49 protein-coding genes and 1 tRNA gene (1 of these 50 running past the window's edge) are annotated in these 57671 nt (G+C 33.1%); 16 read left to right on the top strand and 34 right to left on the bottom strand.

The window, feature by feature from the left end; translation table 11 throughout:
* From RCH19_RS12310 to RCH19_RS12290, 5 genes are all read right to left on the bottom strand, one after another.
* On the bottom strand, positions 1 to 1944 hold the 5' portion of the coding sequence (locus RCH19_RS12310; RefSeq protein ID WP_343023472.1) for a prolyl oligopeptidase family serine peptidase. It extends 180 nt beyond the left edge of the window; 1944 of the gene's 2124 nt are visible here — the first part of the coding sequence; its start codon is at positions 1942 to 1944; its stop codon lies off the left edge, out of view.
* A gap of 117 nt (positions 1945 to 2061) precedes the next feature.
* Positions 2062 to 4269: a TonB-dependent receptor gene (locus RCH19_RS12305; protein WP_343023471.1), complete on the bottom strand. Its 2208-nt coding sequence runs from the start codon at positions 4267 to 4269 to the stop codon at positions 2062 to 2064.
* 576 nt (positions 4270 to 4845) lie between these two features.
* Positions 4846 to 5841, bottom strand: a complete 996-nt coding sequence (locus RCH19_RS12300; protein ID WP_121924547.1) for an aspartate-semialdehyde dehydrogenase — start codon at positions 5839 to 5841, stop codon at positions 4846 to 4848.
* Between the two features lie 335 nt (positions 5842 to 6176).
* The gene (mscL, locus tag RCH19_RS12295; RefSeq protein WP_121924548.1) at positions 6177 to 6596 is read right to left on the bottom strand and encodes a large conductance mechanosensitive channel protein MscL; all 420 of its coding nucleotides are present in this window, start codon (positions 6594 to 6596) and stop codon (positions 6177 to 6179) included.
* 91 nt (positions 6597 to 6687) lie between these two features.
* Positions 6688 to 9132 (bottom strand): bifunctional UDP-N-acetylmuramoyl-tripeptide:D-alanyl-D-alanine ligase/alanine racemase, encoded by a 2445-nt coding sequence (locus tag RCH19_RS12290; protein WP_343023470.1) that lies wholly within the window; start codon positions 9130 to 9132, stop codon positions 6688 to 6690.
* A gap of 224 nt (positions 9133 to 9356) precedes the next feature.
* Between RCH19_RS12290 and RCH19_RS12285 the strand changes: the two genes are divergently transcribed.
* Entirely contained in the window at positions 9357 to 9962 is a 606-nt protein-coding gene (locus RCH19_RS12285; RefSeq protein WP_343023469.1) for a hypothetical protein, read from the top strand.
* Here RCH19_RS12285 and RCH19_RS12280 read toward each other — a convergent pair.
* From RCH19_RS12280 to RCH19_RS12250, 7 genes are all read right to left on the bottom strand, one after another.
* The gene (locus tag RCH19_RS12280) at positions 9957 to 10658 is read right to left on the bottom strand and encodes a porin family protein (protein WP_343023468.1); all 702 of its coding nucleotides are present in this window, start codon (positions 10656 to 10658) and stop codon (positions 9957 to 9959) included. The genes RCH19_RS12285 and RCH19_RS12280 overlap by 6 nt on opposite strands.
* Positions 10659 to 11543: 885 nt before the next feature.
* Positions 11544 to 11628 (bottom strand) — tRNA-Ser (locus tag RCH19_RS12275).
* 60 nt (positions 11629 to 11688) lie between these two features.
* The gene (locus RCH19_RS12270) at positions 11689 to 12717 is read right to left on the bottom strand and encodes an asparaginase (RefSeq protein WP_343023467.1); all 1029 of its coding nucleotides are present in this window, start codon (positions 12715 to 12717) and stop codon (positions 11689 to 11691) included.
* Positions 12707 to 13843, bottom strand: a complete 1137-nt coding sequence (locus RCH19_RS12265; RefSeq protein ID WP_343023466.1) for a 1-acyl-sn-glycerol-3-phosphate acyltransferase — start codon at positions 13841 to 13843, stop codon at positions 12707 to 12709. The genes RCH19_RS12270 and RCH19_RS12265 overlap by 11 nt, the downstream gene beginning before the upstream one ends.
* A gap of 65 nt (positions 13844 to 13908) precedes the next feature.
* Positions 13909 to 14676: a TatD family hydrolase gene (locus RCH19_RS12260; protein WP_343023465.1), complete on the bottom strand. Its 768-nt coding sequence runs from the start codon at positions 14674 to 14676 to the stop codon at positions 13909 to 13911.
* A gap of 179 nt (positions 14677 to 14855) precedes the next feature.
* Positions 14856 to 15581: a tetratricopeptide repeat protein gene (locus RCH19_RS12255; RefSeq protein WP_343023464.1), complete on the bottom strand. Its 726-nt coding sequence runs from the start codon at positions 15579 to 15581 to the stop codon at positions 14856 to 14858.
* A gap of 2 nt (positions 15582 to 15583) precedes the next feature.
* Complete coding sequence (locus RCH19_RS12250) at positions 15584 to 16168, bottom strand: sigma-70 family RNA polymerase sigma factor (RefSeq protein ID WP_343023463.1); 585 nt, start codon at positions 16166 to 16168, stop codon at positions 15584 to 15586.
* A 176-nt stretch (positions 16169 to 16344) separates the two neighbouring features.
* Here RCH19_RS12250 and RCH19_RS12245 point away from each other — a divergent pair, with 176 nt between their 5' ends.
* The 7 genes from RCH19_RS12245 to RCH19_RS12215 all read left to right on the top strand — a co-directional run bounded on the left by RCH19_RS12245 (position 16345) and on the right by RCH19_RS12215 (position 24266).
* On the top strand, positions 16345 to 16650 hold the full coding sequence (locus RCH19_RS12245; RefSeq protein WP_343023462.1) for a hypothetical protein: 306 nt from the start codon (positions 16345 to 16347) through the stop codon (positions 16648 to 16650).
* A 19-nt stretch (positions 16651 to 16669) separates the two neighbouring features.
* Positions 16670 to 17086, top strand: a complete 417-nt coding sequence (locus RCH19_RS12240) for a hypothetical protein (protein ID WP_343023461.1) — start codon at positions 16670 to 16672, stop codon at positions 17084 to 17086.
* A 66-nt stretch (positions 17087 to 17152) separates the two neighbouring features.
* Positions 17153 to 17716: a hypothetical protein gene (locus RCH19_RS12235; protein WP_343023460.1), complete on the top strand. Its 564-nt coding sequence runs from the start codon at positions 17153 to 17155 to the stop codon at positions 17714 to 17716.
* Positions 17717 to 17868: 152 nt separating this feature from the next.
* Positions 17869 to 18846 (top strand): hypothetical protein, encoded by a 978-nt coding sequence (locus RCH19_RS12230; protein ID WP_343023459.1) that lies wholly within the window; start codon positions 17869 to 17871, stop codon positions 18844 to 18846.
* Between the two features lie 228 nt (positions 18847 to 19074).
* A complete protein-coding gene (locus RCH19_RS12225) occupies positions 19075 to 21027 on the top strand; it encodes a PKD domain-containing protein (protein WP_343023458.1) in 1953 nt (650 codons plus the stop codon).
* Positions 21015 to 23750: a CHAT domain-containing tetratricopeptide repeat protein gene (locus RCH19_RS12220; RefSeq protein WP_343023457.1), complete on the top strand. Its 2736-nt coding sequence runs from the start codon at positions 21015 to 21017 to the stop codon at positions 23748 to 23750. The genes RCH19_RS12225 and RCH19_RS12220 overlap by 13 nt, the downstream gene beginning before the upstream one ends.
* Positions 23751 to 23825: 75 nt before the next feature.
* Positions 23826 to 24266, top strand: coding sequence for a retropepsin-like aspartic protease (locus RCH19_RS12215; protein WP_343023456.1), 441 nt, complete (start codon positions 23826 to 23828; stop codon positions 24264 to 24266).
* A 59-nt stretch (positions 24267 to 24325) separates the two neighbouring features.
* Here the strand turns inward: RCH19_RS12215 and odhB are convergent, their stop codons facing one another.
* On the bottom strand, positions 24326 to 25555 hold the full coding sequence (gene odhB, locus RCH19_RS12210) for a 2-oxoglutarate dehydrogenase complex dihydrolipoyllysine-residue succinyltransferase (protein ID WP_343023455.1): 1230 nt from the start codon (positions 25553 to 25555) through the stop codon (positions 24326 to 24328).
* 137 nt (positions 25556 to 25692) lie between these two features.
* On the bottom strand, positions 25693 to 28467 hold the full coding sequence (locus RCH19_RS12205; protein WP_343023454.1) for a 2-oxoglutarate dehydrogenase E1 component: 2775 nt from the start codon (positions 28465 to 28467) through the stop codon (positions 25693 to 25695).
* A gap of 118 nt (positions 28468 to 28585) precedes the next feature.
* Between RCH19_RS12205 and RCH19_RS12200 the strand changes: the two genes are divergently transcribed.
* Complete coding sequence (locus RCH19_RS12200; protein WP_121924563.1) at positions 28586 to 29128, top strand: hypothetical protein; 543 nt, start codon at positions 28586 to 28588, stop codon at positions 29126 to 29128.
* Between the two features lie 46 nt (positions 29129 to 29174).
* On the opposite strand, the gene RCH19_RS12195 is transcribed toward RCH19_RS12200, so the two are convergent.
* Both RCH19_RS12195 and RCH19_RS12190 read right to left on the bottom strand, forming a co-directional pair.
* Positions 29175 to 29528, bottom strand: a complete 354-nt coding sequence (locus tag RCH19_RS12195) for a hypothetical protein (protein WP_343023453.1) — start codon at positions 29526 to 29528, stop codon at positions 29175 to 29177.
* Positions 29529 to 29650: 122 nt separating this feature from the next.
* Positions 29651 to 30625: a polyprenyl synthetase family protein gene (locus RCH19_RS12190; RefSeq protein ID WP_343023452.1), complete on the bottom strand. Its 975-nt coding sequence runs from the start codon at positions 30623 to 30625 to the stop codon at positions 29651 to 29653.
* Positions 30626 to 30887: 262 nt separating this feature from the next.
* Here RCH19_RS12190 and RCH19_RS12185 point away from each other — a divergent pair, with 262 nt between their 5' ends.
* From RCH19_RS12185 to RCH19_RS12160, 6 genes are all read left to right on the top strand, one after another.
* Positions 30888 to 31409: a YceI family protein gene (locus tag RCH19_RS12185; RefSeq protein WP_343023451.1), complete on the top strand. Its 522-nt coding sequence runs from the start codon at positions 30888 to 30890 to the stop codon at positions 31407 to 31409.
* Positions 31410 to 31566: 157 nt separating this feature from the next.
* Positions 31567 to 32163 carry a TetR/AcrR family transcriptional regulator gene (locus RCH19_RS12180; protein WP_121924567.1) on the top strand — a complete coding sequence of 199 codons (597 nt, stop codon included), beginning with the start codon at positions 31567 to 31569 and terminating at the stop codon, positions 32161 to 32163.
* Positions 32163 to 33527: a TolC family protein gene (locus RCH19_RS12175; protein WP_343023450.1), complete on the top strand. Its 1365-nt coding sequence runs from the start codon at positions 32163 to 32165 to the stop codon at positions 33525 to 33527. The genes RCH19_RS12180 and RCH19_RS12175 overlap by 1 nt, the downstream gene beginning before the upstream one ends.
* Positions 33528 to 33531: 4 nt before the next feature.
* Positions 33532 to 34599, top strand: a complete 1068-nt coding sequence (locus RCH19_RS12170; protein WP_343023449.1) for an efflux RND transporter periplasmic adaptor subunit — start codon at positions 33532 to 33534, stop codon at positions 34597 to 34599.
* Positions 34600 to 34669: 70 nt separating this feature from the next.
* Positions 34670 to 37840, top strand: coding sequence for an efflux RND transporter permease subunit (locus tag RCH19_RS12165; protein ID WP_343023448.1), 3171 nt, complete (start codon positions 34670 to 34672; stop codon positions 37838 to 37840).
* 385 nt (positions 37841 to 38225) lie between these two features.
* Complete coding sequence (locus tag RCH19_RS12160) at positions 38226 to 38864, top strand: hypothetical protein (RefSeq protein WP_343023447.1); 639 nt, start codon at positions 38226 to 38228, stop codon at positions 38862 to 38864.
* Between the two features lie 119 nt (positions 38865 to 38983).
* On the opposite strand, the gene RCH19_RS12155 is transcribed toward RCH19_RS12160, so the two are convergent.
* The 18 genes from RCH19_RS12155 to aspS all read right to left on the bottom strand — a co-directional run bounded on the left by RCH19_RS12155 (position 38984) and on the right by aspS (position 56673).
* Positions 38984 to 39700, bottom strand: coding sequence for a DsbA family oxidoreductase (locus RCH19_RS12155; RefSeq protein ID WP_343023446.1), 717 nt, complete (start codon positions 39698 to 39700; stop codon positions 38984 to 38986).
* A gap of 176 nt (positions 39701 to 39876) precedes the next feature.
* Positions 39877 to 40869 (bottom strand): Gfo/Idh/MocA family oxidoreductase, encoded by a 993-nt coding sequence (locus RCH19_RS12150; protein ID WP_343023445.1) that lies wholly within the window; start codon positions 40867 to 40869, stop codon positions 39877 to 39879.
* A gap of 277 nt (positions 40870 to 41146) precedes the next feature.
* Complete coding sequence (locus RCH19_RS12145; RefSeq protein WP_343023444.1) at positions 41147 to 42517, bottom strand: NADH-quinone oxidoreductase subunit N; 1371 nt, start codon at positions 42515 to 42517, stop codon at positions 41147 to 41149.
* Between the two features lie 12 nt (positions 42518 to 42529).
* Entirely contained in the window at positions 42530 to 43972 is a 1443-nt protein-coding gene (locus tag RCH19_RS12140; RefSeq protein ID WP_343023443.1) for an NADH-quinone oxidoreductase subunit M, read from the bottom strand.
* 8 nt (positions 43973 to 43980) lie between these two features.
* A complete protein-coding gene (gene nuoL, locus RCH19_RS12135; RefSeq protein ID WP_343023442.1) occupies positions 43981 to 45864 on the bottom strand; it encodes an NADH-quinone oxidoreductase subunit L in 1884 nt (627 codons plus the stop codon).
* A gap of 6 nt (positions 45865 to 45870) precedes the next feature.
* Positions 45871 to 46191 (bottom strand): NADH-quinone oxidoreductase subunit NuoK, encoded by a 321-nt coding sequence (gene nuoK, locus RCH19_RS12130; RefSeq protein ID WP_121924577.1) that lies wholly within the window; start codon positions 46189 to 46191, stop codon positions 45871 to 45873.
* A gap of 1 nt (position 46192) precedes the next feature.
* Complete coding sequence (locus RCH19_RS12125) at positions 46193 to 46732, bottom strand: NADH-quinone oxidoreductase subunit J (protein ID WP_343023441.1); 540 nt, start codon at positions 46730 to 46732, stop codon at positions 46193 to 46195.
* The gene (locus RCH19_RS12120; RefSeq protein ID WP_343023440.1) at positions 46732 to 47277 is read right to left on the bottom strand and encodes an NADH-quinone oxidoreductase subunit I; all 546 of its coding nucleotides are present in this window, start codon (positions 47275 to 47277) and stop codon (positions 46732 to 46734) included. The genes RCH19_RS12125 and RCH19_RS12120 overlap by 1 nt, the downstream gene beginning before the upstream one ends.
* 110 nt (positions 47278 to 47387) lie before the next feature.
* A complete protein-coding gene (gene nuoH, locus RCH19_RS12115) occupies positions 47388 to 48440 on the bottom strand; it encodes an NADH-quinone oxidoreductase subunit NuoH (protein ID WP_343023439.1) in 1053 nt (350 codons plus the stop codon).
* Positions 48441 to 48443: 3 nt separating this feature from the next.
* Positions 48444 to 49487: a 2Fe-2S iron-sulfur cluster-binding protein gene (locus tag RCH19_RS12110; protein WP_121924581.1), complete on the bottom strand. Its 1044-nt coding sequence runs from the start codon at positions 49485 to 49487 to the stop codon at positions 48444 to 48446.
* An 80-nt stretch (positions 49488 to 49567) separates the two neighbouring features.
* A complete protein-coding gene (gene nuoF, locus RCH19_RS12105; RefSeq protein WP_343023438.1) occupies positions 49568 to 50935 on the bottom strand; it encodes an NADH-quinone oxidoreductase subunit NuoF in 1368 nt (455 codons plus the stop codon).
* A 1-nt stretch (position 50936) separates the two neighbouring features.
* Positions 50937 to 51467 (bottom strand): NAD(P)H-dependent oxidoreductase subunit E, encoded by a 531-nt coding sequence (locus tag RCH19_RS12100; RefSeq protein WP_121924583.1) that lies wholly within the window; start codon positions 51465 to 51467, stop codon positions 50937 to 50939.
* Between the two features lie 117 nt (positions 51468 to 51584).
* Positions 51585 to 52823 carry an NADH-quinone oxidoreductase subunit D gene (locus RCH19_RS12095; protein ID WP_121924584.1) on the bottom strand — a complete coding sequence of 413 codons (1239 nt, stop codon included), beginning with the start codon at positions 52821 to 52823 and terminating at the stop codon, positions 51585 to 51587.
* A 32-nt stretch (positions 52824 to 52855) separates the two neighbouring features.
* Complete coding sequence (locus RCH19_RS12090) at positions 52856 to 53377, bottom strand: NADH-quinone oxidoreductase subunit C (protein WP_121924585.1); 522 nt, start codon at positions 53375 to 53377, stop codon at positions 52856 to 52858.
* Between the two features lie 4 nt (positions 53378 to 53381).
* The gene (locus RCH19_RS12085; RefSeq protein ID WP_121924586.1) at positions 53382 to 53930 is read right to left on the bottom strand and encodes an NADH-quinone oxidoreductase subunit B; all 549 of its coding nucleotides are present in this window, start codon (positions 53928 to 53930) and stop codon (positions 53382 to 53384) included.
* A gap of 74 nt (positions 53931 to 54004) precedes the next feature.
* Positions 54005 to 54370, bottom strand: a complete 366-nt coding sequence (locus RCH19_RS12080) for an NADH-quinone oxidoreductase subunit A (protein ID WP_121924587.1) — start codon at positions 54368 to 54370, stop codon at positions 54005 to 54007.
* Between the two features lie 230 nt (positions 54371 to 54600).
* Positions 54601 to 54795, bottom strand: coding sequence for a cold shock domain-containing protein (locus RCH19_RS12075; RefSeq protein ID WP_007137066.1), 195 nt, complete (start codon positions 54793 to 54795; stop codon positions 54601 to 54603).
* Between the two features lie 132 nt (positions 54796 to 54927).
* Positions 54928 to 56673, bottom strand: coding sequence for an aspartate--tRNA ligase (gene aspS, locus RCH19_RS12070; RefSeq protein WP_343023437.1), 1746 nt, complete (start codon positions 56671 to 56673; stop codon positions 54928 to 54930).
* Positions 56674 to 57195: 522 nt separating this feature from the next.
* On the opposite strand from aspS, the gene RCH19_RS12065 reads away from it, so the two are divergent.
* Positions 57196 to 57540 carry a membrane-binding protein gene (locus tag RCH19_RS12065; RefSeq protein ID WP_343023436.1) on the top strand — a complete coding sequence of 115 codons (345 nt, stop codon included), beginning with the start codon at positions 57196 to 57198 and terminating at the stop codon, positions 57538 to 57540.
* The last annotated feature ends 131 nt before the right edge of the window (positions 57541 to 57671 follow it).

The raw sequence follows: 57671 nt of genomic DNA, 5'->3' as shown, positions 1-57671 counted from the left end.
AAAACTGTGTGCTGGTACAACTCTATCGTCATGGTCACCAGTTGTAATCATCGTTGCTGGATATTGAATCCCTTTCTGAATGTTATGTACTGGAGAATATCCTTTTAAATAATCAAACATTTCCTTACTATCTTGAGCTGTTCCATAATCGTAACCCCATCCTGCACCTGCAGTAAAAGTGTGGTAACGCAACATGTCTAAAACACCTACTGCTGGCAAAGCAACTTTCATTAATTCTGGACGTTGTGTCATTGTAGCTCCTACAAGAAGTCCACCATTTGAACCACCGCGAATAGCAAGATAATTAGGTGACGTATATTTTTCAGCAATCAAATATTCTGCAGCTGCGATGAAATCATCAAATACATTTTGCTTTTGCATTTTTGTTCCTGCATCATGCCATTTTTTTCCATATTCTCCACCTCCACGTAAATTAGGTACTGCATAAACACCACCATTTTCCATCCATACTGCATTTGCAATACTGAAACTTGGCGTCAAGCTAATATTAAATCCACCATATCCATAAAGCATTGTTGGATTAGTTCCGTCTAAAGTTAATCCTTTCTTATGTGTAATAATCATTGGGATTTTAGTTCCGTCCTTCGAAGTATAGAAAACTTGTTTTGATTCGTACTGCTCGCTATCAAAATCCACTTTTGGTTTTTGGTATACAGCTGATGTTCCAGTTTCTGTTTCGAATGAAAAAGTAGAACCTGGCGTAATGTAGTTCGCAAAAGAATAATAAAGTGTTTTTTCTTTTTTCTTTCCACCAAAACCTGCTGCAGTTCCTATACCTGGTAATTCAATTTCACGAATCATTTTTCCAGAATAATCATATTGTTTAACTACTGAAACTGCATCTTGCATATAATTAGCAAAGAAGTAACCTCCACCAGTTGAAGGAGATAATACGTTTTCAGTTTCTGCGATGAAATTTTTCCAACTTTGTGGCTTTGCATTATTTACTTCAGCAGTAACGATACGTCTGTTTGGCGCATCTAAATCTGTTACGATAAACAACTTAGACCCTTCATTTTCAATAACACTGTTAGCACTATTAAAATTGTCAACAAGAGTAACAATAGGACTATTTGCTTTTGATAAATCTTTGATATATAGTTCATTCCCATAAGTGGAATTAGCTGCCGTAATTACTAAATAACGATTATCATCAGTTACGTTTCCACCAACATATCTACGTTTTTTGTCTGCACCAAAAATTAGTTTATCAGTTTTTTGAGCAGTTCCTAATTTGTGGAAGTATAATTTGTGCTGATCTGTTTTTGCAGATAGTTCGCTTCCTTTCGGTTTATCATAACTTGAGTAGTAAAAACCTTCATTTCCTTTCCAAGAAACACCGCTAAATTTCACATCTACAATTGTGTCTTCGACAATTTTTTGAGAAACAGCATCCATGATAATTACTTTTCTCCAGTCGCTACCACCTTCTGAAATGGCGTACGCAACTTTCGACCCATCTTTAGAAAAATCTAGTCCTCCTAAGGATGTAGTTCCATCTTTAGAAAAAGTATTTGGATCAAGGAAAATAGTCTCATTTCCTTGTGCATCTTTTCTATATAAAACGGATTGATTTTGCAAACCATTGTTCTTGTAGTAATAGGTAAATTCTCCCTCTTTAAATGGTGCGCCTATTTTTTCGTAATTCCATAATTTTTCCATTCTAGCTTTAAGTACGTCTCTAAATGGAATTTGAGCTAAATAATCATAAGTGACTTTATTTTGGGCTTTGACCCAAGCACCTGTTTCAGCAGATTTATCATCTTCAAGCCAGCGATAGGGATCAGAAACTTTACTGTCGAAATATACATCTACCGTTGTACCTTTATTAGTTTGCGGGTATTTAATCGTATTTGACTTTTGATCTTGAGCAAAAGTTGCTAATGTAGAAGTCACAGCCATTATTAAAAAAGTTTTTTTCATTAGATTCTGTTTTAGGTTATTACAAAAATAGACAAATAGTTAGCTCTCCTCCTATGCGGAGTCTTAAATAAAACTAAAAAGCAATATGCTATCACGTAGTGCTGTTTAGACAGTAATTTACAAATCAAAATTTACACCTAGAACGATGGTTCTTCCTATGTTAGGAATACCATCCGTTTTAAGACGGGAAAGATGCGCAATATATTTTTTATCCAATAAGTTATTACCATTCACACTGATATCGAATGCTGTTTTACCTAGTTTCATCGTTCCTCCAAAACCTAAATTAACTAAAGTGTAACCATTTGATGTTGTTTCAAAACCACTTACATTTTTTTGGTTGAAAGTGCTGGATACATTTAAAGTTGCATATCCATCTTCCAGTAAATTTTTAATTTTAAATTCTGTTCGAATAGTGTTATCCCAATTATTTGCTGCAATTAATGGCAGGTAATCACTATTTTGTTTTTTCCCAGTTACGGTTTCAAAACTAGTTTCGAAATGCAACCAATCCAATGGATGTGGATGTAAATGCAGACCTACTTCACCACCATACAATTTAGCGTTATCTTGAATATAGTCAAAAACTAGATTTGTATCTATCGTTTCTCCAGTCGCCGAAGTGTAAATATAATTATTAATATGATTGTAAAATCCATTTACAAAAAACTCAAAATGACTGTTCTTATATTCTAAATTTAAATCGGTTTGAACGTTTTGCTCCGTTTTTAAGTTGGTATTTCCCACCTCATATCTATTAGTTCCTTCATGAACTCCATTTGAAGTTAACTCAGCTAAATTTGGAGCTCTAAATCCTGTCGCGATGTTTAAACGCAAAGTCAAATCATCCACTAAATTAGTTTTATAACCTAAAGCAGCGTTGAAACTATCAAATGATTTATCGACCGCTTCAAACGATCCTTCCTCGCCTGCAATTCCTTGAGCTTCTGTTTTAATATTTCTATTATCAAAACGCAGTCCTGCCTGCAACACATTGCGATTCCATTCATAATTAGCAGTTCCAAAAACACCAAAATCATTTGTTACTGCATCCGGAATTAGATATTCTTCTCCTGAATTTCTGTTGGTCTGATGCATTCCCTGAACTCCGACGATAGTTTCAATTTTTCCCGTTTTTGGTAAATGGTATTTTAAATTATAATTGAATGTTTTTAATTTCATGTGCAAGGCTGCGTCGTTACTATCTTCAAACTCGCTTCGGTCATTAGCGATATAACCTAAATCCAGATCGATTTTTGAATTTTCTAAATAAAATATAGAGTTCAAACTTAGTAAATGATTAAAAATTCCTTGTTTTGGAAATTCTGTTTTTTTACTAGTGCTCTGTTCGGCAATTCCTTCCTCTGGAATTCCTAAATCTAATTTATTATAATTATAACGTAGAACTGTAGAAAATTTAGAGTTACTATAACCAATACCTGTTTTAAAATCAGTTTCGTTGTAACGCGTATTGGTCACTCTCTCACCATCAGCAATTTTATAATCAGAATGTGTGTTATAACTTACACGAGTCATAAATTTCCAATTATCAGTTGATTTTTTCAATCCCAATGAAGTGTTACTTCCGAGAGTATTTGAAAAATATTTTTGGCTAAAATTAGCTTTAAAAGTATTCGCATTAGCAAATTTCTCTGGGTTAAAATAGAGCACGCCACCCAAAGCATCCGAACCATATAATAGCGAAGCGGGTCCTTTTATAACCTCAACACTTTCTACTCCCGCATCATTTAAACCTAACCCGTGCTCATCACCAAACTGCTGATTTTCTATTCGAACACCTTGAGAATAAACTAAAACTCTGTTTCCACTCAAACCACGTATAACTGGCTTGCCAATGGAAGCTCCAGTTGAAACTTGAGAAACTCCGGGAATAGTCGCTAATCCTTCGATTAAAGTTGAAGTTCCTTTTCTTTGTAAGTTTTTAATAGTTTCGTGTTCTACTTTCATCACGTTTTGTGATTGAATTTTATTAAAAGCGGTAGAAACAATTACCTCATCCATTTCAAAGATCGCTTCTTCAAGTAAAACGTTTAGAATAATTTCGTTAGATCCTATGCTTACACTTTGATTCTGAGTTGCGAATCCTAGCATAGTAAAATTGATTTTCAAGGTTCTATTAGGCAAATTAGAAAATTGGTATTTCCCATTTTTGTCTGTTGTAGTTCCTTTATGCAGTTCTGAAATTGATACGGAAACGCCTTTAACAGGTAGGTTAAACATATCAGTTACAGTACCTGAAATTGTATTTTGCGCTTGCAAAAATGCAGATATTCCCAAAAATAGGGCTATGATAAATTTTTTCATTGAAATGATTATAGTATTTCGCGTTTCGGCTTAAGCCAAAAAAAGATACCGTAAACGGAAATGTGATTTAAATACAGTAAGTACTTCGCAAAATCAAAGATGTGAAATTGCGTAGAAAAAAAATCTGAAATAAGCTTAAATAAATTTAGCTTAAAGTATTTATTGGGGGACCGCGAAGGGAATAAGAACTGCCAGAAAAAGTAATTACAATTTTCTGATCAATGCTAAAATAAGGTATTTCGGCATTAGATAAATATAGCTGATAGCTTACGTTTGTGGGTGTAATGTAGGTGCCAAGCGTAAAATGACATACATAACAATGATCAATATTATGATGTTCATGGGTGATTTCAGTACCTGAAACATTGTACTGATGCTCGCAATGCTTTTCTGAAAGTTGCTTTGAAATATGCTCATACGTATGCAATGATTGAAACAGTATTGAGAACAATACTGTAAAAACCAGGGAAAGACTTAATATGAGCTTGTTGCTTTTCATGTTTGGCAAAGGTAGTAAAACAAAAAACTACAACTGTAAAAGTTGTAGTTTTTTAATTCTCTGTGAATTCAATGAATTTAAACCAGTTTTGCAGCTACTAAATATTCTGCAATCTGGATGGTATTTGTCGCTGCTCCTTTTCGTAAATTATCTGCTACAATCCACATATTCAATGTGTTTTCTTGGCTTTCATCTCTACGGATTCTACCCACAAAAACATCATCTTTACCCTGTGCGTACATTGGCATTGGATACGTATAAGTATCATTATTGTCTTGAACAACTATTCCATCTGTGTGATGCAAGATGCTTCTCACTTCACTTAAGTCAAAATCATTCGAGAATTCTATATTTACCGCTTCGCTGTGACCACCTACAATTGGCACGCGAACAGCAGTTGCAGTAACAGCTATCGTATTGTCACTTAATATTTTTTTAGTTTCACGAACTAATTTCATTTCCTCCTTAGTATATCCATTTTCTTCAAATGAGTCACACTGAGGAATTGCGTTTCTGTGGATTGGATATTTATAAGCCATTTCACCTTTTACTCCGGCGTACTCATTTTCTAATTGTGCAACTGCTTTTACTCCAGTTCCAGTAATTGACTGATAAGTAGAAACGACAACGCGCTTAATATTATATTTTTTATGCAATGGCGCTAATACTAGAACCATTTGAATTGTAGAACAGTTTGGATTTGCTATAATTTTATCTGCCTTTGTTAATTCGTGAGCGTTAATTTCAGGAACAATCAGTTTTTTCGTTGGATCCATTCTCCACGCAGATGAGTTATCAATAACTGTAGTTCCTGCTGCTGCAAATTTTGGAGCCCATTCAAGTGAAGTATCTCCACCTGCAGAAAATAAAGCAATATCTGCTTTCATATCTACGGCAGTTTGTAAGCCAACAACGGTTAGCATTTTACCATCGAATTCAATTTGTTTACCAACTGATCTTTCAGAAGCTACAAGAATCAATTCGTCGTTAGCCGAAATAAATTTTCTTTCTGCTAATACTTTCAACATTACTTCGCCAACCATTCCGGTAGCACCAACAACTGCAATTTTCATAGTATATTTTTATTATTGAATATAAAATTTGAAAAACAAAAGTAAGTAATATTCAAATCAAAACAAGGTAGTTAACAAAAAATAACAAAATGTTTAAAATATAACAATTGCTATTTAAGCTTTGCTTATAAACTCATTAAATGAATATTATGCGTACAGAATTCAGTCATAATAAAAAACTTCGTCTAATTGTTGATCATCAATTCATGTTGCAATTGAAATTATTCTAGTAAAACTTTTTCATGCAACCTTAAACAAAACACTAAATGTGATAAAAAAGAAAAACCGTCTCAATGAAGAAACGGTTTAGATTAGAATATATAATGTAGCGGAAATTACTTCTTTAACAGATCTCTAATTTGGATAAGCAATTCTTCTTGTGTAGGTCCTACTGGCGCTACAACAACAACAGCCTCTTCTTTTTTCTTCGCTTTTTCAGCTGCTCTTAAAACAACAAAAATGAAGAAAGCAATAATTACAAAATTAATAATTGCTTGAACTAAATTTCCGTAAGTTATTACGGCAGCTCCTGCAGCTTTAGCAGCAGCTAGATCTGGATAAGAATTACCATCAAGTGTTATGAATTTTTGTGTAAAGTCAATACCTCCAGTAATTAAACCTACGATTGGCATGATTACATCATCAACTGCCGATCCGACAATTTTACCAAATGCTCCACCAATAACAACGGCAGTCGCTAAACTAATTACATCACCTTTCATTAAAGATGCTTTAAAATCGCTAAAAAATCCCATAGTTTTCTTTTTTTTGTTAGAACTGCTTTTTGTGTAAAAGCAAAAATAATTAAAAAATTAACATTTGTATATCTAACATTAAAAAAAACTACTATTCTCTATAAAATACTCTTTTAACTCTTTGCGAAATACTCGTAAGCACTTCGTATGGAATCGTTTGCAGCTTATCAGCTATGTAACTAACAGTTGGATTCCTACCAAAAATGATCACTGCATCACCTTCTTTACATTCAATTTCGCTACAATCGACCATCAACATGTCCATACATATACTTCCTACTATAGTTGCTTTTTGATTTTTGATTGTTACAAATCCCACACTATTTCCCCAACCTCTAGAAATCCCATCAGCGTATCCTATAGGAATTGTTGCAATCTTTGTTGGTTTTTCAGCTATAAATTTTCTTCCATAACCTACACTTTCTCCCGCCGCAATAGTCCTGATTTGAGAAATTATTGATTTCAAAGTACCCACATTTTCTAGTTTTTTTTGTTCTTCACTATCGTTTGAAACTCCGTAAAGACCAATTCCTAAACGGACCATGTCGTATTGCGAATCGACATTATTACTAATTCCTGATGTATTTAATATATGACGAATAGGTTTTATATCTAATTCACTAATTAATTGGCTGGATAACTTTTCGAATAAATCAATTTGTAATTTTGCAAAATCTTTGTGAATTAAATCATCACTAGTAGCTAAATGAGATAAGATACTTTTCACCTTTACGTTTTGATTTCCTTTTAAAGTAGCAATCAATTCATCAATCGTATTGGCTTCAAAACCCAAACGGTGCATTCCTGTATCCAATTTTATGTGAATGGGAAAATCCTGTAATCCTTTTTGAGCGGCCATTTTGAGAAAAGCTCGAAGTCCTTTTAAACTATATATTTCAGGTTCTAATTGATACTGAATAATAGCGTTAAAACTAGTGTTTTCAGGATTTAAAACCATTATTGGTGACTGAATACCTAAACTTTTTAAAGCTATTCCTTCATCGGCGAAAGCCACACCTAAATAATCAACTTTATGGTGCTCGAGCAACTTAGCAATTTCGAAACCACCATTTCCATAGCCGAAAGCTTTTACCATTACCATAATTTTTACATTAGGTTTTAGTTTAGCTTTATAAAAATTCAAGTTATAACTTATTGCGTTAAGATTTATTTCAAGAACAGTTTCATGTGTTTTCTCCTCTAACAACCAGACAATTTCTTCGAATTCAAAAGAGCGAGCTCCTTTCACTAAAATAGTTTCATTTGAAAAGTCTATGTTATCGTAATCACTAATAAATTCAGCTGTATTTTTATAGGTTACGCACTTTTGAAACTTATATTTAAATTCAGAGATTGTCTCTCCTATTCCAATAACTCTACTAATATTATTAGACACGATTAATTCTGCAACTTTAGCGTATAATTCTTCCTTATACAATCCACTTTGAAAGATATCAGAAAGAATAACTGTTTTATTATCCGATTGTTTCTGACTTTCGAGAAAATCTAAAGCTATTTTTAAAGACTGAAAGTCTGAACTATAGCTGTCATCAATAATACTGCAATTGTTAATTCCATTTTTAACTTTTAAACGCATTTCTACGGGATACAACATTTTCATCCTATTCTGAATAGTGAAATGGTCATAATTAAAATAAATTAAAACCATTAAACATGAAATTGCATTTTCTATCGAAGCCTCATCTTGAAAAGGTATATTAATTTTAAAATCTTCTTTATTGTAACAAACTTGTAATTCTGTTTGCTCTCTATCAGTTTTCTTTCCAATGAAAACATCTGCTTCCTGATTCGTAAAACTCCACGTAAAAGCATTTTGTCGTTGAGAAAGTATCGAAGTGATATTTTCATTAAATTGGTAAATGACAACTTCACAGCTTTGAAAAAGCGACATTTTCTCTTTTACTTTCTCTTCTAAATTTAGAAAACCTTCATCATGTGCAGAACCAATATTAGTAAGCACACCAACAGTTGGTTTAATGATATTTTGTAATTTATTCATCTCAAATCTACTTGAGATTCCTGCTTCGAAGATTCCAAGATTATGCTGTTCATTAATCGCTATAACAGACAACGGAACTCCTACTTGGGAATTGTAACTCTTTGGACTTCTAATAACATTGTAGTCAGGACTCAGTAGAAAATTAAGCCACTCTTTTACTATTGTTTTACCATTACTTCCGGTAAGACCAATTACAGGAAAATCAAAAAGACTGCGGTACTGCGCTGCAAATTCTTGTAATGCAGTCAAGGTGTTCTCGACAATATAAAAATTTGCACGTTCTTCACAACCTTCTGGAATGTGACTGACAACAAAATTACGAACGTCATTTTCAATAAGATCAGAAATATAAATATGCGCATCAGTATGAACGCCTACCAATGCAAAAAATAAAGTTTGAGAACCGTTTTGTAAAGACCTACTATCAATAGAAACCGAATCTAAAGCTGTGTCAAATTGATTACCAACAAACTTTGCCGGTATACTTTGGATGCTATTGAAAATTTTTGGATTCATAAAATGAGAGTAGATAGGAATTAATTTTTTTCGAAATAAAATAGTGTTTTGGCCACCCTTTCGGGGCTTTAACTTTCGTAAAAATACCATTTCTTTTTACAAAGACGACCCCGATATTCAATTTATATAGTTAAAGGAAGTTCTATAAATCAACAAACAACTTCGATATGTTGCCTTAATTTTTACAGATTAGTTATATTTGTTTGCTTAAAGAAACTAATATTTTGAAAAAATTACTTCCTTCGTTTTCATATGTTTTCCATCCGATTTTTATTCCGGCCATAGCTACATTGTTTTATCTTTTCTATTACAATGCTGATTTTGTAGATCAAGAAAAAATATTCATTTTCTTTCAGGTTGCCATAGTAACTATAATAATTCCAATTTTAGTTTTTATACTATTGCGTGCCACTGGAAATGTTGATACCATAATGATTTCTAAAACATCTCAAAGAAAAATTCCATTGGTTGTCCACTGCTTTTTAATCATATTATTACTTAGAAAAAGCATTAGTATTGATCGCTACTTCGAGTTACATTTTTTCTTTTTAGGAGCATTGATGAGCACTTTATTAGCTTTAATTTTATTATTTGGGAATATAAGAGCAAGCCTACACATGATGGCCATGAGTTCATTAACAGTTTTTGTAATAGGATTGAGTATTCATCTTCAAATGCAGAATATTGTCACTATTACAATATTGATTCTACTAAATGGTATTGTAGCATCTTCCCGCTTAGAAATGCAGGCGCATACGAATAGAGAACTCGTTTTAGGATTTGCTCTAGGCGCTATTCCGCAAATACTTCTATTGTATATTTGGTTATAGAATATAGAATATAATCCCTAAATTCAATGCGTTCATTTTGACGGGTTCTCCAGCAATTTTAGCCGACTTAAACAACGGATTTAAACCGTAATAAGCGTATAAATTTATGGTATTATAACCGGAAGAAATATAGGCTCCGTACTGAATTTTATCAAAATCTTTGTTTCCATTGATATGAGTTTTTCCCATACTACTATTGAAAGCTGACTTATCATATAGCAAGTAGCTGAACTTTATTCCAGTGTAAATACGCCAGAACTTATGGCTTTCGAAAGTGGAGGTTCGCCATCTAAATTCTACAGGCACGTCAACAGAAAGTAGAGAGAATTTATTCTTAGAATATTTTGCATCAGCATCAATAATCGCATATTCATTCCCTGAAGGAGTTGAAGTAATGGACATGTTTTGATTGTAGTTATTATAAGAGAATCCAATACCAGAAGCAATGGCAACAGTTCGTTTCTTATTGATTGGCATATCTCTTAGAAACCCGCCTGAAAATCCTGAAGAAAATTTGCTTAGCGACAAACCTGCAGGCTTATCGCTAAGTGTGTTATACGTTATTGCAAAATAAAACTGATCTTCTCTATACAAGGAATCGATCTTTGCAAGAGGAACAATTTCAGGAGCTGTATTTTGCTGTGCAAAGACATTCAACACAGTAAAAAAAAGAAAACAACTTAGAAATAATCGCATACCATTTTTGTTTATTAAATCATTAACTCAATTTGAATCCTTTTATAAAGCTACAAATATAAGATAATGGAGTTTTCAAATGCTTTTAATACTTGAATTTTAAATATACGGCTGATAAAAGATTATCTAGAAACGGTGGTCAAGGAGATTTGCCATCATCAAAATATAAGTTCCAGCAAAAAACTGAAAATTTAAACAATTACGATTTTCTCGTTGGAAGAGTCCTCCTATTGAGACTAACTCAAATTGATTTTAAAATAAATAAGGTAAACTATTCAAATTATCATGATGGAAGAGTCCCTACTATTGAGAGTAACTGCAATTGATACTAAAATAAATAAGATTAACTATTCCAATTGTCACGCTGGAAGCGTCCCGAACAATTAATGTAATTTGAGAGTTTTTTTTGTGACATTTCAAAACTGATAAACATGTATTTAAATTGCGAATCTTTTCGAATAAATTAGACAAAACACAATTAGGATTAACTCTGTTGATCCCCTGAAGAGACTTCTCACAAAAAAATACTGATTGGCATTTCATGCTTGATCCTTTTCGTTTTAAAGCTTAGCCAAACTAAAAAGTTTGACACGCCAAGTAAAGGATTAACTCCGTTGATCCCGCAAAGGGGCGTCTCACAAAGAAATAATGCTTGGCATTCCATGCCATGAGCCTTTTTTGTTTTACCGCTTAGCCAAACTAAAAAGTTTGACACGCCAAGTAAAGGATTAACTCCGTTGATCCCGCAAAGGGGCGTCTCACAAAGAAATAATGCTTGGCATTCCATGCCATGAGCCTTTTTTGTTTTACCGCTTAGCCAAACTAAAAAGTTTGACACGCTATAAAACAAATAATGCTCCCCTTTCAGGAAGCATTATTTCTTTGCAGAGAGGAAGGGATTCGAACCCTCGATATGTTGCCATATACACGCTTTCCAAGCGTGCGCCTTCAGCCACTCGGCCACCTCTCTATTTTATTACGGTTGCAAAGAACACTAAAAAAAATGAGTTAGAAAAGCAAAACCTTATTATTATATTATTTCTCCACGTAATGAAGTTTCAAATATTGATTTGAATTCGCTAGCCTCAATTTTTTGACTCAGTAAAAACATTAATTTTGTTATTGCCGCTTCAGTAGTTATATCTTTTCCAGAAATAACTCCTATTTTTTTCATCCCTGTGCTTGTTTCATATTGTCCCATACTTACACTTCCGCCTGAGCATTGAGTTACATTAATAATATGTAAACCATCACTTATTGCTTTTTTTAGTAAGTTTAAAAACCAGTCTTCGGTAGGCGCATTTCCAGCTCCGTATGTTTCTAAAACAATTCCTTTTAGACTTGGTATATTTAAAATGGCAGATAATACAGCCTCGCTGATTCCTGGGAACATTTTGATAACCGCGACGTTCGTATCTAGATATTTATGAACTTTCAACACTTTCTCTGGAGAATAAGGTAAAAATAATTCTGGACTCATTCTTAAATGCACTCCTGATTCTACTAAATCAGGATAATTAGGAGATGTAAATGCTTTAAAATGCTCGGCATTTATTTTTGTGGTTCTATTTCCTCTATATAATTTGTATTCAAAATAAAGGCAAACTTCACTTATTACTGGACGATTGTTTTCTCGTAAAGAAGCGATTTGAATAGCTGTAATTAAATTCTCTTTAGCATCGGTGCGTAAATCGCCAATAGGCAACTGCGAACCAGTGAAAATTACTGGTTTTGCTAAATTTTCTAGCATAAAACTCAATGCTGATGCGGAATATGACATCGTATCTGAGCCATGTAACACTACAAAACCATCAAATGAATTATAATTTTCCTGAATGATTGTTGCGATTTTTGCCCACTCATTAGGATTCATGTTCGAAGAATCAATTGGATCACCAAAAGAAATTGTTTCAATCTCGCAATCTAATTGCTTCAGTTCTGGTATGCGCTGCAATAATTTACTAAAATTGAAAGCTTTCAAAGCGCCAGTTTCAAAGTCTTTTTTCATACCAATGGTTCCACCGGTATAAATAAGAAGTATTTTAGCTTTATACGACATCGTGGTATTTCAATTTATTCACTACTGGATTTGCATACATTGCTAGAAATCCATCTAATGCTACAGGATTATCGTGATCAATTCGCATTTCTAAGCGGCGCTCAAATAATGATTTCTCATTTTCTGTGTATAAATGTGAATAACGCTCCGTTTTCTTTACAATATCAAAAGCGATGAAATTAGTTGGCCATAAGTGATAATTGCTCAAAATTGCATCATCAATAACTTGTGCTAAAGACACAATTTGCTTATTTGAACTTTCATTATTCTCTTTTATATCTTCAATTTCAGTGTCCAAAACTTTACCTACGTGAATATGAATTCCTTTCTTTTGACCTAGTGCACCACTAAGAATCGTCATGAAATCCTCATTTTTATCTTTTACGTACACTTCATTGTTTGCTTCAGCCATTAACTGCGGCATTTTCAAAGCATCCGTTGGATCGTACTCATAAGAAATAGAAACAGGTACAATTTTAATTTTCTTGAAATAGTCCATTAAATTCTTTTCATCAGAACCCATTCCAAGCATTTTCAAAATACCAGGATTAGTTTCATCTCTTCCATCTTTAGTTCTACCTTCTCGTTGTGCAATCCACACCGATCGGTTTTCATGCAACAATAAATGTCCTATATATTCTGACAGTAATTTTGAACTTTGCAACATTTCCCTTGGCGTTAAGCCACGTTGTACTAAAAAGTTACGATTTAGTTTAGCCAATGTATTTAAAAATGACATTTTAACTAAATTATCTCCAATAGCCGAAGCCGTCATTACTAAACCGTTTTCAAATAAAGCAGTATTTAGTAAAGTAGTATCCAATAAAATGTCACGGTGATTCGAAACAAATAGATATGAAGTATTAGGCTCCAAGTTTTCAAAACCTGAAGTTGTCAATCCATCAGAGCTTTTCTCTAATACTCTTTGAACAGATTGATATATAACATTACATTGAAAATCGCGGATAGAATGCGTTTTATGAAGTTGTTCTTTCCAAACTTCATCCGCAACATCTGGGAAAGTAAAATTCATCAATGCTTTCATCATAGGATGATTCACAACATTGTTAAGTGCTTCGTTTATTTCGGAATCATAAAAAGGCCGAATAGCGTCAAATCTCTGCATTTTGGTTCTCAATTATTTAATTGGCAAATGAACAAAAAAAATATGTAAATAATGTGAATTCTATTTTAAATACCAAAAACGGCTTTAGAATTCGCAGTCGTAATTTCGGCAATTTCTTCAACCGATAAATTGTAAATTTCAGCTAGCTTCTCCGCCACAGCAACTACATAACTGCTTTCGTTTCTTTTACCTCGATACGGAATGGGCGCGAGATAAGGCGAATCTGTTTCTAAGACAATATGCTGTAAATCAATTTGGTTTAGAAACTGGTCGATTTTACCATTTTTAAAAGTGACAACTCCTCCTATTCCTAGTTTCATGTTGTAAGAAATCGCTTTTAAGGCTTGCTCGTACGTTCCAGTGAAACAGTGAAAAATACCGAACAATTCATCTGATTTTTCATCTTCTAAAATTTGGAAAATCTCATCAAATGCTTCCCGACAATGAATAACAATTGGTAAATTATACTTTTTAGCTAATCTTATTTGACTTCTAAAAGCAATTTGTTGCTCCTCTAAATGTGTTTTATCCCAATACAAATCTATTCCAATTTCACCTATTGCGTAAAACTTTCTCTTCTCTAGTTCACACTCTACATGCAACAATTCTTGCAAATAATTATCCTTAACATATGTTGGGTGCAAACCCATCATTAAAAAAACATTCTCAGGATAGTTTTTCTCTAATTCATACATACTATCTGTGCTCGAAGAATCAATTGCTGGAATAAAGAAACGTGAAACACCAGCGTCAATAGCTTTTTGAATCATCTTGTTTCTATCTTGGTCAAATTCTTCGCTGTAAAGATGCGTGTGCGTATCGGTTATTATCATTAGTTGTCAAAAATATTAACTTGCAAAATTACAACTATTACATAAAGATTCCCAAAGTAATTTTGTCCAAATATCTTACGTTTATTGTTATACAAAATTAAAAAGGCGCTGATTTCTTATCGAAATCAACGCCTCTATATTTCAGATTCTTACTTGGTAAAAATTATTTCAGATAATTATTAATTTAATTCTTTAAGTAGTTTTTGAACAGCATCGTAATTCTCATAATCCGATGGAATTGTCAACAGAATTTCTTTACACGACTTATATTCTTCTTGTTTTAATTTGGCTAAAGCCAAGCCATAAGTAGCTTTATTTTTATAGATAGAATTTCCAGACTGCAGTGCTAAAAAAGCAACTTCAGCTTCTTTAATTTTATTATTTTCTAATAACGAAACACCATAATAATACTGAATCTCAGCGGTTTTATTCTCATTTAAAATTAATTCAAATAACGGAATTGCTTCAACATAATTTTTTGCATTGAAAGCATCTTCTGCTTGTTTCAGATAATCACTTTGCTCGCCTCTTTCTATAAAATGAGCTTCATCAAATTGATTAAAATCCTCAAAATTTGGTTTCGAATTTGCATCAAAAAGAAATAATCCTACTAGCAGAAGCACCGACGCGGCAACCAAATAAAACACTGGTTTGAAATTTACTGCCTTTTTATCCTTTAAGTTAGAATTTTGCTGAGCGATAGCTTTTAGATTTTCAGTGAATGCGTTACGTTCTTCTTCAAGTGTGAATTTATTTTCTAATTGCGCATGTACATTCTTAAATGTCTCGAAGTTAGATGCCACTTCTTGATCTTCTTGCAGTAGCTTTTCAAAATTATCTTTCTCAACTGCAGTTAATTCGTTTTGAAGATATTGATCGAATAATATATAGTTTTCCTCGTTCATGGCTAGGTGATTTTTAATGATTTAAAACGGCTATTTTCCCGAATCCACTGCGTTAACTGTCCAGTACACAATGATTTTTTCTTACGAACATATCCATATGTTACTTGGAGCTTTTCGGCAACTTCCTCCATCGATTTTAAAGTAAAACTTAACTTTAAAACTTCTTGGCATTTATCACCTAATTTATGAAACATCAAATCAAATAATTCCTGCTTCTCTTCAAAAATTTCAGTTTGCGTAACCATTTCCTCAGTGGGTTCATTATTAGATGTATACTCATCATTAATTGTTACCCCTTTATTAGAAGCTTTTTTTAATTCATTTAACCACTTCCTTTTACACAGTAAAAAAAAGTAAGCATCAAAAGGACAACTGAGTTGCAGCTTATTGGCTTTAGCCTGATTAAATAGCAAAATCATAATTTCCTGAACAACATCCTGAGCTTGATCCTCATCTCCAGAGTTATTTCTAATATAAGAAATGACTTTAGGAACAAACTTTTTATAAATAGACTGAATGATAGCCGAGTCATTATTAGCAAGTCCTTCTATATAAATTTGATCGCTATGAATAATTTGAGTAGCCATAAAAAAAACTTTTTATTGGCTAAAGTAAAAAAAAGAAAGTGAAACAAATGAAAATCAGTAATCTGAAATAGCTCAAAAGAATAAATAGATAAAAGTTTTAAAAATAGGGGTAACAATTTTAAAGCAAAATTGATATTAAGAAAACAAGAGACACTTAACCTTTAAATAAAGTAGCAATGAGAAGTCATCAATTAAACAGCCAAGCCGATTTTGATAAATTCCAGCAAAGACTTTCTAATAAAATTCAATCTGGTTTTAGAATCATCGAGCAAAATAACAAATTGCCATACGTGGTTTTATGTCGAGAAAGAAAAAATATTGATCACTCTTATTATCTTTTTCTTTCTTGTATTACAGTTGGAATATGGCTACTTGTTTGGGTTTATGTTTTAATCAATGATTCGCAAAAAAACCAAATCCTAATTGCACTAGATGAAGACGGGAATGTTTTTGAAGATAAATGTTTGCCGCTAAAAAATTAACAACTGAAAATTAGAAATCATGAAAAAAAATAATCAAAACGGAATTTTTTTATTGTTAAATAAAAAGTTCACATACCTCTTAGCTTTAATCTTCGCATCTACATTATTTTTTAGTTGCGATACAGATGATGAATTACCTACAAGTTGCCCAAATGTTGAAATATTAGGATATAATATTGAGCAAGGAGCATTGACGGGCAATTTTGGCTCTTCAGTAAACTCTTTAAGTATTCCTAATTTTACAGTTCTTACTGCAGTTCCACAACCAGTAAGCTTTCAATCATCAGGAACGAACAATGCAGTTTTTAATCCTTCTACAAATGAATACGTACTCGTTTCTGCTGAAAGAGGAATCGTAACAAAAGTAAATACACTAACTAATATTTCTACTGCAAGTACAATTCCAGCGTATTCTTCAACTTCGCTATTATACTGAGTCGTAAATGCGCCTGTAATTGTTGGCGGAAATCTTTATTATGGTTGTTATGATTTTACAAATTAATTGTTTTCGCTTTTAGATTCTAATTTCAATATAATTCCAGCGTCAACAACTGCTATTGCTCAAAGTAGCTTAGAAGGTTATAATTCCCAAACATTTACTGCTGCAACTAACGGAATAAATACGATTTACTTTTTACTGGGTAACCGCATTATTACATACAACACCGCAACATTAGGAACTGCAATTGTCTCAGCAACTATTACGCCACCCACAGGAAGTAGTATTGGGCTCTCTTATATTTCACTCGAATTTAAACAAGGAAATACACTTTATGCAATAATGGAAGATGCTGGAGTTTCAAATTCGAAAATAGTGGAACTAAATGTCTCAAACCCACTAATAGTAACAAAAACTGACATTTTAACTTTAGGTTTTGAAGTGAACCCTGAATTTTACAGCTCTGTTTACGATGACTGCAACAAGGTTTTTTATGTCTCAACATTACAAGGAATAACTGGTTATCCTAACGGACAAATCAGTAAAATAGATCTTTCAGGAACGCCTACTCTTGTAAGTACAACACTCACAACTTTCGTTGAGCTAGGACTAACCTTAAAAGATTAAATATTCAGGGCTGATAATTAAAAAACGTGATCAAAATATTATTAAAATTAAAATCAGGGTAACAATTTCAAACATAAATTGATATAGACATATAAACACACAAGAAGTTTTAAAAACAACTCAAAATAACAACAATCTAAAAACTAGAAACCATGAAAACAAATTTAAAAAACATCGGATTATTATTCTTAGCAACAATTCTTTTCAGCAGTTGTAATGATGAAAATGATATCACTACTGCACCACCTTCAGCATCAGAATTTAAAGCAGTGAGAAAAGAAGCATTAGATAAAATGACACAGAAATTTACTTTGACAGCAGGAGCTGGGCTTGTAACACTAACTTCTTCAAACGGAGTAAAAATAGGAATTAATGGAAGCTGCTTAACTAAAAACGGAAATCCGGTTACCGGAATAGTAGACATTGAATACGTTGAAATATTCAAAAAAGGAAATATGTTAGTTACTAACAAACCTACGATGGGAATTATGCCAAACGGCGATCGAGCATTACTAATTTCAGGAGGCGAATTTTTTATCAAAGCCACTCAATCTGGACAAGACCTAGGAATTAGTTGTAATATGACTTTACAAGTGCCTACAAACTTAACAGGCGGTCTTGATGCTTCAATGATATTATGGAATGGTATCATTGATGCAAATGGAGATTTAGCATGGCAAAATGCGATGAATCCCACAGGCGCAAACGGTGACAAAGGCGGCGTAAAAGGAGAACAAAATAACTATTTCGTAAGTTTTGGAAAATTTGGATGGACTAATGTTGACCGTTTTTATAGTGATCCAAGACCTAAAACATCACTTCTTGTTGCTGCGCCACAAGGTTACAATAATACAAATAGTGCCGTATATTTATCATACGATGGCGAAGGTCAAAATGCATTAGCACAATTAGATACGTACACTGCAGCAGGATTATTTAGCGAGCATTACGGCCAAATTCCAATAGGTTTAGCTTGTCACGTAATCTTTGCTACGGAACAAAACGGACAATGGAGATATGCAATAAAAGGCGTAACCGTTCAAGCAAATGATGTCTACACCTTCACATTAGCAGATACAACAGTAGGAACTGAAGCTCAATTAATCGCTGCGATCAACGCAATTCAATAGCAGACTTGGAGATAATTTTAGAAAAGTGGTGATTTGCTCACCACTTTTTTTTACATTTAAATGATTTTGACTATGTTAGAAGTCATTTTATCAATAAATTAGCTAATATTCTGGAGCTAATCCTGCTATCCGTTACAATCTTTTAATCATAAAATTAGTTCAGTGGCCTGAACTAATTTTCTAATAAAAAGGATTTTCACTACTATCAGGGCTAAAAAAAAAATGATTATGAGAACACTTCTAGTAATTTTAATCTGCTTTATGGCAACAACCATCTTTTCTCAGAAAAAAGTAAATGATACGATAACTCGAAGAGCTACTATCACTTATAATCAAAACGGAAATGCCGTTTCTTATAAACCAGAAACACCGCCGCTTATTCCTATCGCTGGCGCACCAAAACCTAGTTTTTCTTATCTATGGGAACTTGGTGATGGTAATTACAGTAAAGAAGCAGAACCTAAACATACTTATAAAAATAAAGGAACTTATACAGCTCGATTAACGGTAACTAACAATTACGACAATGGGAAACCACCTGCGACACGACCAAAAAAAGTAGTTATAAACGAGATTTCAATTACCCTATACAAAGACATTGCATCAATTGAAGACCAAAATGGATTCAACATTCAAAAGAATTGTGATCCTATTCCAGAACAAGAGATTGTAGTTATATTAAGTTATCAAAACTTAGAAAACTATGTTACAAACGGAAAATTATATCTTTTCTACAATGAGAAACAATTTAAAAATAAAAATTTCGAATTAGTTGATTATCGCGCACAGGCTAGCGAAAGAGAAATCAAGGAAAATACAATCGCGTCGATAAACGATCTTGATAATTCCAACTCATATTTAGCTTCAAATGAAAATTTGGCTCCAGCCAAAAAATATAGAGATACTACAACTGAAGAGGACTTAGATGCTACTTTAAAAACCGCCAAAGAAACATTTTCTGATGTATCCATTTTAGAATTTGACGACTGCAACCCATCAGAAACTAGAAACATATTTTACACTTTTAAAACCACTCCTGAAATGATTAAAGACACAAGCGCAACGGTAACAATGCGCGGTATATTTATTCCCAACAGAAGTTTTAAAAATCATAAAATAAAAAATTTAGAAATGGAAATCGTTACTTCTCATGATCCTAATAAAATGGGCTCAAATGGAAGCTTCATGAATTATAGATTAGTGCGCTTCAAACGGGTAAATTTCAAAACTCGATTTCAAAACAATGGAGAAGGTCCAGCGAGAATGATTCGTTTAGAAACCGATATTCCGGATATGTTTGACAAGAAAACATTTAAAATTGAGGACATGTATCCCAAATGTCCAATATGCCCCAAAGATGAAATTCCAACTACAAGCTGTTTAGACACTATTATAAAACAAAAACAAATATTTTTTACTTTTAAGAACATTTACTTGCCCGGAAGCAACCAAAAAAATGTTAAGGAAATCGATAGCACCAAAGGATTTGTAAAGTACTCCATGAAATTTAGTGATGACTTTCACAAAATAAAAACAAAGAGTAGAACAGCTATAATCTTTGATAAAAATGAACCCATAATAACAAATTACGCAACCACAAGATTCCTTCCCGGTATTTCTGTAGGAGCTAAAGCAGGCTATAATCTATACCCTGATTTAGTAGATTCTAAAAGTTATTTTGTGGGAGCAACTATTTCTCCATTTAAATCATATCGCTATTACTGGCAAGCAGAATTCATAAATAGTTTACACAATTATAGCAATAAAACAGGCATCTCAGAAGAGATTTTAGATACAGCTGCTGGAGTAAGACAATTACAACGCACCACAACGGAAACGAGAAATGAAAATATAAATTGGGAAATCCCTATTTTAATTCGGTATAACATCAATAATTATATAGGAGTTGGCGCTGGAATACAAGGAAATATTAATGTATCAGAAAAAGAAAATAATGATCTAAAAATCGAAACTTTTGAAAGTTTAAAAGACACTTTTCTAATCAGCACAAAAAATGAAAAATCAGCAGATACTAATTCCTTTAACACAATTAAAACTGGAATACTTCTAGATCTCACCATAGGTGCAGCGAGAATAGGACCTAGTTTAGGAGCACGATATGTCCTGAATTTTAAAGATAATTTTAATTATTTTCAGTTTTATGGAATATGGAAGTTTTAAAATTGCAACAATTTACTAAAAACTTGCGTGTAGGCGAAAAAAATGTTTTCTATAAGTGGAAAGCCTTATTTAATGGAAGTTTATCATCCTTTCAAAATATTTTTATTTTAATAGTTTTTATTTTTTCAGGTTCAATTTCGGCTCAAAAGACCAATACTTTTGAAGAAAAGATCAATTTAAATGTTGATCGTTTTACGGAAAATCCAACTGCAGAAAATTTAAAAAAATTAGAAGCATTTGATAAAAATATATCTCATTCCATCAATAGTCTAAAAGACAAAAACGAACTACTCGCTTTTGTAATACTAAAATCAAATCTTGGTTATTACCAAAATCAATTAAACAAAAAACAGCAGGCGATTTCTAACTATGAAAAAGCATGGCAAATCTATCAGAAGAATCGATTATCAAATTATGATATTATTGAGTATTGCTTAAAACCACTTGGTAATCTTTACACAATAATTGGCGACTTTGATAATGCTGAAAATATAATCAAGCAATATTATTACATCGCTACTCAAACCAATAATTTGCAACAGCAATATGCTGCAGTACTCAATTTATCAAACGTTTATCAAAATACTGGCCGGATAAATGATGCAATTGCTTTACTTGAAAAAACCATTCGATCACAAAATTTAACTGATTTACAAAAAGGAAATTTATATAATAATTTAGGCTCTAATTATTTCTTGAATACCAATTCTAATAAAATTATTCCTAATGATTATGAAAATGCTGAGAAGGCATTTTTAAAGGCGATTTCATTATTAGAAAAAGGTAAATCACAAAATATGGCTTTAGCAAATACCTATCGCAACTTATCAAAGTTAAAATTACAGCGAAATGATGCAAAAATGGCTTTAGTATATTTTGAAAAAGCAAGAAATCTGTTTAATAAAAATTCAAGCATCGATCCGCGAAGCAAGTCAGAATTCCTTTTTGATGAAGCTAATCTACTTTTCAAAACAGGAAAACTTAAAGAATCAGCGGTACTAATTACGCAAATATTTAAAAATTTAATACCGTCATTTGATAACAAAAAGACAGATTTACCTAATAAAAATATAATATACGCAGATACAATGCTATTAGACGCATTTGACTTACAAGCTGCTATTTACACTATTGAAAATCAGCCTGAAAAGGCGCTCGAATGTTATGGTCTTTCTTTTCACATTGAAGAATTATTTCAATCTTTATTAGTCTATGAGAATTCTAAAATAATTAGCCAACTTAGAAATAGAAATCGTACAGAAAAATGTATTGCTATATATGAATCTTTATATCAAAAAGATAATCAAATCACCCATCTTGAAAATGCATTTTTACTAGCCGAAAAAACAAAGTCAGCAGTTTTAAAGCAAGTTTTACTGAATTCATCGAAACAGTCAACGCTGCAGAAAAAAATTGCTCAACAACTACAAAATGAAAGCAACCTCATTTTAAAAGAACAGCAAAAAGGTGATTTAGCAGATATAGTTAAAATAAATAATTCTATTAAAAAACAGAATGAATTGATGCTGCAATTAAAGCAATCAGCGTCAGAGACGGAAAGTAATCCAAATAGCGGTATTATTTTGAGTGATCTTTATGCTAAGCTCGAAAAAGATAATGCAATAATGGTAGAATATTTTTCTGGTATTAATAAAATGTATTCATTCGCTATTGCTAGTAACAAAATCTATCTAAATTCCTTTAATAATAATGCTCACGTTTCAGTTAAAATCGTTCAGTTCATAGATTTCTTTAATGATGCAAATACGATTGCAAACTCGCCAGCTGACTACAATAAGTATAGTAACATGGCCTACAAATTACTAAAACTACCGGTGAACTCAGCTTACAAAAATCTATTAATTGTACCCGATGGACTTTTAAACTTTCTTCCTTTTGAAGCTTTAATCACAAAAGAATCAGCAACTACTAATTTTGCTAAAATGAATTATCTACTGAATGATTACAACATTGGATATCAAAATTCAGCACAATTTTATTTAGAGGCTAACCGAGCTAAAAGAAAACCTGTTGCAACAGTTCTAGGTATTTTTCCAATATTCAAAAAAACTCCTTTTGAATTGACGTTCTCAAAAGACGAGATGCAATCGATTAAAGAAAAATTTAAAGGAAAGTATTTTGATAACAGTAGTGCGACATTTGGTAATTTTAAAAATAATGCAAATCTCTATTCAATTTTACATTTATCCACACACGCTTCATCAGGAGATATTGACAGTCCAGCCAGCATTAAATTTTCCGATCAAGAAGTGATGTATTCAGAACTTTATCATTTAAACATTCATCCAGATTTGGTAGTTTTAAGCGCATGTGAAACCGGAATTGGAAAATTATTTAAATCTGAAGGTGCGATGAGCATAGCAAGAGGATTCCAATTTGCCGGAGCACAAAATCTACTGTTTTCATTATGGAAAGTGAACGATTACACCACTTCACTATTTATGGATTTGTTTTACAAAAACATCAAAGAAAATCAATCATATATCGAAGCAAACGCAAATGCAAAGAGAGATTTTTTAAAAAATAAAACCATTTCAAATGCTAAAAAATCTCCTTATTACTGGAGTGCACTTGTTTATTACGGAAACATTGAAAAACCGCCGAGTACTAACTATTTAGTTTACGGATTAATAATCTTACTCGGAATTGGATTATTTATTAGCTCAAAGTTATTTCTTTCGAAAAAGAAAAGACGGAGTTAAGACATTTAAATATCAAATATTCTTGCGGTATCTTTGTTTTCTAAACTAGATAGACATTCGACAATTGTAATACCAATGAAAGACCTTCACGAGATTCTCAAAAAAGAAAACTATAAAAAAGTAAAATTTAAAATCACCAAAACGCAGCATCTTTTGATAAAAGCAAAGATAAATGGTGTTGAGGGAAATTTTATTTTGGATACCGGTGCTTCTAGTAGTTGTATAGGATTTGAAAGTGTTGACTTCTTTTTACTAGAAGCTAAAACATCAAAAACGAAAGCTTCTGGAGCCGGTGCAACAGGAATGTTTACTCAAATTGCAACTCAGAATCTATTACAACTGGGAAACTGGAAAGACCACAATTTTGATTTGGTAATCTTTGATCTATCGCACGTAAACGAAGCATTGACACAACATAAAGCAAAGCCAGTTCACGGAATTATTGGTGCTGATATTTTAATGAAAGGAAAGGCTATTGTGGACTACTATAATCACTATTTATATTTGATGAAATAAAAAAAATCCCATTGAACAGGTACTGTCAAATGGGATTTTTACATTATAAAAAACAATTATTACAATTCGAATGCTTTTTTAGGGTTGTTATCCAATAATAACTCCATTGGGTTTTCTAAAGCTTCTTTTACAGCAACCAAGAAACCAACAGACTCACGACCATCAATAATTCTGTGGTCATAAGATAGAGCCACATACATCATTGGGTGAATTTCCACTTTACCGTTTACAGCAATAGGACGTTCGATAATGTTATGCATTCCAAGGATTCCAGATTGTGGAGGATTGATAATAGGAGTAGACAACATAGAACCAAACACACCACCATTAGTGATTGTAAAAGTTCCACCAGTCATATCATCAACAGTGATTTGTCCATCACGTGCTTTTATTGCTAATCGTTTGATATCAGCTTCTACACCACGGAAAGTCAAATTCTCTGCATTGCGAACTACAGGAACCATCAAACCTTTTGGTCCTGACACTGCAATTGAAATATCGCAAAAATCAAAAGCAATCTTATGATCACCATCCATCATTGAGTTTACATCTGGATATAATTGTAAAGCTCTTGTAACGGCTTTAGTGAAGAAAGACATATATCCTAAACCTACTCCGTTATGCTTTGCTTTAAACGCATCTTTATATTCATTACGAATCATGTTGATAGGCGTCATGTTTACTTCGTTAAAAGTAGTCAACATCGCTGTTTCATTCTTAGCAGCAACTAATCTTTCTGCTACTTTACGACGTAACATTGATAATTTAGTTCTTTCAGATCCACGTGATCCACCAGTAGGAGTTCCCATAGAAGGTACTGCATTTACAGCATCATCTTTAGTTATTCTTCCTGCTTTTCCAGTTCCTGTTACTGAACTAGCTTCTATATTTTTCTCGTCTAATATTTTTCTCGCAGCTGGAGATGGTGTTCCTGACGCATAAGTTGTCGCTGGTGCTGGAGCCGCTTTTGGCGCTTCCGCTTTAACTTCAGCTTTTGGTGCTTCCACTGTTTTTGTAGCTTCAACAGCAGGTGCTCCCGCAGCTGGTTTTGCTCCATCAGTATCAATATGGCAAACTACTGCTCCTACTGCTACAGCATCGCCTTCTTCTGCTTTTAACGTAATGATTCCACTTGCTTCTGCAGGTAATTCTAGTGTTGCTTTATCAGAATCAACCTCAGCAATCGCCTGGTCTTTCTCAACATAGTCTCCGTCTTTTACTAACCAAGTTGCAATTTCAACTTCTTTGATTGATTCCCCTGGTGATGGGACTTTCATTTCTAAAATCATGTTCTATTATTTTAAATTATGAATTTTAATTTTATATAACTGTTGTAAAACAACGTGTATTTCTCTTTTTTCTTTTTTAGCCCTAATAATAGCTCTTAAAAAATAATATATTGAGATTGCTTCGTTCCTCGCAATTACTATCTAAATAAATCTCTATCAAATACCATTTGAATGGCATCTGCATGACGGCGTTTTGCTCGTGTGTAACTTCCTGATGCAGGAGCTGCATACGCTTTTAATGAAGCTAATCTCCATTTCACTAAATCAAAGTTCATTAACATAAAGCTGTAAGCTCCCATGTTTTTAGGTTCTTCTTGTGCCCAAACGTAATCATCAGCATTTGGATATTTAGCGATTATCTCTTTTAATTGCTCTACTGGAAGTGGAAACAATTGTTCGATTCTTACTACAGCAACATCATTACGGCCATTAATTTCTCTTTCAGCAGTGATGTCATAATAAAATTTACCGGTACAAAAAACTAATGTTTTCACATCTTTTTTATTCACAGTTTCGTCATCAATAGTCTCTTGGAAAGCACCATTTGTAAAATCTTCTATTGGAGATACACACCTAGGATCACGCAATAAACTTTTTGGTGTAAACACAATTAGTGGTTTACGAAACGTTGTTTTCATTTGTCTTCTTAACAAGTGAAAGAAGTTCGCTGGCGTTGTACAATCTGCAACATACATATTGTGTCTTGCACAAAGCTGTAAATATCTTTCCATTCTGGCAGACGAGTGTTCTGCTCCTTGACCTTCATAACCATGAGGTAATAATAAAACTATTCCGTTTTGATTATTCCATTTATCTTCTCCACAAGAGATATATTGGTCAATCATAATTTGAGCTCCATTAGAGAAATCTCCAAATTGTGCTTCCCAAATAGTCAATGCATTAGGATTTGTCAATGCATAACCGTAGTCAAAACCAAGTACTCCGTACTCTGATAATAACGAGTTAAACACATTAAATTTCCCTTTTTTACCTTCTAAATTATTGATTAAAACAACTTCTTCTTCTGAATCTTCTACCTTAACAACAGCGTGACGGTGCGAGAAAGTACCACGTTCTACATCTTGTCCTGAAATACGAACATCGTAACCTTCTTGCAATAACGATCCGTAAGCAAGGTGTTCTGCCATTCCCCAATCTAACTTATTACTTTCGAAAAACATTGTTTTTCTGTCATTGATAAGTTTTTGGATTTTATTAATAAACTTTTTATCTGCTGGTAAATTACAAACTGCGTTAGCTACTGCTGTAAGACCTTCTTTACTATAAGAAGTATCTACTTTTTTAAGCATCTCATCATTAGAAACTCTGTTAAAACCTTGCCATTCATTTTGCATAAATGGAGTAATAACAGTCAAATCTTTTTTACGAGATTCTTCAAGATTTACTTCTAAGTTAGACTTGTATTCTTTCTCTAATCCATTTACATAAGTCAAATCTATGACTCCTTCTGATAATAGTTTTTCAGCGTAAATATCTCTAGGGTTTGAATGCTTTGCAATCAATTTATATAATACAGGTTGTGTGAAACGAGGTTCATCTCCTTCATTATGTCCGTACTTTCTATATCCTAATAAATCAATAAATACATCACGTCCAAATTGCATTCTGAAATCTAACGCAAATGACATTGCGTGAACAACAGCTTCTGCATCATCAGCGTTAACGTGTAATACCGGTGACAATGTTACTTTAGCAACATCTGTACAATATTTAGAAGAACGTGCGTCAAGATAATTAGTTGTAAAACCAACTTGGTTATTAATTACGATATGTATCGTTCCTCCTGTTTTGTAACCATCTAATTGTGCCATTTGCACAATTTCATACAAAATTCCTTGACCAGCGATTGCAGCATCTCCGTGAACGGCGATAGGCAACACTTTAGAGAAATCGTTAGGGAAGTATTTATCTTGTTTAGCTCTTGTAATTCCTTCAATTACTGCACCTACAGTTTCTAAGTGCGAAGGATTAGGAGCTAAATTTATATTTATATTTTTGCCAGACTGAGTTACTTTATCAGCTGTAAGCCCTAAGTGATACTTTACATCACCATCAAAATATTCCTGATCGTAATCTTTACCATCAAATTCTCCAAAGATATCTTGAGTGGATTTTCCGAAAATATTTGCTAAAACGTTCAAACGACCACGGTGTGCCATTCCCATAACAAATTTCTCTACTCCTTTTTCAGCTGCTTTTTCAATTAAAGCATCTAAAGCTGGAATAATAGATTCTCCACCTTCAAGAGAAAAACGCTTTTGACCCACATATTTAGTGTGCAAAAAGTTCTCAAAAGAAACGGCTTGGTTTAATTTATTTAAAATTGATTTCTTCTCATCAGCAGAAAAATTAGGTTGGTTGTCATTAACTCCTATTTTTTTCTGAATCCATTGTACAATTTCTGGGTTACGAATGTACATATACTCCACCCCAATATGCTGACAATAAATACTATCTAAGTGTCTAATAATTTCTTGAAGACTACAAGCTGGGATATTAATGGCTTTTGCCGCATCAAAAACAGTATTTAAATCTGCTGCTGAAAGTCCGAAGTTTGAAAGTTCAAGTGTTGGCGATGCAGTTCTTCTCTCTCTTACTGGATTTGTTTTAGTAAACAAATGTCCGCGAGAACGATATCCATCAATTAATTTTAATACATTAAATTCCTTTTGAAGTTGATTTGAAACCAAACTACAATCGGTGTTAGTTGAAGCAAAATTTGCAATTTGCTCTACTTTATTTTCCTCATTGTACGTTTCCATTCCAAAATCGAAACCTTGAAAAAAGCTTCTCCAACTTGGCTCAACGCTATCTGGATTTTCTAAATATTGGTCGTATAATTGAGCAAAAAACTCTGTGTGTGCTGCGTTTAAAAATGAAAACCTATCCATAATATTTATTGAATATATTCTTTTTGTTAAATAGTTTAGCAAAAGTACAACAATACAATAAATTTCTAATTTATTTTAGGATACATTTACATTGAATATCGTTAAAAATTAAAAACTCATGAAAAAGAATTACTTTTTGAATGATTGTAAATCATTTTTAGTCATATTAACCGTGTTTCTTTCAAATTTTATGTTTGCACAAAGAAATAGTTTGCCACCACCAGTGGAAAATCAATTTTGGAAAAACGTACAATTTGGAGGTGGATTGGGTCTTGGTTTTGGATCTGGTTATACAGACATTTCAATAGCTCCTAGTGCTATTTACAACTTTAATGAATATGCTGCTTTGGGATTAGGTGCTCAGTACAAATATCTAAAGCAAAAAGATTTTTACGCGTCAAACCTATATGGTGGCAGTATCATAGGATTGCTTAATCCTATTCGTGCCATACAAATTTCAGCAGAATTAGAGCAATTGCGAGTTAATGTAAATCTCGAAGGTTCTAATAGCAATTCACAAGATTACTGGAACACCGCTTTATTTATTGGAGCAGGATATCGATCTGGGAGCGCGACTATTGGAGCTCGCTATAATGTCTTAGACGATAAAAATAGCATTTACGGTAGTGCTTTTATGCCTTTTGTTAGGGTATATTTCTAAGTCGGTTATATCTTAAAGTGCAACTCGTGTAAGGGATTTTTGAGTTCTATCGGTATTTATTTCTAAACCATACTTTTTGCCATTCTCTCTTTAAAACCAAGAATGAAACTTGTTCTGCTAGAATAACAAGATCGGAACCATCAAGTTTTTTTATTTCATCTTCAGACACATCGACGATGTATAATAAATTGAGATATTCAGCAAATTTATACTGAATAAGTCGGTATATTTTTTCATGAAGTTGAATTTTTAATTCGTTAGGTGTAATACTTAATGGAAAATCAACTGCTTCGTTAGCAAGATTGAAATCCTTATTTAGCTGTTCCACCAAATTAAGATATAAGGTTTCTTTTTCCGCTTCTGACAGCAATGAATCCGTACTAATTGGAGCTATATACATGATTGATTAAATTTAAAAACGAATTCAATTTTACGCAGTTTGAGAAATTTTTCAATTGCAAGTACTAATGAAAAATTGTAACGGAGAATAATTTCTTCTTATTTGAAATAAGATATAAATATTTAAACCATTCTACCCATTAAGTTCTCACCAAAATCTTTCAAAATTTCTTTTTTATCAGCGCTAATATTCATCTTTTCTAAGGTTTGAAAAGCTTTATAAGTAAAATCGTGAATAGCATCTTGTGTCGCTTTAGAAGCACCTGAAGTGTTAAAAAGTTCTTTTACAACCTCTATTTTCTCTGTACTATCTTCAGGATGAATTAAAAATAATCTACTCAATTCAGCTGCATCTTTTTCATTAGAAAAAGCCATTGCCTTTAAATATAAATACGTTTTTTTATTTTCGATGATATCACCTCCAACTTGTTTACCAAAAGTTTCTGGATCACCAAAAGCATCTAAATAATCATCTTGCAACTGGAAAGCTAAACCTAAATTCAATCCGAAATCATAAATTAAATTGGCGTTTTCTGTTGAAGCATCAGCGATAATTGCACCCATTTTCATAGCTGCGGCAACTAATACAGCAGTTTTGTACTGTATCATTTTAAGGTATTCTGGAATGGTAACATCAGTACGACTTTCAAAATCTACATCCCACTGTTGCCCTTCACAAACCTCAAGAGCAGTTTTACTGAACAACTTTGCTAAATCTCTAAAAATAGAAGGTTCATATTGTTCAAAATATTGATATGCTAATATCAACATAGCATCTCCAGATAAAATACCAGTGTTTAAATCCCATTTTTCATGTACTGTTTCTTTACCTCTTCGCAATGGTGCATCATCCATTATATCATCATGCACTAATGAAAAATTATGGAATACTTCAACTGCTAGCGCTGCTGGCAATGCTTTTTTATAATCGGCATCAAAAATCTCAGCAGTCATCAAAGTAAGTACTGGACGAATTCTTTTTCCGCCAAGATCTAAAATATAATGAATGGGCTCATATAAATTCCTAGGTTCTTTTGATTCGTACTGTGATTGTAAATAATCTGAAAGAAATTCTTGATACTGAAATATGCTGTGCATTTTGTTTTATTTAAAGTTTAAAGTTTAAAAAGGTTGAAACTGAATGACTTTTTTCACTTTATCTACTGCAAAGAAACTCAAAAAACTTCAAACTTTAAACTTTAAAATTTGAGAAATGTTAAAATTAAAAAAATACGTTGGAAACTTCTTTGGTATTCAAAGTTTCCTAATTACATTTGCAGAAAATTTTAACAATTGGGGTAATAGCTTTTTATTTCGAATAGCATTCAACCCATTATATTCTTAACGTAACAATCATATTATGAAAACGAAGTGGACAATTGATTCAAGCCAATCAGACGTTCTGATCAAAATGAGAAATTCAATAATAGCCTATTTAGCCGGAACAATTAATAAATTTGATGGTCACATTGATATTGACAACAATGAAATAGCAGACGCTTCGCTTCAGTTTTCATTAGACGTGAATAATAAAGACACCAAATTAGAGCAAATAGACAGCCATTTAAAAATGAATGATTTGTTTGACGTTAATGAATACCCAATTATCAGTTTTAAGTCTACTTCATTCGAAAAGATAAATAAGAATATCAATTTTCTAAAAGGAAATCTAACGATAAAAAATATCACTAGACCAATTGAGCTTGATGCAGAGTTCATGGGAATAAATGCGTACGATGGCGATGCTAAAGCAGCTTTTGAAATTACAGGTAAGATAAACAGGAAAGATTTTGGTCTTACTTATAATTCTTTTAATCAAAATGGAGGATTAGCATTAGGACAAGATATTAAGCTGATTGCCAATTTAGAATTTACTGCTTAAAAAATCAACATTAATCAAATGTTAAATAATTACAAAATAAAAGGAAACTATTTTAGTGTTTAAAGTTTCCTTCTTACATTTGCACCCAATTTAACAACCATTTGCCATAAATTTTAACTCAATTTAAAAATACTGATATTATTTCAGGACAAAAAAAATGAAAGAAAAAATTATATCTAAAGCAAGCGAAATGTTTTTAAAACTCGGTTTTAAGAGCGTTACCATGGATGATATTGCTGGTGAAATGTGTATTTCTAAAAAAACAATTTATAAATATTTTTGTAACAAAGAATTACTTATTGAAGAAAGCACCACAACAGTTCACAAGGAAATCCATGAAATTATCAATACTATAATTTCAAAAAATTATAATGCAATTGAAGAGAACTTTGAAATTAGAAAAATGTTTAAAGAGATGTTCCAATCATCAGATGACTCTCCTATTTATCAATTAAAAAAACATTATCCTGAAATTTACGAAATTGTTATTGCAAGAGAAATTAATGAGTGCAATACGACGTTTGAGCAAAACATCATAAAAGGAATTCAACAAGGATATTACCGCGAAAACATAAATATCAAAAATTACATTCAGTTTTATTACAATCTTGTTTTCACGATAAAGGAAAACATAAGTTCCGAAAAAGAAGGACAGCAAATAGAACTTGAAGTTTTAGAATACCACACTAGAGCAATGGCTACGCCAGCTGGAGTTATCGAATTAGAAAAACAATTACTAAACTATACTAAATAATGAAGAGAATAATTTTAATCGCAATTCTGACATTAGGCCTATCGGTCCAATCTCAAAATTTGAGCAACACTGGATCAGGTCCAGCAAAAACGTTGACATTAAAGGACGCAATCAACTATGCCTTAGAAAACAAAGCTGATGCTAAAAAATCTAAATTACAAGTTGAAAATAGTGAATACCAAATTCAAGAAGTTCGCTCTAGAGCTTTGCCTCAAATTTCTGCTAATGGAAGTTTGACTTACAATCCAGTATTGCAAACTACAGTAATTGATGGATCAGCTTTTGGTCAGCCAGGAACAACTATTCAAGCTTCTTTTGGACAAAAATGGAGTTCTACTGCTGGTGTGTCTTTAACACAAGCTATATTCGATCAGTCTGTTTTTACAGGTTTGAAAGCCGCAAGATCAACTAGAGAATTTTATCTTATAAATAATCAGTTAACTGAGGAGCAAGTAATCGAGCGAGTAGCAAATAATTATTACCAAGTTTATGTTCAAAGACAAAAACTAACTGTTATTGATAGCACGTTTAAAAACACTACTAAAGTTAAGGACATCATCAAAGGACAATTTGACAATGGTCTAGCTAAGAAAATTGATTTAGACAGAATATTGGTTAAAATTTCAAATATCAATACGATGCGTCAGCAAGTATTGAATGCAGTACAAATACAAGAAAATGCATTGAAATTTTACATGGGAATGCCAATCGAAATACAAATCGACATTCCACAAACTGCATTTGAAGTAAGTCCGCAATCTCTATCTGAGATTCCAGATACTACTAATAGAACTGAATATTTGTTGATGAAAAAACAAGAAGAGCTTTTGACCTATCAGAAAAAAGCAATTGAAGCAGGTTACTATCCTACTCTATCATTAAGTGCTGGATATAATTATATAGGACAAGGTCCGAAAATGCCAATTGGTGCAAAACCATCAGATGGGGTTTATTGGTCTGATTTCTCTTCTATTGGTTTAAACTTGAGAGTTCCCATTTTTACTGGTTTCAGCACTCGTGCTAAAGTGAGACAAGCAGATGTGGATTTAAGATCTCTTAAAGTTGGTATTGATGACACAAAATTAGCGCTTGATTTGGCTTTCGCCAATGCTAAAACGCAAATTGACAACAGTTTGATTACTATAAACAATCAAAAAGATAATGCACAATTAGCTAAGGAAGTTTTAGACAATACAAGAAACAACTATATACAAGGATTAGCTTCATTAACGGATTTATTGGATGCAGAGAATTCATTAACAGAAGCACAAAACAATTACACCTCTGCAATACTAGAGTACAAACTAGCAGAAATTCAATTAATCAAATCTAAAGGAGAATTAAAATCATTATTAAATAACTAAGAACATGAAAAAAATTATAATAACCGTAGTAATTATTGCAGTAACTCTTGGAGCTATAGCTTTAGTTTTAACAAATAACAAAAAAGAAAACGAAGCGAAAATAGCTGTTGTTGCAGAGAAAAATGCTGCTGTATCGGTTAGAATTGATACCGTGAAGACACAAGAAATTTCTCTGGATTTCTCTTCTAATGGAAATTTTGAGCCAGTACAAGAATTAAGATTCTCTGCTGAAAAATCCGGTAAAATAACAAAGGTTTTAGTTAAAGAAGGTGATTACGTTTCAGTAGGGCAAACGCTAGCAATTGTAAGAAGCGATGCTATCAATGTAAGTGCACAAAATGCAAATGCTGTATATCAAAACGCTGCTTCAGATTATAGCCGATTTGAAAATGCTTTTAAAACAGGTGGTGTTACTAAACAGCAATTAGACCAAGCTAAACTAGCAATGGTAAACGCTAAATCTAATTTAACTCAAGCTAATATCAACGTAGGAGATACAAGAATTAAAGCTCCAATAAGTGGTTACATCAATGCTAAGTATATTGAAGTAGGATCTATTGTAACAGGAATGCCTGCGACTCAATTATTTGACATTGTAAATGTTTCTAGATTAAAACTAAAAGTAAATGTTAGCGAAAGCCAAGTTGCAAGTTTGAAAGTAGGAAGCGCAACTAATGTAAAAGCGAGTGTTTACCCCGATAAAACTTTTTCAGGTAAAATCACCTTTATTGCTTCAAAAGCAGATGAGAGTTTGAATTTTCCAGTAGAAATTGAAATCGCAAACAATTCTTCAGCAGACTTAAAAGCAGGAATGTATGGAACTGCAGAATTTGCATCAAACAGACAAAAACAATCATTGAAAATTGTACCAAGAAATGCATTTGTAGGTAGTGTAAGTAGCAACCAAGTTTTTGTGATCGAAAATGGAACTGCTAAACTAAAAACTGTAACTGCTGGTAGAATCCTGGGTGACCAAGTTGAGATTTTAGATGGATTAAATGATGGTGAAACTGTAATTATTACAGGTCAAATTAACCTTCAAGACGGAACGAAAGTGGAAATTATAAAATAATTCATAAAGTCAAAAGTCTTAAAGAAACCGCTTAGATCCTAAAGCTCTAAGCTTAAAGCAAAATATAAATATGAAATTAGCAGAAATATCCATAAAACGTCCGTCGTTAATAATTGTATTATTTACAATATTAACACTTGGTGGGTTGTACAGTTACAGCAATTTGGGTTACGAATTGATTCCGAAATTTGAAACTAACGTGATTTCGATTGCAACTATTTATCCGGGTGCTTCACCAAATGAGGTAGAGAGCTCGGTGACTAAAAAGATTGAAGATGCAATTGCTTCATTGGAAAACATTAAAAAAATAGATTCTAAATCATACGAGAGTTTATCTACAGTTGCCATTACATTGACTTCTTCAGCTGATGTAAACGTTTCGATGAATGATGCGCAACGTAAAATTAACGCTATTATTAGTGATTTACCAGATGATGTGGAGACTCCTTCTTTGAGTAAATTCTCGTTGAGTGATTTACCAATTATGACTTTAGGTGCCTATGGAAAAATGGATGAAGCTGCCTTCTACGATTTGATCGATAAAAAGTTAGTTCCAGTTATTTCTCGTGTGCAAGGAGTTGCTCAAGTAAACATCATTGGAGGTCAAGAAAGAGAAATTCAAGTAAATCTTGATGCAGCAAAAATGCAAGCTTATGGACTTTCTGTTTTACAAGTACAGCAAAATGTTTTATCCTCTAACTTAGATTTCCCAACAGGAAATATTCAAACGAGAGAGCAAAAAATATTAATTCGTTTAGCTGGAAAATATAAAAGTGTTGACGAGTTAAGAAACCTTATTGTTTCGTCTAAAAACGGAATTCAAATCCGTCTTAAAGACATTGCTGATGTTCAAGATACACAGAAGATCACTGAAAAAATAGCGCGTGTAAACCAAAAAAGCGCAATCGTTTTACAAATCATCAAACAATCGGATGCGAATGCGGTTGCGGTAAGTGAAGAGGTTATTAAAACTATTGATAAACTAGAAAACGAATACAAAGCGAATAGTTTAAAGCTTGAAGTAGCTAAGGACAGTACTGTTTTTACGTTAATGGCTGCTGATGCGGTTGTACACGATTTACTTATTGCAGTTCTTTTAGTAGCTCTCGTAATGTTATTTTTCTTACACAGTATTAGAAACTCGTTGATTGTAATGATTACGATTCCAGCTTCGTTAGTTGCGACTTTTATTGGAATTTATTTGATGGGTTATACTTTGAACTTAATGAGTTTATTAGGACTATCGCTCGTTGTAGGTATTCTGGTGGATGATGCTATCGTGGTACTAGAAAATATTTATAGGCACATGGAAATGGGCAAGAACAAAGTGCGCGCTGCTTATGATGGAACAGCAGAGATTGGTGGAACCGTAGTTTCGATTACTTTAGTAATTGTCGTAGTGTTTTTACCTATTGCATTGAGCACAGGATTAGTTTCAAACATTATCACGCAGTTTTGTGTTACTGTAATTATATCAACATTATTATCTTTATTAGCATCTTTTACGATCATTCCATGGTTGTCTTCTCGATACGGTAAATTAGAACATATTCAGGGTAAAAATCTTTTTGGACGTGTTATTCTTGGATTCGAAAGTTATTTAACTCGTTTTACAAACTGGATTTCTGGATTGTTAACGTGGTGCCTAGACCATTATATTAAAACTATTTTAGTGGTATTAGTATTGTTTTTTGGTTCGACTATCGGTTTATTAGGAGGTGGTTTTATTGGTGGGGAATTCTTTGCTGCATCAGATAGTGGTGAGTTCTTAGTTCAAATTGAAATGCCAAAAGATGCTTCATTAGAACAAACCAACTTCATGACTCAAAAAGCAGAAGCTTTTTTAAGCAAGGAAGAATATGTAGCAAGCCAAATTGCAACTGTAGGTCAAACTAGTGGTGGACTTGGAGCTGCTCAAGCAACAGCTTACAAATCTGAAATCAACGTGAAGATGGTTGAATTAGACAAACGCAGTGAACCTGCAAATGTTTATGCAGCCAAAACGAAACGTAAATTAGAAAAATTATTAGTAGGTGCTAAAGTTAAAACGGTTCCAGTTGGTATTTTAGGAACTGCTGAAGATGCGACTTTAAATTTAATTGTAACAGGAACAGATGTAGCTAGCGCAATGAAATTTGCGAAACTAGCAGAAAAAGAATTGTATACAATTCCGGGAGCAACAGAGATCGAATTATCAGTTGAAGATGGAAACCCAGAAGTAAACGTAAAAGTAGACAGAGATAAAATGGCTGCACTTGGATTAAGTCTACAAAGTGTGGGTATGACAATGCAAACTGCGTTCAGCGGAAATACTGATGGACGTTATAGAGCTGGAGAATATGAATATGAAATTAACATTAAGTACAATGCTTTTGATAGAAAAAGTATTACTGATGTAAGTAATTTAATTTTCATTAATGAGTTAGGTCAACAAATCAAACTAAATCAATTTGCTTCGGTAACTGAAGGTTCAGGTCCAAGTAATTTAGAGCGAAGAGATAAATCGGCATCTGTTACCGTAAAAGGTCAGAATGTAGGTGTTGCATCGGGAACAATTGTTGCGCAATGGCAAGAGAAAATTGATAAACTTGAAAAACCAGCTGGAGTAAATTACATTTGGGGTGGTGATCAAGAAAATCAATCAGAAGGTTTTGGAACACTTGGAATTGCTTTATTAGCAGCTATTATTTTAGTTTACTTAGTAATGGTATCCTTGTATGACAGTTTTGTGCATCCATTCGTAGTATTGTTTGCTATACCGCTTTCGTTTATTGGAGCGATGTTAGCTTTGGCTTTGACCAATAACACACTGAATATCTTTACCATTCTTGGTATCATCATGCTAATTGGTCTGGTTTGTAAAAATGCGATTATGCTTGTGGATTATACCAATCAACGCCGTAAAGCTGGCGAGACAATTAGAACAGCATTAATCCAAGCGAATCACGCTAGGTTACGTCCTATTTTGATGACTACTATTGCGATGGTTTTTGGAATGGTGCCTATTGCACTAGCATCAGGAGCTGGAGCGGAATGGAAAAATGGATTAGCTTGGGTAATTATTGGTGGATTAATTTCCTCTTTATTCTTAACGCTGATTATTGTTCCGGTTATTTACGAAATCATGGAGAAAATTATTGCTAAGTTCTCTAAAGGTGAAAAAGTAGATTACGATGTCGAAATGATTGCTGATTACGAGCACAGAGAGTTAAGTGAAGATGGGTTTACACCAAAACATTAATTTCTAATTATAATACTAAAAACGACCTATTCATTAATTTGAATAGGTCGTTTTTTTTACAAGACATTTTAGTATCTAAAAAATCAAAGTTACACTAATGAAGCGATTTTATAGGATATAAGGGATGAGTTTAGAAGAATTATTAAAAGGAAATAAAGCGTTGCTTTTACTAATTAAATCTTAAATAAAGAATTTTAAAACTTTTAATAAATTTAATAAATAACTGATTTTCAATATTGTAAATGGTCGTGTTACATTCTTACGATGTAAACATAGAACCTATAAACTTTTTTATGGCACGCTACTTGGATATGGCTAATCAAATAAGTTGAAAAGCGTAAGCCGAAAAGCTAAAGAGTAGGCAAACATTCAAAATACATTTATCATGAAAAAAATTACTTTATTAGTAGCTAGTATTTTCCTTTTTGGAGGTAGTGTAGCTAACGCAACAGAGAGAATCGATTTCTCTGTAATTAAAAAATCTCTAGTAGATTTTAGAAATTCGGAGCCAATTGTGTTCACAGAGAGAGGAGTTGAATTTTTCATCTTTCCTGACGGACAACTAGACTTTAACACGCGACCTTCAAATGGCCGTGATCATTATTACAAATCAAATAGTAGAGGTGATGTTAATAGAACTTATGGAGCACCTCACAACTCTAAAAACAAAAATTATGGCGTAAAGGTTTTACACGATAATTCAGGTAGAGTTAGACAAGTAGGTAATGTTTTTATTAACTATGATTCTAATGATAGAGTTAAACGTGTAGGTTCTGTTTACATGGCTTACAGCCGTTACGCTTTAGAACAAGTGGGTGGTTTACAAATCATGTACAACCGTAAAGGTCAAATCGTGAATACTATTGGAAGTGTAAATGGTGGTAAAGCGTACGCTTACAATCAAAACAACTACGGTAATAACGATTACGCTTATGAAAGAAACAATAATGATGACAACTACTATTATAGAACGGCTAGTCCAAAACTGGTAGGAAATGCAGACATTACAATTATCAAAAGATAGTATGACTGGTAAGCATAGTTAAATAATAGTTTTGAATTAGTTATTAGAATTATTAAAAAAATTCCCGCTGGTATAACAACCAACGGGAATTTTTATATTTATATCAGCGTATAAAGAAATTAATCGCAGCCATCAATACCGCAACTATCGCCTTGCGTGGTATTAATTAATTTAACTTTTGAATCAAATTTTCCTTCCTGCCATACTTTTTCAAGTGTTTCTAAAAACGCAGTGGCTGGCTGTGCACCTGAAACAGCATATTTATTATCGAACACGAAGAACGGAACGCCTTGTACACCTATTTCTTGGGCAGTGCTAATATCTTTCTTTACATCATCTGAAAAAGCATCTGTACTTAATACTTCATCAATACTTTTAGGATTTAAGCCCACTGAAATTCCTAATTCCTTTAAAGTACCTTTATCGTTGATGTCTTTACCTTCAGTTAAATAGGCTTTAAATAAAAGTTCCTCTAATTCATCAGATAGTGAATGCTTTTTAGCTAAATGTAACAATCGATGCGCATCAAACGAATTTGCAAGAACAGCTTTTTCAAAATGGAAGTCTAATCCTGCAGTTTTAGCATTTTGAGTCATATTGTCAAGCATGCCTTGAGCCCAGTCAATCCCTTTTCCGTACTTATCAGCAAGATGAGTAACCATATTATCCTCCTTAGAAGCTACGAAACTTGGATCTAACTGATAACTTTTCCATTCAATTTCCACCGCATTTTTATGTTCGAAAAGGCTAAGAGCTTCTTCAATTCTTCTTTTTCCTATATAGCAAAACGGACACATAATATCCGACCAAATTTGAACTTTTAATTTATTTTCCATCTTTATGTCTTTTATAAAAAATTAGGATTATTTCTCGAACACAAAATTAACTAATTCCATTTTGAGAGTCTTTGACTTTAGGTTTATATTAGGATAGTTCGAAGCCAAACACTTGAAAAATTAGGCTTATCTTGAGTCTCTTGCTAATCTATAAATGAAATCAAAAATAGGATTAATTAAATATTACCCACAATTTTGTCCATAGTCCAAGCTGTATGAGATGCTGTTTTTCCATTTGAAGGATGAATTTCATTTCCGATAAGTTGCTCTCGTATATTTTCAACATGAAATAATTGTATGTTTTCTGGATTATCAATGAACAAATCAGTTACACCATCTTCATTGGACAGCACAACAGACTCCTCATTAAAAACCGAAAAACTAATTTTACCTTTACTCCCAAAGATCTCGACCGTATCTTCACGCATGCTGCAACCAAAATTCCAACTACCTGAACCCGTCACGCCACATTCGTGCAACCAGCAAGCACTTATAGCGTCTTTAGAGGTGTATAATCCTTGTTGGTTTAAACTTATTCCTTTAGCCTCTTTTACATCGCCTAAGAGATGAATAAACAAGTCTAATCCATGACTTGCTAAATCATCAAAATAACCCGCAGTAGCGATAGACTTATCTGTGCGCCAATTGTATTCTCCGGATAAATCTTGAGAGTTTGCCGGTTTACTTAAATGCCATCTTATATGACGTAACTCCCCTATAGCATTACTATCAAGCCATGTTTTAATTTGTTTAAAGCGAGGTAATGATCGGCGATAGTAAGAAACAAACAAAGGGATTTCTTTACTCTTAAAAGCCTCGTAAATATCCAAGCAATCTTGTTGACTTGGTGCTAATGGTTTTTCTATACAGCATATTTTTCCAGCTGCTGCGACTTTAAGTCCATAGAATTTATGAGTATCTGGCGGTGTAGCGATATAAACCGCATCGACTTCTTCATCATTAATCAAATCATCAGCGTTACTGTAATATTTGCTAATCCCATGTCGTTGAGCATAATCTTTTGCTTTACTTTCATCTCTTCTCATTACTGCAACAACTTCGAAACCTTTTGTTTTTTGATAGGCTGGACCACTTTTAACTTCTGTGACTTTACCGCACCCTAAAATACCCCAGCGTATTATTTTCGTCTCGTTATCTTCTAGTCTCATGATTAATATATTTTATGTATTACACATTAAAGTAAAAATAGAGTTATTTATTAATTGTTTATCAATAAAACTAGGCTAAAAAGTTTAAAGCCAGAAGCCGACTATTTTACAGAAAATTATAATCCTATTGTTTATTTCTGGTTATACTAAAAAACTACTTCTGAAATTTTTTCGAATTAAGAGATTCCTCCTAATCAATATAAATGAAGACTATTTAGAAAAGCAAAAAACCATCAAGATTAAACTTGATGGTTTTTTTAAAATTTTAAAATTCAAATTATGCCAATAAATCCAACACTGTCGAAGGGAACAATCCTAATGCGATATTCAATACAATTGCAACAACTGCTACCGCATAAATAACGAATGGTGTTGCTTTTCTTTCTTCGTTTGGCTCTTTAGTGTACATTGCCAAAATTAGTTTGAAATAATAGCCAACACTTATAATAGAGTTTACAACTGCTACTATCACAAGAACTAAGTAACCTGATTCAATTGTATCACTAAACAAGACTAATTTAGCAAAAAATCCAGCAAAAATAGGGATACCAGCCATTGAAAGTAACGAACCAGTTAATATCGCAGCTAATAAAGGATTGTTTTTTCCTAAACCGTGAAAGTTTACAATATCTTCATTGTCTCTATTTTTACAAACGTAAATGATTACGCTAAACGCAGCAATTCCTGATAATGCATACGCAGAAGCATAGTACAACAAACTTCCAGCTGAAGTTGATAAACTCAATAAAGTCATCAGCATAAAACCAGCGTGAGATACACCTGAAAAAGCAAGCATTCTTTTTACATTTACTTGGCGCAATGCCATAATATTTCCAACAGTCATTGAAGCCATAGATATAACTACTACAACAATTTTAAACGATTCTGAAATATCAGCATTCATTACAGATAATAATTTGTACAAGGAAGCCATAGCAACCACTTTTACTAATGTACTCATCAATGCAGTAGTCATTGTAGGAGATCCTTCGTATACATCTGGTGCCCAAAAGTGAAAAGGAACAGCAGCAACTTTGAATAACATTCCTATTGTCAATAACACAATTCCTATTGGGAACCAAATAGGTAATTCAGCTGATTGGGACATTGCAGCAATATCGCTAACATTAAAACTTCCCATTGCACCGTAAATCATACAGATACCGAAAAGAATAATTCCTGAAGCAAATGAACCCATTAGGAAATATTTCATTCCTGCTTCATTACTTTTTAAATTTAAACGATCACTTGCCGCAAGCACGTACAATGCAATTGACAATATTTCAATTCCTAAAAAGAACATCGCTAAGTTTCCAAAAGAAACCATTGCTACCGCTCCCGAAAGTAAAAATATTTTTATGGCAATGTAATCTGAGATTTTAGATTGATGCTTTTCATAAAAGTTATGACTTAAAGAAACTAAGAAGATAGTAAGAACGATAAACAACGAGGAAAATGAAGTAGAAAATTTACTTACAACAATCATATCGTTATAATAACTCTCTGTAGAATTAAACTCAGATATAGTTAAACCAAGAACGGCTAACAATCCAACGATTGTTAACGGCACAATGGCTTTAGTCAAATTGAAAATTTCAAGTAAAAGGCATAAAACACCTAATCCTATTATAGCTATTAATGTATTCATTTTTTTATCTGACTAGTTAATTCTATTAATTTGATTTAAGATTTCTTCTAGACTTGGTGTAATCAAATCTATTATTGGTTTTGGATACATCCCAAAAAACAATAAAACGGTGATAATTGCTACCAATGTAATTCCTTCATTCATACTTACATCAGCAAATACTTTAGAATTCGTTTCTCCTAACATTGAGTGTTGGAACATCCTTAACATATAATAAGCGCCCAAGATAATTGTTGTTCCTCCTAATATAGCAAACCATACATTCACTTGTGATAAGCTATATAATACTGTAAATTCTCCAACGAAGTTAAAAGTAGCAGGCAAAGAAATCGAAGCCATAACTAATATTAAAAACATCGATGTAAATTTTGGAGTTTGAGAACGAATTCCTCCCATTTCAGCAATTACTCTAGTTTCATATCTTCTATAAATAATTTCAGCAGTATAAAACAAACCAACTACTACAAATCCGTGCGCAATCATTTGCAAAACTGCACCACGCAATCCATCAGGAGTTAAAGTGTAGGTTCCAGCTGCAATTAAACCTACGTGTGCAAGTGAAGAATATGCTAGTAATTTCTTCAAGTCCTTTTGTCTCAAAGCTACTATAGAACCATAAATTACTCCTGCAATTCCAATAGCTATAAATACATATTTGTATTCTGAAGCTGCTAATGGCGTAATAGGTAATTGCCAACGGATAATGCTATACAATCCCATTTTAAGCATAATACCAGATAAAAGCATGGTTCCAACAGTTGGTGCTTTTTGATACACATTTGCTTGCCAAGTGTGAAATGGAATTAAAGGAATCTTAATGGCATACGCCAAAAAGAACGCTAAGAAAATCCAAAATTGCTCTGTTGCTGATAAAGTAACTTTATATAAATCTTCAATAAGGAAGCTTCCTGCTTTTTGGTACAAATAAACAAATGCGATTAGCATGAATAATGAACCTGCAAGGGTATAAATAAAGAATTTTACCACTGCTTTTCTTCGTTCTTCAACGTCTCCATTACCCCAAACTAATGCGATAAAGTAGATGGGAATTAGAGATAGTTCCCAGAAAATATAGTATAAAAGTCCATCGCTAGCTAAGAATGTTCCCACCATAGCAAACGACATGAAAAGAATTAATGCGTAAAATGATTTTGCATTTTTATAATCATTTCCAAAAGAGGAGAAAGTAATAATTGCTGTTAAAACCGTTGTCAATAAAACCATCGCTAACGAAAGACCATCTGCTTTCAGCGCAAAAGAAACATTAGGTTTTGAAATCCACTGACTGATAAAACTGATGTTTTCACCAAGGTTAAAATGGTTTAATAGTACGATTGAACAACCTGCGGCCGCCAACCCAAAGAACAATGCTACTTTTGAAGCTAGTTTATCGCCCGCTAGAAATGTGACTAACGCACCAACAAAAAGTATAATTAATATTAGAGATACATTCATAGTATAAATTATTGAGCTAAAAATAAATAAGAAATAATGGCACAAAGCCCAATCACAAAAGCAAAAAGATAAAGTCCAATACTTCCGGACTGCAATTTCTTCCCTTGAAAACTTATTTCGTTAGTAACTTTCCCAAGTCCAAAAACTAGAGAAGATAAACTTGTTTCTATAGTGTCTCTAAAAAATCCTGACAAAACATTGATTGGTTTAACAATTATAGCGTCATAGAATTCGTCCACGTAATATTTATTATAAAGCACTTTTGAGAATCCAGTAATAGCAGCATCTTCTGCAGGAACAGAATCTTGCTTAATGTATTTGGCGTAAGCCAAACCAATACCAATTAATCCACCAACAACTGCAATAGCCATTAATATATATTCATTAGTCCCTAAATGATGAGCAGCTGTTGCTAATTTTGGCAAAATTGGAGTTAAATATTCATTCAACCAGCTGTTTCCCGGTAAACTAATCAAACCACCTATTGTTGCTAAGATTGCTAACACGATAAGAGGTATAGTAATCAAAGAATTACTTTCATGTAAATGATTTTTTTGATCCATCGTTCCTCTAAATTCTTTGAAAAAAGTTAGGAACATCAATCTAAACATATAGAACGCCGTCATTATCGAAGCTACAGAACCAATCACCCATAAAGGAATGTTGCTATGAAAAGCCACTAACAAGATTTCATCTTTCGAGAAAAAACCTGAAAATAATGGAACTCCTGAAATAGCTAGAGAAGCAATAAGCATTGTTCCAAATGTAATTGGCATCGCTTTTTTAAGTCCGCCCATATTGCGCATATCTTGTTCGCCACCCAACGCATGAATAACAGAACCAGAACCTAAGAACAAACAAGCTTTAAAGAATGCGTGTGTTATTACATGGAAAACGGCAACTTCATAAGCGCCTAATCCCAACGCTAAGAACATTAATCCTAATTGGGAAACGGTAGAATAAGCTAATACTTTTTTAATGTCATTTTGAACTAATCCAATAGTAGCAGCTACTAACGCAGTGATCGCTCCAACAACAGCAATTATAGATTGAACATCTGGTGTTAGATCAAACAAGAAATTCATTCTCGTGATCATAAAGATTCCTGCAGTTACCATTGTAGCAGCGTGAATTAATGCTGAAACAGGTGTTGGACCTGCCATTGCATCCGGTAACCAAGTGTATAATGGTATTTGTGCTGATTTACCACAAGCTCCAATGAATAGTGCAAACGCAGCAGCTGAAAGCCAGTACATATTTAAATCTGTAGCTCCAGAAATTGCTGTTTTTAAAGTAGAGAAATCTAAAGTGTTGAATAACATTCCTAGGATGAAAATTCCAATTAACAATCCTAAATCTCCAATTCTATTCATGATAAACGCTTTCTTAGCCGCATCATTGAATTCTTGGTTTTTATACCAAAACCCAATCAATAAGTAAGAACAAAGACCTACGCCTTCCCAACCAATGAACATTACTAATAAGTTACTTCCTATTACAAGTGTAATCATGAAAAAAACAAACAAATTCAAATAGGCAAAAAAGGTATGCATCTTTTCATCGTCGTGCATGTAACTAATAGAATAAAGGTGAATCAAAGATCCTATTCCAGTTACAAAAAGCAACCATAAAATAGATAATTGGTCTAATAGAAAACCAAAGTCTACTTTAAAATTACTGATTTGGATCCAATCAAATAATTGAATTTGAATTGGTTCTTTTGAAGCGGTTATTTGTCCGAAGAAATAAAGTGAAACAGCGAATGAAACTGCAACAGTTAATGTCCCAATTATTCCAGCTACTGTTTTTCCTAAACTTTTTCCGAAGAAAATATTAATTAAAAACCCTAAAAAAGGAGCTAATAATAAGAGTAAAGATAAATTTGTATTCATTATAGTTTATCCTTTTAAGTTTTTTAAATTGTCTATTGTAATCGAGCCAACATTCCTAAAGATAGAAACTAGAATTGCCAATCCTACTGCAACCTCTGCCGCAGCTACCGCCATAGAGAAGAAAACAAAAACTTGTCCTTCTGCATCTTGATGATAAGTTGAAAATGCTACGAATAATAAACTCACTGCATTCAACATAATTTCTATTGACATAAATACGATAATGGCATTTCGTCTATATAAAACTCCAAAAACACCAATACAAAAAAGTATTACGCTTAGGAATATATAATTTTCAATACCAATTTGGTTTAAAATATTATTCATATTACTTTTCTAATTTTTCTTTTTTAGACAATAAAACGCTTCCTATCATTGCTACTAAAAGTAATACAGAAGCAAATTCAAAAGGAACCATATATTCATTAAGGAGTACTTTCCCTAATACCTTTATAGATTGATAATCTTCACCCGTGGAAGTGTATTCACCAACTATAGGTTTTGAATTAATAAAAATGGCAATTAAAACCAAACTGATTAAAACAAAAGAAACAATCGCTCCTAGTCTGGTAATTCTTGGTCTATATACTTCTTTTTTCTCATTCAAATTCATCAACATTATGGTGAACAAGAACAAAATCATAATTGCACCCGAATAAACTATGATGTGAACTATTGCTAAAAATTGAGCATTTAGTAAGAAATAGTGTCCTGCAATAGAGAAAAAACAAATCACTAGATAAATAGCACTGTGAATTGGGTTTCTACTGTAAATGGTTAAAAATGCAGTTAATAATGTTATAAATGCTAATACACAAAATATAATTTGAACAGCAGATGCATTTGCAAAATCAGGTATATTGATCATTATTTAGCGTTTTTTAATTGAGCATTTTTCATTGCAATATCTAATGGCATGACCAATTTATCTTTTCCAAAAATAAAATCTTCTCTATCATAACTTGAAGGTACAAGCAATTTAGAAGTCGTCAAGTAAATAGCATCTTTCGGACATGCTTCTTCGCATAATCCACAGAAAATACAACGCAACATATTTATCTCATATATTGAAGCATATTTTTCTTCTCTGTACAAGTGCTTTTCGTCTGCCTTGCGTTCCTCAGCTTTCATTGTGATTGCTTCGGCAGGACATGATAATGCACATAATCCACAAGCGGTACAATTTTCTCTACCTAGTTCATCACGCTTTAATTGATGTTGACCACGATAAACCGGACTCATTTCACGTACTTGCTCTGGATACAAAATCGTAACCTTTCTAGTAAACAAATGCTTAATTGTGATTATCATTCCTTTGACAATCGCAAGGAGATACATTCTTTCTAAAAAAGACATCTCTTTATTAGAGACTACTTTTTTTCTTCCCGATAAGGATATACTTTCTATTGACATTTTTTATTTTTATTTGAAGCTTATTCCTGCTATCCGTTTCAATCTTTATGTCGCTATAGCTCACATAAAGGATTTCCGCTTCTATCAGGGCTACTGCTTTTTGGTGCTAATTAAAATCCTAAATAAGCAAAAATTTCTGCTCTCAAAATTACTATTCCAGTTATCATGATATTTACAATCGCTAATGGAATTAAGATTCTCCAACCCAAATGCATCAATTGATCATATCTAAATCTTGGTATAGTCCAACGAACCCACATGTAAAGGAAAATGAAACCACATATTTTAACAAATAGAGCAGCTATTCCTATAACATTGGCAATATTTACACCCCAGTTTTCTACTGCCCAACTCATTCCAGGATAGTTATATCCTCCAAAGAATAAAACAGCGAGAATAGTAGAGGAGATAAACATATTTGCATATTCAGCAAATAAATAGAAACCCATTTTCATCGAAGAATATTCTGTATGATATCCACCAACTAATTCTGTTTCACATTCCGCTAAATCAAAAGGAGTTCTGTTTGTCTCTGCAAAAGCACAGATTAAGAAAATAAAGAAGGATAATGGTTGGTAAAAAACATTCCAGTTCAATCCAGCCTGTTGTGCTGAAATCTCTCTTAAACTTAAAGTACCAGTCATCATTAATAAAGCAATCAATGAAAGTCCCATTGCTACCTCATAAGAAATCATTTGAGAAGCGGCACGAACTGCACCAATCAATGAGAATTTATTATTAGAAGCCCATCCACCAATCATGATTCCGTAAACACCTATTGACATTACACCAATAAGATATAATAATGCAACATCGATATCGGTTGCTTGAAGAATAATATCTCTTCCAAAAAGGTGAAATTTGTCTCCCCAAGGAATAACGGCACTAGTCATTAATGCTGTTGTCATTGCAAGAGCAGGTCCTGTAAAAAACAAAAATCGGTTAGGGGTATCAGGCTCAAATTCTTCTTTAGCAAACAATTTTAAACCATCGGCAAGTGGCTGTAATATTCCACCTTTTCCAGCTCTGTTAGGACCGATACGATCTTGAAGCCAAGCGGCTACTTTTCTCTCAGCTAATGTAGAGTACATCGCCATTAACATTGTAATTGCAAAAACAACTAAAATGATAACGCTTTTCTCTATAATTAAAGTACTATCCATTTTTTAAATGTTACCATGTTTAAAATCTTCCTCTTCATTTTTATCCAAAGGGATAGCTGGCATGCTTATTTTTTTACGGTCTTGTTCTCTACCTAAAAGGATTTGATCTTCAGTAGCGATTTCAACAGTTTCTAATTTTCTAGTGTAATTATTTTGATTAATAACAGAGTCTTTTTCAAATTCTCTTGGTCCTTCAATAATCCAATCTGAAACTTCTTTGTGATCAAAACGACAACCATTACAAATAAATTCTTCTACTTCATGGAATTCATCTTTTCTACCAGTTACACGTTGGATTTCATCACCAAACATCCAAACTGTAGTTTTTCCACAACATTTATCGCAATCTCTATGTGCATTGTAAGGCTTGTTGAACCACACTCTAGATTTAAATCTAAATGTTTTATCAGTCAATGCTCCTACTGGACACACGTCAATCATATTTCCTGAAAACTCATTATCAATTGCTTTCGAAATACAAGTAGAAATGTTTGAATGATCACCTCTATCCATAACTCCGTGAACACGATCATCAGTCAATTGATCTGCAACCATTACACAACGGTAGCAAAGAATACAGCGATTCATGTGCAATTGAATATTCTCACCTATGTTCTCTGGTTCAAATGTTCTTTTCTCCTCTATAAAACGACTTTGAGATTTTCCATGTTCGAAACTTAAATTTTGCAAATCACATTCACCAGCTTGGTCACATACAGGACAATCAAGTGGGTGATTAATCAATAAAAATTCAGTTACTGATTTTCTAGCTTCTTGAACTCTCTCAGAAGATTTGCTATTAACTTCCATTCCATCCATACAACCCGTTACACAAGAGGCCATTAATTTTGGCATTGGTCTTGGATCAGCTTCACTACCTTTAGCAACTTCCACTAAACAACAACGGCATTTTCCACCGCTCCCTTTTAGTTTAGAATAATAGCACATTGCGGGCGGAACAACTTCCCCACCTATCATACGTGCCGCTTGCAGGATCGTTGTTCCTGGTTCTACTTCTATCGACTGTCCGTCTATTGTTACTTTCATTTATCTTTTTGTTTTTTTAGTTTAAGATTTAAATATTTACCTTTTACGATAAAAATAAAATCTTAAAACTTGAAACTAATTTAAACTGTTTGAATACCCACTAAATGCTTAACTGTAGAAAAAGGTTCAGCAACAAAGTGATCTCTATTTTTTATTTTCTCTGGGAAACGAATGTGGTATTCGAACTCATCTCTAAAATGACGAATCGCTGCTGCTACTGGCCAAGCTGCTGCATCACCTAAAGGACAAATTGTGTTACCTTCAATTTTACTTTGAATACTCAATAGCAAATCGATATCTTCTTCACGTCCATGACCGTTCTCAATTCTATGTAATACTTTTTCCATCCATCCTGTACCTTCACGGCAAGGAGAACATTGACCACAACTTTCATGGTGATAGAAACGAGAAAAATTCCATGTATTACGCACAATGCAAGAAGTATCATTATAAACGATAAATCCGCCTGAACCTAACATAGAACCTGTTGCAAATCCTCCATCACTTAATGACTCATAAGTCATTAAACGATCTTCACCATTTGCTGTTTTGTAAATTAAATTTGCTGGTAATACTGGAACAGAACTTCCTCCAGGAACAAATGCTTTTAATGGTCTATCAGAACTCATTCCTCCTAAATATTCATCAGAATTCATAAACTCGTAAACACTTAATCCTAATTCGATTTCGTAAACACCCGGATTTTTAACATGTCCAGAAGCTGAAATTAATTTAGTACCCGTTGAGCGACCAATACCAATTTTAGCATATTCAGCACCTGAATTATTAATAATCCACGGCACAGCTGCAATCGTTTCAACGTTATTTACAACAGTAGGATTAGACCAAAGTCCAGAGATTGCTGGAAACGGTGGTTTGATACGAGGGTTTCCTCTTTTTCCTTCTAATGATTCAATTAATGCAGTTTCTTCACCACAAATATAAGCTCCGGCTCCACAATGAACGTAAAGTTCTAAATCAAATCCTGAGCCTAATATATTTTTACCCAAAAATCCAGCAGCTTTTGCTTCGTTAATGGCTCTTTCTAATATTTTATAAACCCACATATATTCTCCACGAATGTAGATATAGGATAAGTTCGCCCCCAAAGCATAGCTCGAAGTAATCATACCTTCGATCAATAAATGAGGAATAAATTCCATCAAATAACGATCCTTAAAAGTTCCCGGCTCTGACTCATCAGCGTTACAAACTAGATGTCTTGGCTTTCCTGATTTTTTATCAATAAAACTCCATTTCATTCCAGCAGGGAAACCCGCACCACCACGACCACGTAATCCCGAAGTTTTCACTTCTTCAACTACTTCGTCAGGAGTTAAGGTTTTTAATGCTTTTTCTACTGAAGCATAACCTCCGTTTGCACGGTAAACATCATAGGTCTTTATACCTGGAACGTTTATTTTATCTAATAATATTTTTTGTGACATATTATTTATCGTGTAATATTATTTTATCGTTTTTACAATCAGCAATTAATAGGTCGATTTTCTCCTTATTCAAATGTTCCTTGTAAAAATCTCCTAACTGCATCATTGGAGCATATCCACAGGCACCTAAACACTGAACACCAACAACAGTAAAATTACCATCAGCTGTAGTTTCTCCTGGCTCAACTCCTAATTTCTCACAAGTGTAATCCATTAGATCCTCTGCTCCATTCAAACAACATGGTGATGTTGTACAGAATTCGAACATATATTTTCCAACTGGCTTTTGATTGTACATAGTGTAAAATGAAACTACTTCATAAACCTCAATTGGTTTAATTTGGATAATTTCAGCTACTTTATTCATCAATTCAAGACTCAACCAGTTATCATGTGCATCTTGAACTTCATGCAAAACCGGCAACAAAGCTGATTTTCTTTTATCTTCAGGATAATGACTGATCAATTCATTGATACGATTCATCAATGACTCAGTAATATTTATTTCTTGTGGGTGAAAGGTTCTTTCCATTTTTATTGTTTTTGCCAAAAAGGCGAAAAGTCACAAAGTTTTATAATTTATCAGATTAAATAAATCTGAAATCAATCCCGAGACTTGGGGACGTTAATCTAAAATCTCAAATTCTTTTTAAGCGTCTAATTCTCCTGCAATTACATTTAAACTTGACAAAATTACAATCGCATCCGATAGCAATGATCCTTTTATCATTTCTGGATAGGCTTGGTAATAAATAAAGCAAGGTCTGCGGAAATGTAATCGATAAGGAGTACGACTTCCATCTGTTACTAAATAAAAACCTAACTCTCCATTTCCACCTTCAACAGGATGGTATATTTCTGCAACTGGAACTGGAACTTCACCCATCACGATTTTGAAGTGATAAATCAAGGATTCCATGCTTGTGTAAACATCTTCTTTTGGCGGAAGGTAATAATCTGGAACGTCAGCGTGGAAATCATTTCCTTCTGGCATTTTATCTAAAGCTTGACGAATAATACTCAAACTCTCCCAAACTTCGGCATTACGAACGCAAAAACGATCGTAAGTATCTCCAGTTTTTCCAACAGGAATTATAAAATCAAAATCTTCGTACGAACTATAAGGTTGAGCAACACGAACGTCATAATCAACACCTGTAGCACGTAAATTAGGACCTGTAAATCCATATGAAATTGCTTGTTCAGCAGTTATAGGACCAACATCAATAGTACGATCCATAAAAATTCTATTTCTTACAAATAGATTTTCAAATTCTTGCCAAGCAACTGGAAATTCTTCTAAAAATAAATCTAATTTTCTGAAAGCTTCAGGAGACCAATCTCTCTCAAAACCACCTATTCTACCCATATTTGTAGTCAATCGAGCACCACAAATTTCTTCATAGATTTCGTAAACTCTTTCTCTAAATTGGAAAACATAAAGAAATCCAGTAAAAGCACCAGTATCAACTCCTAAAATAGAATTACAAATAATATGATCCGTAATTCTTGCTAACTCCATTACAATAACTCTCAAATATTGAGCACGTTTAGGCACCTCAATATCTAATAATTTTTCTAATGTCATCCACCAACCCATATTGTTTATAGGCGATGAACAATAGTTCATACGGTCTGTAAGCGGTGTTATTTGGTAAAAAGGACGATTTTCAGCAATTTTTTCAAAAGCTCTATGAATGTAACCAATAGTTGGTTCAGCCTCTAAAATACGCTCCCCGTCCATCAACAATACATTCTGGAAAATTCCGTGTGTTGCTGGGTGAGTAGGACCTAAATTCAAGATAGAAAGCTCGCTTCCATCATCATTTAGCTGCTCCTTCATTTTCTTAGCATAGCGATGCTCTGGTGGTAATAATAGTTCTGACATTTATAGAATGTGAAAAATTATATATTGTGTTTTTAGCAATTGTCTATTGTTCTTCCGAAGAAACGGTCATCTTTATCTGTTCTTCCACCATCTTCCATTGGAAACTCTTTACGCATGGGAAATGAAATCATTTCGTCCATGTTTAAAATACGTTTCAATTGAGGGTGACCGATAAAGTCTACTCCATAAAAATCGAATGTTTCTCTTTCCATCCAATTGGTGCAAAGAAAAATGTTTGATATTGTTTTTATCTCCGGTTTATCGCCGTTAATAAAAGCTTTTATTTTGATGCGTTTGTTGTCATACCAATTGTGCATATGATACACAATCGCAAACTGCCTGTCCACTTCATTATCTGGATAATGTATCCCACACAAATCAGTTAAAAACTGAAAACGCAATACAGGATCATTTTTCAAAAAAAGAACTAGTGCTGTAATTTTGTCAGATGCTACTTCGAACGAAAAAATATCTTTTTCTTCATTAAAACGAAAAACATTCTCGCCGAACGCTTCTGTTAATTTATCTTGAATAGCTGTGTTTTCTAATGCCATGTCTTTATTTGATATTATAAGAGGCTAATAATGCTTCGTATTCTGGAGAGCTTCTTCTTCTCACCGATTCCGATTTAACCAATTCTTGCAATTTCATAACTCCTTCTAATATTTGCTCTGGTCTTGGTGGGCAACCTGGAACATAAACGTCTACAGGAATTACTTTGTCAATTCCCTGAAGCACGGAATACGTATCAAAAATACCTCCTGAAGAAGCACAAGCTCCAACAGCAATAACCCATTTAGGCTCTGACATTTGCTCATATACTTGACGTAAAACTGGAGCCATTTTTTTTGAAATAGTTCCCATCACTAAAAGCATATCAGACTGACGTGGAGAAAAGCTTAAACGCTCTGATCCAAAACGTGCAATATCATAATGCGCACCCATTGTAGCCATGAATTCAATACCGCAACAAGAAGTCGCAAAAGGCAATGGCCAAAGTGAATTAGCTCGAGCTAAACCTACAACATCATTCAATTTTGTTGCGAAGAAACCTTCTCCAACAAAACCTTCCGGTGCTTCAGCCATTTTTATATTTGAATTACTCATCTTTTTTATTTTGTATTTGAAAATTTGAATTTACAAACAGAAACTGTCTGAAATTCAATATTTAAAACAATTTTTCATTCCCACTCTAAAGCTTTCTTTTTGATGATATAGAAGAAACCAACTAAAAGCAAAAGCATGAATATTATCATCTTTACCATACCTTCCATACCTAACTCCTTAAAGTTTACTGCCCAAGGATAAAGAAAAACTACTTCAATATCAAAAAGTACAAACAAAATCGCAACAAGAAAATATTTTACAGAAAACGGAATACGCGCATTTCCTATACCTTCAACACCACATTCAAAGTTTCTATCTTTAATTGCTGATTTTCTTTTAGGCCCTAATTTGCCAGAAACAAGAATTGTCCCCACTACAAACCCAGCAGCCAGTAAAAACTGCATTAAAATAGGGATATAATTTAATTGATCAGATTGCATATTGCGTATTTTTTTGAATGAGAATAAGCTACAAAGATAGGTTTCAAGTATGTAAAACACAAGTTTAAAACAATGATAAATTTAAAGCAAATTAGAATTACAGACTAATTTTTATTGATTATAAATAAGTAAATCGGTTTCGATTTTCAAAAGTGAGAATTTTCAGTTTTGAGCAAAAAAAAACGCTTCGAACTAAATCGAAACGTTTTATCAAAAAATAAATCTTTTGATTAGATAACTGCTACTTTCGCAGCAACTTTCCCTTTTCTTCCTTCTTCTTCTTCGTAGCTTACTCTATCACCTTCGCGTAATTCTTCCGCGTTGATTCCTGATGCATGAACAAAAATGTCTTTTCCTGTTTCTTCGTCTGTGATGAATCCGTAACCTTTAGATTCATTGAAAAATTTAACTGTACCTGTACGCATTGTAATTGTAATAATAATTTATAATGAGGCAAATGTAATATTTAATATAATACGAAATACCAACTTGTGTTTTTATTTTGTAAAATTATTGATATTCAATGCATTCTATCAAAATAGATATGCAAAAAATGACTATAAAAGATTAATATGAAGCTCTTTTAATTGCGACGGATCAATTTTAGATGGAGCATCGATCATCACATCTCTACCAGAGTTGTTTTTTGGGAAAGCAATAAAATCACGAATCGTTTCTTGTCCGCCCAAAATTGCAACTAATCTATCCAAACCAAATGCAAGTCCACCGTGTGGTGGTGCACCAAACTGAAAAGCGTCCATTAAAAATCCGAATTGCGCTTTAGCTTCTTCTTCAGTAAAACCTAAATATTTAAACATTAATTGTTGTGTAGCTTTATCGTGAATACGAATAGAACCTCCACCGATCTCATTTCCGTTTAAAACCATGTCATAGGCATTAGCACGAACTTTTCCTGGATCCGTTTCTAATAAATGCATATCCTCTGGTTTTGGAGATGTAAATGGGTGATGCATCGCATGGTAACGACCACTTTCATCATCAAATTCTAATAAAGGGAAGTCTACAACCCATAATGGCGCAAATTCTGCAGGATTTCTTAACCCTAAACGAGTTGCAACCTCCATTCGCAAGGCGCTTAACTGACCTCTTGTTTTATCTGCAGGTCCAGAAAGAACAAAAATCATATCTCCAGGCTTTGCTCCAGTAATTTTTGCCCAATTTCCTAAATCTTCTTGATCGTAAAATTTATCTACAGATGATTTATAAGTACCGTCTTCATTACATTTTGCATAAACCATTCCTGAAGCTCCAACTTGCGGACGTTTAACCCAATCAATTAAAGCATCAATTTCCTTACGTGTATAAACTCCTGCACCTGGAACAGCAATTCCCACCACTAATTCAGCAGCATTGAATACTGGAAACTCTTTATGTTTTGCAAATTCGTTTAATTCACCAAACTCCATTCCGAAACGAATGTCCGGTTTATCATTACCGTATGTTTTCATGGCATGTTCGTAGGTCATTCTTGGGAATTTATCTACTTCAATACCTTTTATTTCTTTTAGTAAGTGTCTCGTTAAGCCTTCGAACACATTTAAAATATCTTCTTGCTCCACAAAAGCCATTTCGCAATCAATTTGTGTAAACTCTGGTTGCCTGTCTGCACGCAAATCTTCATCACGGAAACATTTCACAATTTGGAAATACTTATCCATTCCGCCCACCATCAATAATTGCTTAAAAGTTTGAGGAGATTGTGGCAAAGCATAAAACTGCCCTGCGTTCATTCGAGAAGGAACAACGAAATCCCTCGCTCCTTCTGGAGTTGATTTTATTAAGTAAGGTGTTTCTACTTCGCAAAAATCTAGATCAGAAAGATACTTGCGCACTTCCATTGCTACTTTATGACGAAAAAGCAAACTATTTTTCACTGGATTTCTTCTAATATCCAAGTATCGATATTTCATTCTAATATCTTCACCACCATCTGTTTCATCTTCAATCGTAAAAGGAGGAGTAAGCGATGCGTTCAAAATATTTAGTTCGGTCACTAAAATTTCTATCTCACCAGTGCTGATATTTTTGTTTTTAGCTTCACGCTCAATAACAGTTCCTTTAACCTGTATAACAAATTCACGTCCCAAAGTCTTTGCTAATTCAAAAACTTCTTTATTCGAACGACCTTCGTCAAAAATCAATTGTGTTATTCCATAACGGTCGCGCAAATCAACCCAATTCATAAATCCTTTATCACGAGATTTTTGAACCCAACCAGCAAGTGTAACTTCTTGAGATATATTTTTGGCGGTTAGTTCTCCGCAGGAATGACTTCTATACATGGCTAAAAAATTTTTGCAAAAATAGTGTTTTGTTTTAAATTAGTACCTCTTAAAGACTCAATAAAAGAAAAGGTGCAATTCAAAGCACTTTACATTCTCTGATTTATCCATTATATGCACTGCGAAAATTAGATAAAAAAGTGAACTCAGCTATGTAGAAAATAGTAAAGGACTATTAATGAAAATTACTGAAAGCTAATTTCAAATATATTTTCTACTACAGGAAACTTGTAATGCCACACCGATTATGTTAAGGGTGATTTATATATTCAATACATAATGACGATCCGATTTGCATGGAACAACTTTCCTTCCTAGTGATAATAGCTAAAAAGATGCTTGAAACGATAAAAAAATATTATTTGATTACAGAAAATAATCATAAGTATTTAATATCGTAATCTTTAATGCAATTAAATCCCAATGTTAAGCTTTCACTCAATGTTACTAAATTGTTAAGCTAAAGTTTTTTTAATGTAAATTCTTTTATAAATTTGGTAAGAAATCTAAAAACATACTGCTATGAAAAAGTACATAATAATGACCGTTTTACTACTATCAGGAATTGCTTTTGCTCAAGATAATAACGTCAAACTAGAAGCTGTTGGTGATTTAGTAAAAACTACGTATTATTTTGACAACGGAAAAACGCAACAAGAAGGTTTCTATAAAAATGGAAAACTAGAAGGTATTTGGACTTCATACGATCTAAATGGCGCCAAAACAGCTGTTGCTACCTATAAAGGTGGGGAAAAGGTTGGAAAATGGTTCTTCTGGAATAACGAAGTAATACATGAAGTGGATTACTCACAAAGTAAAATAGCTGCAATTAAAACATGGAAAAAAGACAGTGTAGTTAACAACTAGAAAAATTTATAAAATGTAGAAAGCCTCTGATAATTCTAGACTGCACCCAAAAGTTTAGACAAATTTATAATTAATTTTGATAATAATGAGCTCGATATTTTATCGGGCTCATTTTGTTTAAATTTGACTTG

Source organism: Flavobacterium sp. PL12 (assembly GCF_039123485.1).
In the GTDB taxonomy this organism is placed as follows: domain Bacteria; phylum Bacteroidota; class Bacteroidia; order Flavobacteriales; family Flavobacteriaceae; genus Flavobacterium; species Flavobacterium weaverense.
Note: the sequence above shows the minus strand (reverse complement) of the source record. Positions and strands in the feature narration are given on the sequence as shown.

Excerpts from the sequence above, each read along its gene's own strand:
- RCH19_RS12305 (WP_343023471.1), bottom strand. The coding sequence starts at position 4,269 with ATGAAAAAATTTATCATAGCCCTATTTTTGGGAATATCTGCATTTTTG.
- RCH19_RS12300 (WP_121924547.1), bottom strand. The coding sequence starts at position 5,841 with ATGAAAATTGCAGTTGTTGGTGCTACCGGAATGGTTGGCGAAGTAATG.
- mscL (WP_121924548.1), bottom strand. The coding sequence starts at position 6,596 with ATGGGATTTTTTAGCGATTTTAAAGCATCTTTAATGAAAGGTGATGTA.
- RCH19_RS12290 (WP_343023470.1), bottom strand. The coding sequence starts at position 9,132 with ATGAATCCAAAAATTTTCAATAGCATCCAAAGTATACCGGCAAAGTTT.
- RCH19_RS12280 (WP_343023468.1), bottom strand. The coding sequence starts at position 10,658 with ATGCGATTATTTCTAAGTTGTTTTCTTTTTTTTACTGTGTTGAATGTC.
- RCH19_RS12270 (WP_343023467.1), bottom strand. The coding sequence starts at position 12,717 with ATGTCGTATAAAGCTAAAATACTTCTTATTTATACCGGTGGAACCATT.
- RCH19_RS12265 (WP_343023466.1), bottom strand. The coding sequence starts at position 13,843 with ATGCAGAGATTTGACGCTATTCGGCCTTTTTATGATTCCGAAATAAAC.
- RCH19_RS12260 (WP_343023465.1), bottom strand. The coding sequence starts at position 14,676 with ATGATAATAACCGATACGCACACGCATCTTTACAGCGAAGAATTTGAC.
- RCH19_RS12255 (WP_343023464.1), bottom strand. The coding sequence starts at position 15,581 with ATGAACGAGGAAAACTATATATTATTCGATCAATATCTTCAAAACGAA.
- RCH19_RS12250 (WP_343023463.1), bottom strand. The coding sequence starts at position 16,168 with ATGGCTACTCAAATTATTCATAGCGATCAAATTTATATAGAAGGACTT.
- RCH19_RS12245 (WP_343023462.1), top strand. The coding sequence starts at position 16,345 with ATGAGAAGTCATCAATTAAACAGCCAAGCCGATTTTGATAAATTCCAG.
- RCH19_RS12240 (WP_343023461.1), top strand. The coding sequence starts at position 16,670 with ATGAAAAAAAATAATCAAAACGGAATTTTTTTATTGTTAAATAAAAAG.
- RCH19_RS12230 (WP_343023459.1), top strand. The coding sequence starts at position 17,869 with ATGAAAACAAATTTAAAAAACATCGGATTATTATTCTTAGCAACAATT.
- RCH19_RS12225 (WP_343023458.1), top strand. The coding sequence starts at position 19,075 with ATGAGAACACTTCTAGTAATTTTAATCTGCTTTATGGCAACAACCATC.
- RCH19_RS12220 (WP_343023457.1), top strand. The coding sequence starts at position 21,015 with ATGGAAGTTTTAAAATTGCAACAATTTACTAAAAACTTGCGTGTAGGC.
- RCH19_RS12215 (WP_343023456.1), top strand. The coding sequence starts at position 23,826 with ATGAAAGACCTTCACGAGATTCTCAAAAAAGAAAACTATAAAAAAGTA.
- odhB (WP_343023455.1), bottom strand. The coding sequence starts at position 25,555 with ATGATTTTAGAAATGAAAGTCCCATCACCAGGGGAATCAATCAAAGAA.
- RCH19_RS12205 (WP_343023454.1), bottom strand. The coding sequence starts at position 28,467 with ATGGATAGGTTTTCATTTTTAAACGCAGCACACACAGAGTTTTTTGCT.
- RCH19_RS12200 (WP_121924563.1), top strand. The coding sequence starts at position 28,586 with ATGAAAAAGAATTACTTTTTGAATGATTGTAAATCATTTTTAGTCATA.
- RCH19_RS12195 (WP_343023453.1), bottom strand. The coding sequence starts at position 29,528 with ATGTATATAGCTCCAATTAGTACGGATTCATTGCTGTCAGAAGCGGAA.
- RCH19_RS12190 (WP_343023452.1), bottom strand. The coding sequence starts at position 30,625 with ATGCACAGCATATTTCAGTATCAAGAATTTCTTTCAGATTATTTACAA.
- RCH19_RS12185 (WP_343023451.1), top strand. The coding sequence starts at position 30,888 with ATGAAAACGAAGTGGACAATTGATTCAAGCCAATCAGACGTTCTGATC.
- RCH19_RS12180 (WP_121924567.1), top strand. The coding sequence starts at position 31,567 with ATGAAAGAAAAAATTATATCTAAAGCAAGCGAAATGTTTTTAAAACTC.
- RCH19_RS12175 (WP_343023450.1), top strand. The coding sequence starts at position 32,163 with ATGAAGAGAATAATTTTAATCGCAATTCTGACATTAGGCCTATCGGTC.
- RCH19_RS12170 (WP_343023449.1), top strand. The coding sequence starts at position 33,532 with ATGAAAAAAATTATAATAACCGTAGTAATTATTGCAGTAACTCTTGGA.
- RCH19_RS12165 (WP_343023448.1), top strand. The coding sequence starts at position 34,670 with ATGAAATTAGCAGAAATATCCATAAAACGTCCGTCGTTAATAATTGTA.
- RCH19_RS12160 (WP_343023447.1), top strand. The coding sequence starts at position 38,226 with ATGAAAAAAATTACTTTATTAGTAGCTAGTATTTTCCTTTTTGGAGGT.
- RCH19_RS12155 (WP_343023446.1), bottom strand. The coding sequence starts at position 39,700 with ATGGAAAATAAATTAAAAGTTCAAATTTGGTCGGATATTATGTGTCCG.
- RCH19_RS12150 (WP_343023445.1), bottom strand. The coding sequence starts at position 40,869 with ATGAGACTAGAAGATAACGAGACGAAAATAATACGCTGGGGTATTTTA.
- RCH19_RS12145 (WP_343023444.1), bottom strand. The coding sequence starts at position 42,517 with ATGAATACATTAATAGCTATAATAGGATTAGGTGTTTTATGCCTTTTA.
- RCH19_RS12140 (WP_343023443.1), bottom strand. The coding sequence starts at position 43,972 with ATGAATGTATCTCTAATATTAATTATACTTTTTGTTGGTGCGTTAGTC.
- nuoL (WP_343023442.1), bottom strand. The coding sequence starts at position 45,864 with ATGAATACAAATTTATCTTTACTCTTATTATTAGCTCCTTTTTTAGGG.
- nuoK (WP_121924577.1), bottom strand. The coding sequence starts at position 46,191 with ATGAATAATATTTTAAACCAAATTGGTATTGAAAATTATATATTCCTA.
- RCH19_RS12125 (WP_343023441.1), bottom strand. The coding sequence starts at position 46,732 with ATGATCAATATACCTGATTTTGCAAATGCATCTGCTGTTCAAATTATA.
- RCH19_RS12120 (WP_343023440.1), bottom strand. The coding sequence starts at position 47,277 with ATGTCAATAGAAAGTATATCCTTATCGGGAAGAAAAAAAGTAGTCTCT.
- nuoH (WP_343023439.1), bottom strand. The coding sequence starts at position 48,440 with ATGGATAGTACTTTAATTATAGAGAAAAGCGTTATCATTTTAGTTGTT.
- RCH19_RS12110 (WP_121924581.1), bottom strand. The coding sequence starts at position 49,487 with ATGAAAGTAACAATAGACGGACAGTCGATAGAAGTAGAACCAGGAACA.
- nuoF (WP_343023438.1), bottom strand. The coding sequence starts at position 50,935 with ATGTCACAAAAAATATTATTAGATAAAATAAACGTTCCAGGTATAAAG.
- RCH19_RS12100 (WP_121924583.1), bottom strand. The coding sequence starts at position 51,467 with ATGGAAAGAACCTTTCACCCACAAGAAATAAATATTACTGAGTCATTG.
- RCH19_RS12095 (WP_121924584.1), bottom strand. The coding sequence starts at position 52,823 with ATGTCAGAACTATTATTACCACCAGAGCATCGCTATGCTAAGAAAATG.
- RCH19_RS12090 (WP_121924585.1), bottom strand. The coding sequence starts at position 53,377 with ATGGCATTAGAAAACACAGCTATTCAAGATAAATTAACAGAAGCGTTC.
- RCH19_RS12085 (WP_121924586.1), bottom strand. The coding sequence starts at position 53,930 with ATGAGTAATTCAAATATAAAAATGGCTGAAGCACCGGAAGGTTTTGTT.
- RCH19_RS12080 (WP_121924587.1), bottom strand. The coding sequence starts at position 54,370 with ATGCAATCTGATCAATTAAATTATATCCCTATTTTAATGCAGTTTTTA.
- RCH19_RS12075 (WP_007137066.1), bottom strand. The coding sequence starts at position 54,795 with ATGCGTACAGGTACAGTTAAATTTTTCAATGAATCTAAAGGTTACGGA.
- aspS (WP_343023437.1), bottom strand. The coding sequence starts at position 56,673 with ATGTATAGAAGTCATTCCTGCGGAGAACTAACCGCCAAAAATATATCT.
- RCH19_RS12065 (WP_343023436.1), top strand. The coding sequence starts at position 57,196 with ATGAAAAAGTACATAATAATGACCGTTTTACTACTATCAGGAATTGCT.